This window comes from Pseudomonas sp. 06C 126 (assembly GCF_001855215.1).
GTDB classification, from domain to species: domain Bacteria; phylum Pseudomonadota; class Gammaproteobacteria; order Pseudomonadales; family Pseudomonadaceae; genus Aquipseudomonas; species Aquipseudomonas proteolytica.
The window spans coordinates 57,672-114,728 of record NZ_MIFU01000119.1 but is presented as its reverse complement, the minus strand read 5'-3'; the positions used below and the strand labels follow the sequence as shown (position 1 = coordinate 114,728).

50 protein-coding genes (2 of these 50 running past the window's edge) are annotated in these 57,057 nt (G+C 61.4%); 26 read left to right on the top strand and 24 right to left on the bottom strand.

What is annotated here, in order from left to right:
• The 7 genes from BHC62_RS23160 to BHC62_RS23130 form a co-directional block, all read right to left on the bottom strand.
• Positions 1-732 carry the 5' portion of an ABC transporter permease gene (locus BHC62_RS23160; RefSeq protein WP_237150430.1) on the bottom strand. The gene continues 36 nt to the left of window position 1, outside the view, so 732 of the gene's 768 nt are visible here — the first part of the coding sequence; the start codon lies at positions 730-732; the stop codon falls past the left edge of the window.
• Positions 733-907: 175 nt separating this feature from the next.
• Positions 908-2,245 (bottom strand): LLM class flavin-dependent oxidoreductase, encoded by a 1,338-nt coding sequence (locus BHC62_RS23155; protein WP_070996278.1) that lies wholly within the window; start codon positions 2,243-2,245, stop codon positions 908-910.
• 14 nt (positions 2,246-2,259) lie between these two features.
• Positions 2,260-3,501: an acyl-CoA dehydrogenase family protein gene (locus BHC62_RS23150; RefSeq protein WP_070996277.1), complete on the bottom strand. Its 1,242-nt coding sequence runs from the start codon at positions 3,499-3,501 to the stop codon at positions 2,260-2,262.
• A gap of 181 nt (positions 3,502-3,682) precedes the next feature.
• Positions 3,683-4,606, bottom strand: coding sequence for an ABC transporter permease (locus tag BHC62_RS23145; RefSeq protein WP_070996276.1), 924 nt, complete (start codon positions 4,604-4,606; stop codon positions 3,683-3,685).
• The gene (locus BHC62_RS23140) at positions 4,603-6,315 is read right to left on the bottom strand and encodes an ABC transporter substrate-binding protein (RefSeq protein WP_070996275.1); all 1,713 of its coding nucleotides are present in this window, start codon (positions 6,313-6,315) and stop codon (positions 4,603-4,605) included. The genes BHC62_RS23145 and BHC62_RS23140 overlap by 4 nt, the downstream gene beginning before the upstream one ends.
• Before the next feature lie 16 nt (positions 6,316-6,331).
• On the bottom strand, positions 6,332-8,461 hold the full coding sequence (locus BHC62_RS23135) for a TonB-dependent receptor domain-containing protein (RefSeq protein ID WP_256324417.1): 2,130 nt from the start codon (positions 8,459-8,461) through the stop codon (positions 6,332-6,334).
• Positions 8,462-8,825: 364 nt separating this feature from the next.
• On the bottom strand, positions 8,826-10,136 hold the full coding sequence (locus tag BHC62_RS23130; RefSeq protein ID WP_029294704.1) for an MFS transporter: 1,311 nt from the start codon (positions 10,134-10,136) through the stop codon (positions 8,826-8,828).
• Between the two features lie 170 nt (positions 10,137-10,306).
• On the opposite strand from BHC62_RS23130, the gene BHC62_RS23125 reads away from it, so the two are divergent.
• The 3 genes from BHC62_RS23125 (at position 10,307) to BHC62_RS23115 (ending at position 13,502) form a co-directional block, all read left to right on the top strand.
• Positions 10,307-11,413: a sugar diacid recognition domain-containing protein gene (locus BHC62_RS23125; protein ID WP_029294706.1), complete on the top strand. Its 1,107-nt coding sequence runs from the start codon at positions 10,307-10,309 to the stop codon at positions 11,411-11,413.
• A gap of 367 nt (positions 11,414-11,780) precedes the next feature.
• Positions 11,781-12,929 carry a glycerate kinase gene (locus tag BHC62_RS23120; RefSeq protein ID WP_070996274.1) on the top strand — a complete coding sequence of 383 codons (1,149 nt, stop codon included), beginning with the start codon at positions 11,781-11,783 and terminating at the stop codon, positions 12,927-12,929.
• 60 nt (positions 12,930-12,989) lie between these two features.
• Positions 12,990-13,502 (top strand): GNAT family N-acetyltransferase, encoded by a 513-nt coding sequence (locus BHC62_RS23115; RefSeq protein ID WP_070996273.1) that lies wholly within the window; start codon positions 12,990-12,992, stop codon positions 13,500-13,502.
• Here BHC62_RS23115 and BHC62_RS23110 read toward each other — a convergent pair.
• On the bottom strand, positions 13,490-14,191 hold the full coding sequence (locus BHC62_RS23110; RefSeq protein ID WP_029294712.1) for an aspartate/glutamate racemase family protein: 702 nt from the start codon (positions 14,189-14,191) through the stop codon (positions 13,490-13,492). The genes BHC62_RS23115 and BHC62_RS23110 overlap by 13 nt on opposite strands.
• 119 nt (positions 14,192-14,310) lie before the next feature.
• On the opposite strand from BHC62_RS23110, the gene BHC62_RS23105 reads away from it, so the two are divergent.
• Positions 14,311-14,805: a hypothetical protein gene (locus BHC62_RS23105; RefSeq protein WP_029294714.1), complete on the top strand. Its 495-nt coding sequence runs from the start codon at positions 14,311-14,313 to the stop codon at positions 14,803-14,805.
• A gap of 165 nt (positions 14,806-14,970) precedes the next feature.
• Here BHC62_RS23105 and BHC62_RS23100 read toward each other — a convergent pair whose 3' ends face one another.
• Both BHC62_RS23100 and ccoN read right to left on the bottom strand, forming a co-directional pair.
• Complete coding sequence (locus BHC62_RS23100; protein WP_029294716.1) at positions 14,971-15,192, bottom strand: hypothetical protein; 222 nt, start codon at positions 15,190-15,192, stop codon at positions 14,971-14,973.
• The gene (gene ccoN, locus BHC62_RS23095; RefSeq protein WP_029294717.1) at positions 15,192-16,619 is read right to left on the bottom strand and encodes a cytochrome-c oxidase, cbb3-type subunit I; all 1,428 of its coding nucleotides are present in this window, start codon (positions 16,617-16,619) and stop codon (positions 15,192-15,194) included. Before ccoN ends, BHC62_RS23100 begins: the two co-directional genes overlap by 1 nt.
• Positions 16,620-16,858: 239 nt before the next feature.
• Between ccoN and BHC62_RS23090 the strand changes: the two genes are divergently transcribed.
• The 3 genes from BHC62_RS23090 (at position 16,859) to BHC62_RS23080 (ending at position 19,833) form a co-directional block, all read left to right on the top strand.
• Complete coding sequence (locus BHC62_RS23090; RefSeq protein ID WP_070996272.1) at positions 16,859-18,529, top strand: nitrite/sulfite reductase; 1,671 nt, start codon at positions 16,859-16,861, stop codon at positions 18,527-18,529.
• On the top strand, positions 18,526-19,020 hold the full coding sequence (locus tag BHC62_RS23085) for a DUF934 domain-containing protein (RefSeq protein ID WP_029294721.1): 495 nt from the start codon (positions 18,526-18,528) through the stop codon (positions 19,018-19,020). The genes BHC62_RS23090 and BHC62_RS23085 overlap by 4 nt, the downstream gene beginning before the upstream one ends.
• Before the next feature lie 141 nt (positions 19,021-19,161).
• Positions 19,162-19,833 carry a DUF3313 domain-containing protein gene (locus BHC62_RS23080; RefSeq protein ID WP_070996271.1) on the top strand — a complete coding sequence of 224 codons (672 nt, stop codon included), beginning with the start codon at positions 19,162-19,164 and terminating at the stop codon, positions 19,831-19,833.
• 34 nt (positions 19,834-19,867) lie between these two features.
• On the opposite strand, the gene BHC62_RS23075 is transcribed toward BHC62_RS23080, so the two are convergent.
• Positions 19,868-20,233 (bottom strand): response regulator, encoded by a 366-nt coding sequence (locus tag BHC62_RS23075; protein ID WP_070996270.1) that lies wholly within the window; start codon positions 20,231-20,233, stop codon positions 19,868-19,870.
• 223 nt (positions 20,234-20,456) lie between these two features.
• Between BHC62_RS23075 and BHC62_RS23070 the strand changes: the two genes are divergently transcribed.
• From BHC62_RS23070 to BHC62_RS23050, 5 genes are all read left to right on the top strand, one after another.
• Positions 20,457-23,957 (top strand): response regulator, encoded by a 3,501-nt coding sequence (locus BHC62_RS23070; RefSeq protein WP_070996269.1) that lies wholly within the window; start codon positions 20,457-20,459, stop codon positions 23,955-23,957.
• Positions 23,958-24,773, top strand: a complete 816-nt coding sequence (locus BHC62_RS23065; RefSeq protein ID WP_029290490.1) for a protein-glutamate O-methyltransferase CheR — start codon at positions 23,958-23,960, stop codon at positions 24,771-24,773.
• The gene (locus tag BHC62_RS23060; RefSeq protein ID WP_070996268.1) at positions 24,770-25,375 is read left to right on the top strand and encodes a chemotaxis protein CheB; all 606 of its coding nucleotides are present in this window, start codon (positions 24,770-24,772) and stop codon (positions 25,373-25,375) included. The genes BHC62_RS23065 and BHC62_RS23060 overlap by 4 nt, the downstream gene beginning before the upstream one ends.
• Positions 25,369-26,562, top strand: a complete 1,194-nt coding sequence (locus BHC62_RS23055) for a hybrid sensor histidine kinase/response regulator (protein WP_070996267.1) — start codon at positions 25,369-25,371, stop codon at positions 26,560-26,562. Before BHC62_RS23060 ends, BHC62_RS23055 begins: the two co-directional genes overlap by 7 nt.
• A 78-nt stretch (positions 26,563-26,640) precedes the next feature.
• Positions 26,641-27,018 (top strand): response regulator, encoded by a 378-nt coding sequence (locus BHC62_RS23050; RefSeq protein ID WP_029290496.1) that lies wholly within the window; start codon positions 26,641-26,643, stop codon positions 27,016-27,018.
• Between the two features lie 57 nt (positions 27,019-27,075).
• Here BHC62_RS23050 and BHC62_RS23045 read toward each other — a convergent pair whose 3' ends face one another.
• From BHC62_RS23045 to BHC62_RS23030, 4 genes are all read right to left on the bottom strand, one after another.
• The gene (locus BHC62_RS23045; protein WP_070996266.1) at positions 27,076-28,749 is read right to left on the bottom strand and encodes a response regulator; all 1,674 of its coding nucleotides are present in this window, start codon (positions 28,747-28,749) and stop codon (positions 27,076-27,078) included.
• Entirely contained in the window at positions 28,746-30,248 is a 1,503-nt protein-coding gene (locus BHC62_RS23040; RefSeq protein ID WP_070996265.1) for an ATPase domain-containing protein, read from the bottom strand. Before BHC62_RS23040 ends, BHC62_RS23045 begins: the two co-directional genes overlap by 4 nt.
• A gap of 133 nt (positions 30,249-30,381) precedes the next feature.
• The gene (locus BHC62_RS23035) at positions 30,382-31,440 is read right to left on the bottom strand and encodes a tetratricopeptide repeat protein (RefSeq protein WP_029290502.1); all 1,059 of its coding nucleotides are present in this window, start codon (positions 31,438-31,440) and stop codon (positions 30,382-30,384) included.
• A 75-nt stretch (positions 31,441-31,515) separates the two neighbouring features.
• Complete coding sequence (locus BHC62_RS23030) at positions 31,516-32,409, bottom strand: bestrophin family protein (RefSeq protein ID WP_070996264.1); 894 nt, start codon at positions 32,407-32,409, stop codon at positions 31,516-31,518.
• 416 nt (positions 32,410-32,825) lie between these two features.
• On the opposite strand from BHC62_RS23030, the gene BHC62_RS23025 reads away from it, so the two are divergent.
• From BHC62_RS23025 to BHC62_RS23000, 6 genes are all read left to right on the top strand, one after another.
• The gene (locus tag BHC62_RS23025) at positions 32,826-34,478 is read left to right on the top strand and encodes an AMP-binding protein (RefSeq protein WP_070996347.1); all 1,653 of its coding nucleotides are present in this window, start codon (positions 32,826-32,828) and stop codon (positions 34,476-34,478) included.
• Positions 34,479-34,499: 21 nt separating this feature from the next.
• On the top strand, positions 34,500-35,267 hold the full coding sequence (locus tag BHC62_RS23020; RefSeq protein WP_029290508.1) for an SDR family NAD(P)-dependent oxidoreductase: 768 nt from the start codon (positions 34,500-34,502) through the stop codon (positions 35,265-35,267).
• A 12-nt stretch (positions 35,268-35,279) separates the two neighbouring features.
• The gene (locus tag BHC62_RS23015) at positions 35,280-36,473 is read left to right on the top strand and encodes an acetyl-CoA C-acyltransferase (RefSeq protein WP_070996263.1); all 1,194 of its coding nucleotides are present in this window, start codon (positions 35,280-35,282) and stop codon (positions 36,471-36,473) included.
• 9 nt (positions 36,474-36,482) lie between these two features.
• Positions 36,483-37,610 (top strand): acyl-CoA dehydrogenase, encoded by a 1,128-nt coding sequence (locus tag BHC62_RS23010; protein WP_029290511.1) that lies wholly within the window; start codon positions 36,483-36,485, stop codon positions 37,608-37,610.
• Positions 37,611-37,624: 14 nt separating this feature from the next.
• Positions 37,625-38,398 carry an enoyl-CoA hydratase gene (locus BHC62_RS23005; protein ID WP_029290513.1) on the top strand — a complete coding sequence of 258 codons (774 nt, stop codon included), beginning with the start codon at positions 37,625-37,627 and terminating at the stop codon, positions 38,396-38,398.
• Positions 38,399-38,687: 289 nt separating this feature from the next.
• Positions 38,688-38,882 carry a hypothetical protein gene (locus BHC62_RS23000; RefSeq protein ID WP_029290515.1) on the top strand — a complete coding sequence of 65 codons (195 nt, stop codon included), beginning with the start codon at positions 38,688-38,690 and terminating at the stop codon, positions 38,880-38,882.
• On the opposite strand, the gene BHC62_RS22995 is transcribed toward BHC62_RS23000, so the two are convergent.
• On the bottom strand, positions 38,872-39,264 hold the full coding sequence (locus BHC62_RS22995; protein ID WP_070996262.1) for a fe2+ zn2+ uptake regulation protein: 393 nt from the start codon (positions 39,262-39,264) through the stop codon (positions 38,872-38,874). The two genes, BHC62_RS23000 and BHC62_RS22995, sit on opposite strands and share 11 nt — an antisense overlap.
• Positions 39,265-39,516: 252 nt before the next feature.
• On the opposite strand from BHC62_RS22995, the gene BHC62_RS22990 reads away from it, so the two are divergent.
• Complete coding sequence (locus BHC62_RS22990) at positions 39,517-41,823, top strand: acylase (protein ID WP_070996261.1); 2,307 nt, start codon at positions 39,517-39,519, stop codon at positions 41,821-41,823.
• A 66-nt stretch (positions 41,824-41,889) separates the two neighbouring features.
• On the opposite strand, the gene BHC62_RS22985 is transcribed toward BHC62_RS22990, so the two are convergent.
• From BHC62_RS22985 to BHC62_RS22975, 3 genes are all read right to left on the bottom strand, one after another.
• Positions 41,890-42,417, bottom strand: a complete 528-nt coding sequence (locus BHC62_RS22985) for an AAA family ATPase (protein WP_070996260.1) — start codon at positions 42,415-42,417, stop codon at positions 41,890-41,892.
• A complete protein-coding gene (gene pnuC, locus BHC62_RS22980) occupies positions 42,414-42,977 on the bottom strand; it encodes a nicotinamide riboside transporter PnuC (RefSeq protein ID WP_029290523.1) in 564 nt (187 codons plus the stop codon). Before pnuC ends, BHC62_RS22985 begins: the two co-directional genes overlap by 4 nt.
• A 379-nt stretch (positions 42,978-43,356) precedes the next feature.
• Positions 43,357-44,991: a methyl-accepting chemotaxis protein gene (locus BHC62_RS22975; protein ID WP_029290525.1), complete on the bottom strand. Its 1,635-nt coding sequence runs from the start codon at positions 44,989-44,991 to the stop codon at positions 43,357-43,359.
• A 250-nt stretch (positions 44,992-45,241) separates the two neighbouring features.
• Here BHC62_RS22975 and BHC62_RS22970 point away from each other — a divergent pair, with 250 nt between their 5' ends.
• Both BHC62_RS22970 and BHC62_RS22965 read left to right on the top strand, forming a co-directional pair.
• Positions 45,242-46,072, top strand: coding sequence for an undecaprenyl-diphosphate phosphatase (locus BHC62_RS22970; RefSeq protein ID WP_029290527.1), 831 nt, complete (start codon positions 45,242-45,244; stop codon positions 46,070-46,072).
• Positions 46,072-46,455, top strand: a complete 384-nt coding sequence (locus BHC62_RS22965; protein ID WP_029290530.1) for a DUF1294 domain-containing protein — start codon at positions 46,072-46,074, stop codon at positions 46,453-46,455. The genes BHC62_RS22970 and BHC62_RS22965 overlap by 1 nt, the downstream gene beginning before the upstream one ends.
• 90 nt (positions 46,456-46,545) lie before the next feature.
• Here BHC62_RS22965 and BHC62_RS22960 read toward each other — a convergent pair whose 3' ends face one another.
• Together BHC62_RS22960 and BHC62_RS22955 are read right to left on the bottom strand one after the other, a co-directional pair.
• Positions 46,546-46,893: an MmcQ/YjbR family DNA-binding protein gene (locus tag BHC62_RS22960; RefSeq protein ID WP_032866318.1), complete on the bottom strand. Its 348-nt coding sequence runs from the start codon at positions 46,891-46,893 to the stop codon at positions 46,546-46,548.
• A gap of 11 nt (positions 46,894-46,904) precedes the next feature.
• Positions 46,905-47,813 (bottom strand): LysR substrate-binding domain-containing protein, encoded by a 909-nt coding sequence (locus BHC62_RS22955; RefSeq protein WP_029290534.1) that lies wholly within the window; start codon positions 47,811-47,813, stop codon positions 46,905-46,907.
• A gap of 126 nt (positions 47,814-47,939) precedes the next feature.
• On the opposite strand from BHC62_RS22955, the gene BHC62_RS22950 reads away from it, so the two are divergent.
• Positions 47,940-48,551: an FMN-dependent NADH-azoreductase gene (locus tag BHC62_RS22950; protein ID WP_070996259.1), complete on the top strand. Its 612-nt coding sequence runs from the start codon at positions 47,940-47,942 to the stop codon at positions 48,549-48,551.
• Positions 48,552-48,752: 201 nt separating this feature from the next.
• Positions 48,753-49,790: a dienelactone hydrolase gene (locus BHC62_RS22945; protein ID WP_029290537.1), complete on the top strand. Its 1,038-nt coding sequence runs from the start codon at positions 48,753-48,755 to the stop codon at positions 49,788-49,790.
• On the opposite strand, the gene BHC62_RS22940 is transcribed toward BHC62_RS22945, so the two are convergent.
• Together BHC62_RS22940 and BHC62_RS22935 are read right to left on the bottom strand one after the other, a co-directional pair.
• On the bottom strand, positions 49,784-50,956 hold the full coding sequence (locus tag BHC62_RS22940; RefSeq protein WP_029290538.1) for an MFS transporter: 1,173 nt from the start codon (positions 50,954-50,956) through the stop codon (positions 49,784-49,786). The two genes, BHC62_RS22945 and BHC62_RS22940, sit on opposite strands and share 7 nt — an antisense overlap.
• Positions 50,957-51,117: 161 nt before the next feature.
• A complete protein-coding gene (locus BHC62_RS22935) occupies positions 51,118-52,704 on the bottom strand; it encodes an ABC-F family ATPase (protein WP_071610063.1) in 1,587 nt (528 codons plus the stop codon).
• A 467-nt stretch (positions 52,705-53,171) separates the two neighbouring features.
• Between BHC62_RS22935 and BHC62_RS22930 the strand changes: the two genes are divergently transcribed.
• Positions 53,172-53,984 carry a bifunctional 2-polyprenyl-6-hydroxyphenol methylase/3-demethylubiquinol 3-O-methyltransferase UbiG gene (locus tag BHC62_RS22930; protein WP_070996258.1) on the top strand — a complete coding sequence of 271 codons (813 nt, stop codon included), beginning with the start codon at positions 53,172-53,174 and terminating at the stop codon, positions 53,982-53,984.
• Between the two features lie 127 nt (positions 53,985-54,111).
• On the opposite strand, the gene BHC62_RS22925 is transcribed toward BHC62_RS22930, so the two are convergent.
• Entirely contained in the window at positions 54,112-54,522 is a 411-nt protein-coding gene (locus tag BHC62_RS22925; RefSeq protein WP_070996257.1) for a TIGR03067 domain-containing protein, read from the bottom strand.
• Positions 54,523-54,922: 400 nt separating this feature from the next.
• Here BHC62_RS22925 and BHC62_RS22920 point away from each other — a divergent pair, with 400 nt between their 5' ends.
• Together BHC62_RS22920 and lpxO are read left to right on the top strand one after the other, a co-directional pair.
• On the top strand, positions 54,923-56,266 hold the full coding sequence (locus BHC62_RS22920) for a Wzz/FepE/Etk N-terminal domain-containing protein (RefSeq protein ID WP_070996256.1): 1,344 nt from the start codon (positions 54,923-54,925) through the stop codon (positions 56,264-56,266).
• Positions 56,267-56,545: 279 nt separating this feature from the next.
• Positions 56,546-57,057, top strand: the 5' portion of a protein-coding gene (gene lpxO, locus BHC62_RS22915; RefSeq protein WP_070996255.1) for a lipid A hydroxylase LpxO. It continues 388 nt past the right edge of the window; the window shows 512 of its 900 coding nt (coding positions 1-512); it begins with the start codon at positions 56,546-56,548; its stop codon lies off the right edge, out of view.

The following is a 57,057-nucleotide window of genomic DNA, read 5'->3' as shown; positions in this document are numbered from 1 at the left end:
ACGGCCAATGGCGGTGATCGACACCACCGTCAGGATGATTGCCACGCTCGGCCAGGCCACCAACCACCAGGCATTGGCCAGGTAATTGCGGCCCATGGCGAGCATCGAACCCCATTCCGGCGCGGGCGGCGAGGCGCCAAAGCCTAAGAAACTCAAGGCCGCGCCGGTGATGATGTTGTGCCCGATACCAATGGTGGCGAGGATCAGGATCGGCTTGATCGCATTGGGCAGCACATGCCGCAACACCACGGCTGCACGATGCCGGCCGAGGGTGGTGGCGGCTTCGACGTAGGGCGCATCGCGCACTACCAGGGTCTGCGCACGCACCATTCGCGCAAAGCGCGGGATGCTCGCCACGCCCACTGCGATCAGCGTGATCCACAGGCCCTGGCCCCAGAACGTGATGATCACCAGGGCCAACAGCAGGTCGGGAAACGCCAGCAACACATCGATCAAACGCATGATTGCGCCATCCACCAGGCGCGGGCCAAGTCCCGCCGCCAAGCCGAGGATGATCCCGGCGCCGAGGCCGATGGCTGTGGACACCAGGCCCATCAACAGCGAAGGACGCACCCCGTGGATCAAGCGGGCGAGTACATCGCGCCCGTTTTCATCGGTGCCCAGCCAGTGGCTGCTGCTGGGGGGCAGGTAGGCGTTGCGGGCGGCGGCGGCCAGTGGGTCGACGCCGGTCAGCCAATGGGGGGCAATGGCGGCGAGGATAAGCGCGATCAAAAACAGCCAGGCCAGGGCCAACCCAGGCCTGACAGTGGCGCGCCCCCTTGTGGCGAGTGGGCTTGCCCGCGTTGGGCGGCGAAGAAGCCCCAACATAGCGCGCAGAACGGGGTTGCCCGATAGAGGGCCGGGAGGGCTGCGCAGCCCCGCGCGGGCAAGCCCGCTCGCCACAGGGTTAGTGGGTTTCATGGCGGCTCCTTGCATACTGGCTTTGCGGGTACGGCAAGCCCAAATGCTCACGCAACGTGCTACCGCTGTATTCATGGCGGAACACCCCGCGCTTGCGCAGCAGCGGCACCACCTCATCGACAAACACCTCGACCCCCGAGGGAAACATGTCCGGCATGATGTTGAAGCCATCGGCCGCGCCCGTGAGGAACCAGTGTTCGAGGGTGTCGGCCACCTGTTCCGGGGTGCCCACCAGCAGCCGATGGCCGACCAGGATGCGTCGGGACAGTTCACGCACCGTCAGGCCTTCGCGGCGGGCCAGGTTGAGCTGGGCTTCGAGAAACCCCTGGGAGCCTTGCTCATAAGTGCCCACTTCACCGATCCGCGCCCAGGGCAGCGGCGCATCCAGCTCCAGCTCTTCGGCCGGGATGCCGATCCGCGCGGCCACCTGCTGGATCAGGCCATGTTCGCCGTGGTAGGCATTGAGTTGATCAAAGCGCGCATGGGCTTCGGCCTCGCTGCTGCCGATCACCGTGGACAGGCCCGGCATGATTTTCAGGTGCTCGGGGTTGCGCCCCCAGTGCGCGGCGCGTTGCTTCATGTCACGGTAGAAGTGCTGGCCATCTTCCAGGCTGGTCTGGGTGGTGAAAATTGCATCGGCATACCGCGAGCCCAGGGCCTTGCCGCCTTCCGACGAGCCTGCCTGCACCAGCACCGGGCGGCCCTGGGGCGAGCGGGGCAGGTTCAGCGGGCCCTTGATGGAGAAGTGCTGGCCGACAAAGTCCTGGCTGTGGATCTTGTCGGGGTGTGCGTAGCGCCCGCTGCCGGCATCGCCGATGATCGCGTCGTCCTCCCAGCTGTCCCAGAGCTTGCACGCGATATCGATAAACTCCTCGGCGCGGGCATAGCGCTGCGCGTGCTGCAGCTGGTTGGCCAGGCCAAAATTCTGTGCGGCGGCATCGGTGGCGTTGGTCACCACATTCCAGGCCGCGCGGCCCGCGCTGATATGGTCCAGGGAGGCAAAGCGCCGGGCCAGGTTGTAGGGATCGTTATAGGTGCTGGAGGCGGTGGCGATCACGCCGATGTGTTGCGTGGCCAGGGCCACGGCAGTCAACAGGATGGTCGGTTCCAGGCGGCCCACCGGCTGCGTGGCCACATCGCCCACCAGCGCCGGGCCGTCGGCCAGGAAGATTGCATCCAGGCAGCCGCGCTCGGCAATACGCGCGATATTGCGGTAGTACTCCACATCCAGGTAGGCATTCGCCGGCACTTCGCCGACCCGCCAGGCCGCCGCGTGCGCGCCGAAACCGAGGATGTTCATGCCAATGCTCATGTGCTTTTTCATGCAGGTTCCTGGGGTTAGACGGCGCTGGCTTCGTCGCGCGCGCTGGCATGCTCGGGGTTGTCGGCCACGGCTTGTTCCTGGGCGGCGCGCCAGGCGGCAGCGGGGCTGACGTCGTTGAGGTAGAAATCGCCCAGGGCCCGTTCGCGGTAGATCGCCGGGTTGTGCGAGGCCAGGGTGCGGGCATTGCGCCAATGCCGGTCGAGGCGCCGCACTTGGCTGGTGGCCGAGGCGCCGCCGACTTCGAACAGCAGGCTGGTGGCTTCCAGCACCAGCGGCAGGATCACTTGCTGTGCCTGGTAGGTACGCACATCGGCGTCGACGTATTGCGCTTCGCTGATGGAGCCGTCGAGCACGGCCTCATGGGTGGTTTGCAGCACCTGCGCGGTGGTCTGTACCAGGCTGTCGGCGGCATAGGCCAGGCTCGACAGCTTGCCGATCACCCGTTGCACCAGCGGGTCCAGGCGCGGGCTGGATTGCCCGGGGATGCCAAAGGCGCGGGTGCGGCCCTGGACAAACTCCACGGCATCGCGCAGCGCGGCCCGGGCGATCCCGGCCAGGGTCGCCAGGTGGAACAACTGGTAGAACGCCGAGATATACGACTCGGCCCGCAATTCGCCGGGCTTGAAGCGCCGCAGTACTTGATGCTCGGGCACCGCCACCTGGTCGAAGCGCGTGGTGCCGCTGCCGCTCAGGCGCTGGCCAAACCCGTCCCAGTCATCCACGCGGGTCACGCCGGGCGCATCGGTGGGCACCACCACGCTGATAAAGTCGGCACCGTCGGCGGCGGCCACGGCGATCCAGTCGGCATACAAGGTGCCGGTGCAGTAGTACTTTTGCCCGTCCAGTTGCCAGCCTGCGGCGGTGGGTTTGAGCGTCACCGAGTTGGTGGTGGTGTCACTGCGCTCGGCCATGGCTGCGCCCCACAATTGCCCGGCGACGACCTTGGGAAACCAGTACGCCTGGGATTCACTGTCCTGGCTCACCAGCCGGCCTTCGACGAAGCCGAAATGTGCGCGCACAATCTGCGGCAGGTTCGAGTCGGCGCTGCCCAACTCGGTGAGCAAGGCGAACAACTCGGGCAGGCTGGCGCCCAGGCCGCCCTGGCTACGCGGTACGCGCAAGGCACCGAAGCCGGCGTGTTTCAACCAGCCGACGGCGTCGAAGGCCAGGGTCCGCTCCTGTTCACGCTGCACCGCGCCCTGGGCAATGCGCTGGAAAACCGGGGCGAAGCGTTCGTGCAGTTGGGTGTTGCTCATATTCGGTTCCTTACTTGAATACAGTATTTGAAGCTGTCGGTGATCCACTGTGGGAACGGGCTTGTGTGGGAGCGGGCTTGCCCGCGATGGCGCAGGGTCAGTTGATAAATAGTTGGCTGATACACCGCCTTCGCGGGCAAGCCCGCTCCCACACAAGCCCGGCCCCACATAAAACCGGTGTTCATCGCGGTTTAACCCGTGGATCAATCAACCCGTTGAGCACATCCACCAACAGGTTCACCACCACATAAACCAGCGCCGCCAACAACGTGATCCCCAGCACCACCGGCGCATCCTTGGCCACGGCGGCATCGAGCATCATTCGCCCGATACCCTGGCGGGCGAACAGCATTTCGGTGACCACCGCTCCCCCCAGCAGGCTGGCGAAGATGAACCCGGACAGGGTCACCAGCGGCACCAGGGCCTGGCGCAGTGCATGGCGCAGGCGCACCGCGGTCTGCGACAGGCCGCGCGCGCGGGCCATGGCGATAAAGGGTTGTTCGAGGATGTCTTCCAGTTCCTGGCGCAGCACCTGGCTGAGCATCCCGGCAATCGGCAGGGCCAGGGCGATGGTCGGCAGGATCAGGGTTTGCCAGCCGTTGGAGCCTGCCGGCGGCAATACCGGCCACTGGAACGAAAACACCAGCAACAGCAAAATCCCCAGCACGAACGACGGCGATGACGACAGCACCAGCTCGCTGGCCGACGCCACGCGGCGTACCCAGGGGTTGCGCTTGGCGGTGAGCACCGCGCTGGCCAGCGCCAGGCCGATGGCCAACAGTGCAGCGCTCAGGGCCAGTTGCAACGTGGCGCCGATCTGCTTGCCGATGGCTTCGGTCACGGGAATGCGCAGGCGGTACGACTCGCCAAAATCACCCTGGGCAATGCGGCCCACGTAGCGTCCGTATTGCACCCACAGTGGCTGGTCGAAGCCGTATTCCTCGCGGACCTGGGCCAGTTGCTGCGGGGTGGGAATGGCATCCGGCCCGCCGAGAATCGCCAGCACCGGGTCGCCGGCACTGAAGTGAATAGCGACGAAGGTCAGGGTGGCCGCGCCCCACAGCACGCCCACGCCGGCCAGTAGTCGAGCGGCAAGCCGTTTCATGGTGCCTCCTGGTCCAGCCATACGCTGGTAAAGAATGGGGTGTTGTGCACGGTGTCGAAGATCAGCCCCTTGACCGCCGTGCGATAGGCAATCAGCACCTGGCTCTCGAAGTCCGGCACCGCTGGCACCACTTCGGTCAGGCGTTGTTGCGCGGCGCTGTAGAGGGCCTGCAGTTCTCGCGGGTCATGGGAACGGCGGGCGGCGCTGAGCAGTTGGTCCAGGCGCGGGTCGCTGAGGTTGCTGAGGTTGTTGCCGCTTTTGGTGGGCGAGGCCCGCGAGTCGCTGTGGTACAGGATGTACAGGCCGTCGGGGGTGTTGGTGTGCCAATAGCCACCGCCGATGGCGTCGTAATTGCCCGCGGTACGACGGTCGGTGAGCTGGGCCAGGGGCATCATCTCAATGATGAATTGCATGCCGACTTTTTTCGCATCCGCCTGCACCGCCACCGCGACGCTGCTGGGGAACGGCGGGCTTTCAAAACCCAGCAAGTGCGCCGACAGGCGCCGGCCATCCTTGACCCGATAGCCCTCGGCATCGCGCGCGGTCCAGCCGGCCTCGTCCAGTTGGCGGTTGGCGGCGTCGACGTCGTACTTCAGTACATCGCGGTAGGCCGGATCGTAGAACGGCGTGTTCACCGCCAGGTAATCGCTCTTGGGCAGGAACTCACCGAACCCGGCGATCCAGGCCAGGCCGTCACGGTCGATGGCCTGGGCGACGGCTTTGCGCACCCGTACATCGTCGAACGGGAAGCGCAGGGTGTTGAACGTGAGGCTGCGGTAAGGGCTGGCCATGCGAATCCGGTTGCGTACCACCAGGTTCTGCGAGGCGCGCATTGCCGCCGTATTCTGCGCCGGGGCATCCAGGGTGAAGTCCGAACGCTTGGATTGCAGGGTGCTGTAGCGGGTCATGGCCTCGGGGATGATGCTCAGCTCGATACGGTCCAGATAGGCCGGGCCGATGTGCCGGGTGACCGGTGGAGCCCAGTGGTAGTCGGCGCGCCTGGTAAAGGTTGCCCCTTGTTCGCGGGTATAGCTTTGCAGCACGAACGGCCCGGAGCCGATAGGGTGCTCGGCAATACTCTTGGGTGCTTCTCGGATCTGTTTGGGCGAGACCATGCTCAGCCAGGACTGCGCCAGCACATACAGGAACGGCGAGTAGGGTTCGCGCAGGTGCGCTTCGAAGGTGTAGTCGTCGATGATCCGGCCGTCGACGTAGGGCGCGATATACGCGGCGGCCAGCGGTGATTTGGTGGCCGGGTCGCGCATATGCTCCAGGTTGACCCGCAACGCCTCGGCATTGAATTTTTCGCCGTCGCTGAAGGTCACGTCGTCACGCAGGTGGAAGGTGTAGGTCTTGCCATCCGGCGAGACGTCCCAGGACTTGGCGAGCCAGGGCGAAATCTTGCCGTTCTCGTCCTGATACAGCAGGCAGTCGTAGACGATGCGCGCCAGCCATTGCACGTTGCCGTGGTAACTGGAATGCACATCGAAGGTGCCGGTATCCAACGCCGCTGACACGCGCAAGGTGCCGCCCGGCGTGCCCTGGCGGGTTTCGTGGTAGTCGCTGGGGTCATAGCTGAGCAGGCCCTGGGCGTCCAGGTGCCCGTCCACCCGCTGCACCGAGCTGGGCGGTGGGGCGTCCGGCGAGCAGGCGCTCACCAGCAGCAACCCCAGGAGCAGGCCGAACCTGCTCCAGTGATTGATCGGCATCGTGAAGGCTCCCACCTTAGAAGTTGAACGCCACACCGGTGAAGGCACCAAAGCCGTCCCCTGGATACAGCGCGGCAACGTCCTTGCCCTGGGCGTCGTAGATCGGCTGGATGGCGGTAACGTAGTTCTGGTCGGTGAGGTTTTTCACGTCCAGGTACACCTGCCATTTCTTGCTTGGGGCTTCGTACCCCAGCTTGGCGCCGAAGATCGTGTAGGAGGGCGCATACAGGGTGTTGGCGTAGTCCACGGCGGTACTCGATACCGAGCGCACATTGACCCCGGCATAGAACCCATCGGGATGGCGGTATTGCAGCTCGGCCTGGTACACGTGCTTGGGCAGCCCCGGCAGCTCGTTGGAGCCAAAGCGTGCGTCGTTGCGGTAGTAGAAGTCATTGAGGGTGTAGGCCTGGCGCAGGCTGACTGTTTCGCCGCGCGCGCTGTGCCACAGCTCGGTATCCAGGCCGGCTTCGACGCCCTGGTGGATGGTCGGGCTGGCGTTGGAGGTGGAGTTGACCGCCGCGCTGGTGTTGGTGGCCGGTATCACCTCGACGGTGAGCAGTTCATCCTTGATCCACGAGCGGTACACCGCCAGGCTGCCGTCGAAAATCCCGGCTTTGCCGCGCACGCCAAACTCAACGGTATTGGCCTTCTGCTCGGTGAGTGTCTTGGCGTAGTTGCTGGCCACCCCAGAGCCTGAAGACGACCAACTGCTGGGCGGGTCGATGGAGCGGCTGACGTTGCCGAACACCTGGAAGTTGGGCGTGATTTCATAGCGCAAGCCCAGGCGCGGCGCGACGTTCCAACTGTCGTAGTCGTAGTGGTCAGGGTAGGGCGACGTATTGGCGCGGTCCGAGTAAAGCACTTCGATATCGCGCTTGATCTGGCTCAGCGACAGCCCGGTGGACAACCACAGGCGATCGGTCAGTTGCAGGTCGTTGCCGGCGGCAAACACGCGGTCGAACGAGCCGGTGTAGCGCGCCTGTTTCTGCAGGGCGCCGTAGGTGCTGGAGGCGGGGTTGCCGTTGTAGGTCTTGACCCCGGCCTGCAGGTGCTGGGTGCTGGTCAGGCTCAGGGACGTATTGCTGGTATGGCCCTGGATCTGGTCGCTGCGGTTGTAGGTCAGCGACAGGTTCAGGTCGCGCCAGTCCCAGTAATTGGGGTTGACCGTGCTCTTGCGGTACAGCACCTGCGGATAGTTGTGATAGACCAGGCCAAAATCCAGGGTCGCGTCATCGTCGAAGGTATAGGTGGTCTTGCTGCCGACCCAGGTCGACCCGCGCTTGGTCGAATCATCGCGGCTGGCCAGGGCCACCGGGTTGGTTCGCGACGAGTTGTGCTTGAGCTGGGCCTTGGTCAGGGTGCCGGAGCTTTCGTGGTATTCCTCGCGGTAGCGTACGAACAGCCGGGTTTCCAGCTTGGGGTTGAAGCGGTAGCCGAAGTTGGTGACCACGCCCTTGGCCTTGGTGAAGGTCCAGTCCTGGTAACCGTCGCGTTCGGAGTTGCTCAGGCTGACGTAGTAGTCACCATTGCCCACCACGCCGCCGGTGCTCAGTTGCTGCTTGCGCCAGCCAAAGCTGCCGGCCTCCAAGCGTGCGTGATTGCCCGGTGCAGTCAGGCCAGAGTGGGTCACCATATTGATCGCGCCACCCAGCGACAGCGCGCCGTACTGGAAGGCATTGGCCCCGCGCAGTACTTCGGTGTAGTCCAGGCCCTGGGTTTCCAGCAGCTCATAAGGCGTGCCGCCGGAGCCGGTCAGGGCCAGGCCGTCGAACAGGAACTTGGTGCCTTCGCGAAAGTACCCAGGGGAGGTATTGGCCCCGGAGCCGCGTATGGAAATCTTGATGGCATCGTTGCCGCCCGCCGACTGCGCGTACACACCGGGCTGATAGGCGAGGGTGTCTTCCAGGGTCGCCGAGCGGCCGCGTTCGACATCGGCGGCCTTGACCAGGCTGACGCCGCCGGCCACCTCGTCGAGCTTGAGCTGGGCTTCTTCGCTGGCGGTGACCTTGCTCGCCTGCACCGTTACGGTCTGCAGGCGCGAATCCTCGGCGTGGGCCCATTGGGAGGCGAGGATCAAGGTCAGGGCACTGACGGTTTTAAACGAGCTGGAGGAGAGTTGAGGCAGAGGCCTTGAGATCAACTTCAATTGTGCATTCCCTGTGATTGGCTACGAGTGGAGGCGAGTTTCTATTCGTATAGTCAATCTCTGGCAGGGATAGAGCAGAAAGCATGCCAAGAGCCAAAGCGGGTTTTTGTGGGGTATTTGGTTTTAATCAGCGGGTCGCTTATGCCAAAAAACGACACCTGTGTTGAACCACTGTTCGATTTTGAACAGTACTGAGGAGCCCGTGCTAGAGCGGTTTTGGTTATGAGGTTAGATCATTCGCCGAGCAACTCGGCACAGATATCACCGGCCTCGACAGCGGCGGCCTGCTGTAAACACCGAACCAAATGTGGGAGCGGGCTTGCTCGCTCCCACAAAAAGCGGCTCCTACATGTTTTTGAGCGTGTCAGGCCTTCAGGGTGCGGGTCATGCGCAACGCCAGCACGCTACCCGCGACAATCACCGCTGCCAGCAAGTACAACGCCAGGTCGGTTGAGCCGGTGGCATCCTTCACAAAACCCACCACATACGGGCTCAGGAAGCCCGCCATCTGGCCCATGGAGTTGATCAACGCCAGGCCTCCCGCTGCCGCGCCGGCGCTGAGCATGGCGGTGGGCACCGGCCAGAACATCGGCAGGCCGGTGAGGGCGCCCATGGTGGCGATGGTCAGGCCGAGGATGGCAATGGCCGGGGTGGTGGCGAAGTTCACTGCGATGATCAGGCCGACAGCGCCCATCAGCATCGGCACCACCAAATGCCAACGTCGCTCCTTGCGCAGGTCGGCAGAGCGGCCCACTACCAGCATGAACACCGCCGCCAGCAGGTAGGGAATCGCACTGAGCCAGCCAATTACCAGGTTATCGCTAAAGCCCATGTTCTTGATGATCGACGGCAGCCAGAAGTTGATGGCGTACACGCCGCTCTGAATGCAGAAGTAGATCAGGCCAAAGGCCCAGATCGCCGGGTTCTTGAACACTTCCAGCAGCGAATCTGTGGTGGTCTTGGGCTTGTTGGCCAGGTCGGTGGCCTGGTCGGCCTCGAGCACCGCGCGCTCATGGGCGGTCAGCCACTTGGCATTGGCAAAACTGTCGCTGAGCAGGAAGTAGGCGAGGGCACCGAGGATGACCGTCGGCACACCTTGCAGCAGGAACATCCACTGCCAGCCCGCGAGGCCACCCTGGCCGGCCGCGAAGTGGTTGAGGATCCAGCCGGAGAACGGGCTGCCTAGCAGGCCCGACACCGGGATCGCCGACATGAACAGTGCCATGATCCGCCCACGGCGGAAGGTCGGGAACCACTGCGAGAGGTACAGCACCACCCCCGGGAAGAAGCCCGCTTCGGCGGCACCGGTAAACAGGCGCAAGGTGTAGAAGTGCGTTGGTGTGGTGACAAACAACAGGCAGGTGGACAGGGTGCCCCAGGTGATCATCATCAGCGCAATCCAGCGCCGTGGCCCGAACTTGGTCAGCGCCAGGTTGCTTGGTACGCCGCACAGCACGTAGCCGATAAAGAAAATCCCGGCACCGAGGCCATACACGGTCTCGCTGAACTTCAAGGCGTCGAGCATCTGCAGCTTGGCAAAGCCGACGTTGACGCGGTCCAGGTAGTTGAACAGATAGCAGATGAAAATGAAGGGGATCAGGCGCAGGGTGATGCGCTTGTAGACGGCGTTTTTGTCGTCATCGTTGGCCTGGGTAGCGGCGGCGCTCTGTGACATGGCGTTCTCTCTTTATTATGATTTTTCGCGATGCGAGGGTAACGTTGATCGCCCCAAGAGTCTCGGTCACGGGACGGTGCCGTGTCTTTGTGCCCCCGCACAGCGATCGATCCATTGCGCTGTGCCTTTGAACAATCGCTTAATGCAGCGCTTTCAAGGAATTTAGCCCCATGTTCGAACTCGATCATGACCTGGCGCAGGATATCGTCAATCGCACGATGGCCATTTTGCCCTATAACGTCAACGTCATGGACAGCCAGGGCCTGATCCTCGGCAGCGGCGAGCCGGAGCGGATCAATACCCGCCATGAAGGCGCGCAATTGGTGTTGGCCAACGGTCGTGTGGTGGAAATCGACAGCCAGACCGCCAAGCATCTCAAGGGCGTGGCGCCGGGGATCAACCTGCCGTTGCTGCATGACCAGCGCCTGATCGGAGTGCTGGGCATCAGTGGTGAACCGCAGCTGCTGCGCACCTATGCCGAGCTGGTGCGCATGACCGCCGAGATGCTGGTCAGCCAGCGCCATCAACAGGCCGAGCAACAGTGGCGGCGCCAACGCTGTGATGATCTGCTGGCGTTGCTGCTGGCCGACAGTGGCGAATCACCGCGCCTGGTGGATGAGGCCCAGCAACTGGGGCTCAAGCCGCAGTTGCCGCGCACCCCCTATCTGTTTGAACTGGGCCCCGGCCAGAGCGCCGAAGCCCTGGCGGCCTGGCTGGCATCGCGTTACCCGGACAGCTGGTGCGTCAGCTCCGCGCAGTTTTCGTTGCTGTGGTGTCGCCCTGCGACGGTGCCGATCGACAACCCGCGCCTGCTGGAAAAGCTCGATGCCTCGGGCTGGAACGTCTTGCGGGTAGCCGTAGGTGGTCAGGCCGATGGATTGACGGGCTTGCGCCGCTGTTATCGTCGCGTGGCGGACTTGCTCGCCTATGGCCGCGACGTGCTACCCCAGTCGCGCCTGCTGACCCTCAATCGCTACCGGTTGCCAGTGATGCTCTGGCGTCATCGCAACGACGATGCGCTGGACGAGTTACTCAACCCGTTGCGCAAGGTCCTGGCCAAGGACAGCAACGGCCAGTTGCAGGCCACGCTGCGCAGTTGGTGCGAGCACGACGGACAAAGCCAGGCCTGCGCCGACGCCTTGGGCATCCACCGCAACAGCCTGCGCTACCGCATGGAACGCATTGCCGAGTTGAGTGGTGTCGACCCCTTGACCCTGGATGGCATGCTTGCACTGTACCTGGGGGTGCAACTGCTGCCCCAAGGCCCGCACCTCTGATCCTGGGCTGCGGCTATGGATATGGCTATGGATATGGCTGTGGCTTATCTGTGGCGAGCGGGCTTGCCCCGCGCTGGGCTGCGCAGCAGCCCCAAACCCTGCACCCTCGGACTACCTGGTAAAACTCGGTGGGCTTATTGGGGCTGCTACGCAGCCCAGCGCGGGGCAAGCCCGCTCGCCACAAGCAAGCCCCCTGGCCACAAGCAAGGCCGCTGGCCACAGGTAAGCTTACTGGCCAAAGGTTAGCCATGGTTTGTGCAGGTTTTGTCCAAATGAACAATAAACCCCAGCCACGCTTGTGCATCGGACAGGCGTCATTGCCGGTGCCAGCTGGCAGCATGGGTGTCATAAAAACCGGAGAAAGCCCATGAAAGTCATCATCGCCCCCGACTCGTTCAAGGACAGCCTGAGTGCCGAAGGCGTGGCCCAGGCCATTGCCCAAGGGTTGGCCCAGGTCTGGCCCGATGCGGAGCTGATCAAGTGCCCGATGGCGGACGGTGGTGAGGGCACGGTGGAGTCGGTACTCGCCGCCTGCCATGGCCAATTGCGCAGTTGCACCGTGCAAGGCCCGTTGGGCGGGACCGTTGAGGCCCGCTGGGGCTGGTTGGCCGAGAGTGCCACGGCAATCATCGAGATGGCCGAAGCCAGCGGCTTGCAACTGGTCCCGCCGGGGCAGCGCGATGCCTGTTCCAGCAGCACCTTCGGCACCGGTGAGCTGATCCGCGCCGCCCTGGATGCCGGGGCCCAGCGGATCATCCTGGCGATTGGCGGCAGCGCCACCAATGACGGCGGCGCCGGTGCCATGCAGGCCCTTGGCGTGCAACTGCTCGACGCCCAAGGCGCAACGCTGGCGCGCGGCGGCCTGGCCCTGGCGCAGTTGGCTCGCATCAATCTTGAATCGATGGATTCGCGGCTGGCCCAGGTGCGCTTCGAGATCGCCGCTGACGTCAACAACCCCTTGTGCGGCCCCCAAGGTGCCTCGGCGATTTTCGGCCCGCAAAAAGGCGCCACTGCACGCCATGTCGAGCAACTGGACCAGGCCCTGGGACACTTCGCCGACCACTGCGCCGAGGTGTTGCCCCGGGACGTGCGCGACGAGCCGGGCAGCGGCGCAGCGGGGGGGCTGGGCTTTGCTGCCAAAGCCTTCCTCGGTGCGCAGTTTCGCGCAGGTGTGGACGTGGTCGCCGAATTGGTGGGCCTGGAAGATGCGGTACGCGGCGCCGACCTGGTCATCACCGGCGAAGGCCGCTTCGACGCCCAGACCCTGCGCGGTAAAACCCCGTTTGGCGTGGCACGGGTGGCCAAGCAGCACGGCGTTCCCGTGATTGTGATCGCCGGGACGCTGGGCGAGGGCTACGAGCAAATGTACGCCCATGGCGTCGACGCCGCGTTCGCCTTGCCAGGTGGGCCGATGAGCCTGGAGCAGGCCTGCAGCGAAGCGCCGAGGCTGTTGCGCGAACGGGCGGCGGATATTGCACGGGTGTGGCGGCTGGGTGCACAACGCAGTCGCGGATGACAGCGCTTGTCGCTGCCCCCTACACTGATCGGCCACTTGTCTTTCAAAGGATGAAACACAATGCCTGTACCTGACAGCAAGATCGTGATCCAGCGCTTTGCCGAAAGCCATCTCGAAGGCATGCACGCGCTCTACAACGACCCGGCCGTGTGCCGTCAGGTGCTGCAGATGCCTTTCCAGTCACTGGAAATCTGGCGCAAGCGCCTGGCCGATACCAATGAGCGACTGCTCAGGCTGGTGGCGGTGCACGCAGGCGAGGTGATTGGCAGTTGCACCCTGGAGCAATATGCGCGCAGTCGCCAGAGCCATGTCGGCAGCATCGGCATGGGGGTGGCAGTGGCCTGGCAGGGCCAGGGCGTGGGCAGCCAGTTATTGGGTGCGGCGCTGGAGGTGGCTGACAACTGGATGAACCTGCACCGGGTGGAGCTGACGGTGTATGTCGACAATGAGCCGGCCCACGCGCTGTACCGCAAGTTCGGTTTCGAGACCGAAGGCCGGTTGCGCGATTACGCCGTGCGTGACGGCGTATGGGTCGATGCCCTGAGCATGGCCCGCCTGCGTCAGACCGCCTGATCCTCCAGGGCAAACGCCACCGCAGCCTGCGCATGCAGCTCGGTGGTGTCGAGCAAGGGCAGGTCGCTGTGCTCGGGCTTGATCAACAGGCCAATCTCGGTACACCCCAGGATAATTGCCTGGGCGCCACGGGCCGCGAGGTTCGCGATGGCCTGTTGGTAAACCTGGCGTGACGCCTCGCTGATGACCCCGACGCACAACTCTTCATAGATGATCCGGTGCACGGCGCGGCGTTCTTGCGCGTCGGGCACCAGTACGTTCAAGCCCTGGGCCGCCAGGCGCGCCTTGAGAAAGTCCTGTTCCATGGTAAACGCCGTGCCCAGCAGGCCGACGGTCAGGGTATTGGCCTTGACCGCCGCCGCGCCCGCCGCATCGGCAATGTGCAGGAACGGCACCGACACGGCCGCTTCGATCTGCGGTGCGACCAAATGCATGGTGTTGGTACACAGCACGATGCAGTCGGCACCACCCGCTTGCAGACGACGTGCGGCGTCTTGCAGGATCAGCGCCGCGTCATCCCAGCGCCCGGCGTGCTGGGCTTGTTCCACCGGGCCGAAGTCGACGCTGTACAGCAGCATTTGTGCCGAGCGCAATGGCCCCAATCGGTCGCGGACCTGCTGGTTGATGATCCGGTAGTACTCGGCGCTGGACTCCCAGCTCATGCCGCCGATAAGGCCGATGGTGCGCATGCGAAACTCTCCAAGCTGTTGGGCGAAAGCCACACCTTACTCAACCCGCGAGCGTTAGTCATACGCGCGGTGGCTGCATCTGCCATGATCGTTGTTTGCAGTCCCCGAGGAACACCGCAATGGACGATGTACAGCAACTGGGCGAGATGCTTCGTCATTACGCCGACAGCGAAGCGCACAAGCGCCAACAGTTCGAGGTGCAGTCAGCCCACTGGACCCAGAAAATCACCGAGCTGTACGGTCATATCGAGCAATGGCTGGCGCCGGTCAAGAGCGACGGTTTACTGCAGGTGCAGCGTGAGGCCTATGTGGCGTCCGGGCCGAGCGTGCCGGTGGAGACTTCGACGTTCAAGACCGAGAAGTTGACCATTCATATTGCTGGCAAACCGGTGGAGTTCGTACCGGATGTGATGGGGGCGGGTGGCTTGATTTCGTTGTCGGTCATTGGGCTGACGGCGGCCCGCTACGGCAGCATTTCCCTCGTGCTGCTGCCGGGGTCTGACGACTGGCTATGGAAGAAAACCAATGGCTTGAAAGACCCGGATACCTTCACCTTCGATGCCAATTTCCTGGCCTTGCAGTTGCAAAGCCTGATTCCTCGCGAACGCGGCTGATCCCAAGCAAATCTGGGCGCTGGGGAGGGGCTTTATGTGGGAGCGGGCTTGCCCGCGATGACGGTGTGTCAGTCAAGTATTCCTAACCTGACACACCGCTTTCGCGGGCAAGCCCGCTCCCACACAAGCCCGTTCCCACACAAAGCTCAACAGGCCTTCAGGCCTTCAGACCTCTACGTTGCCCCAACCGGGCTTGGCCTCTTCAGGCGCCACTGCCTTGACCTGTTTGCCCGTCGCCAACTCCACCCGGCGTGCCACTTCCGGGTCGTCGGCAAACGGAATCAGACTGGCTTCATCCAAGGCTTCTCCCGACTGGTCCCGAAGGCAATATTCCACGGTGCCATATAGGCAGATGACCGCCGCCAGGTTGAGGATGATCTCCCACATCAGGCGATCTGCGCATCACGGTGCGCCACCTTCAAGTCCGCGACGCGCACGGTGCGCCAAGTGTTGTAGGCCATCAGCAACATGCCGCCGAGGAAGAACACGCCCCCGGCAAACCGTACGACAAACCCCGGGTGGCTGGCCTGCAACGCTTCGACGAAGGAGTAGGTGAGGGTGCCATCGTCGTTGACCGCCCGCCACATCAGGCCTTGAGTGATGCCGTTGACCCACATCGAGGCGATGTACAGCACCGTGCCGATGGTGGCCAGCCAGAAGTGCAGGTTGATCAGCGGCACGCTGTACATCTGCTCGCGGCCGAAGACTTTGGGGATCATGTGGTACAGCGAGCCAAAGGTGATCATCGCCACCCAGCCCAGGGCGCCGGCGTGTACGTGGCCGATGGTCCAGTCGGTGTAGTGGGACAGGGCGTTGACCGTCTTGATCGCCATCATCGGCCCTTCAAAGGTCGACATGCCGTAGAACGCCAGCGACAACACCAAGAACCGCAGGATCGGGTCGGTGCGCAATTTATGCCACGCGCCCGAGAGGGTCATCATGCCGTTGATCATCCCGCCCCAGCTGGGTGCCAGCAGGATCAGCGACATAGCCATGCCCAGCGACTGCGCCCAGTCTGGCAGCGCGGTGTAGTGCAGGTGGTGGGGGCCGGCCCAGATATACAGGGTGATCAACGCCCAGAAGTGCACGATGGACAGGCGATAGGAATACACCGGCCGCCCGACCTGCTTGGGCACGAAGTAATACATCATCCCCAGGAACCCGGTGGTCAGGAAGAAGCCCACCGCGTTATGCCCGTACCACCACTGCACCATGGCGTCGGTGGCGCCGGAATACACCGGATAGGACTTGAACCAGTCCACCGGGATCGACAGGTGGTTAACCACGTGCAGCATGGCGATCACCACGATAAACGCGCCGAAGAACCAGTTGCCGACATAGATGTGCTGGGTCTTGCGCTGCACCACGGTGGTGAAGAACACAATCGCATAGGCCACCCACACCACGGTCATCCACACCGCACCGGAGAACTCGATCTCGGCGTATTCCTTGGTGGTGGTGTAGCCCAGGGGCAGGGTGACCAGCATGATCACGATCACCGACTGCCAGCCCCAGAACGTGAAGGCGGCGAGCCAATCGGAGTACAGGCGCACCTGGCAGGTGCGCTGTACCGCGTAGTAACTGGCGGCAAATTGCGCGCTGCCGGCAAAGCCGAAAATCACCAGGCTGGTGTGCAGCGGTCGTAACCGGCCGAACGTGGTCCAGGGCAGGTCCAGGTTCATGTCCGGCCACACCAGTTGCGAGGCGATCCACACCCCCATGGCCATGCCGATAACGCCCCATACCACGGTAGCGATGACGAATTGACGGACAACCTTATAGTTATAGGCCTGCCCGGTTGATGCTGTGCTCATGGTCAGTCTTCCACGGTTTCAAGTCCCGGGCACTGTAGGAAATCCATGAAAAACAAAACAGGCTCAGAAAAACTACATTAATACGGATCAGAATCCATCCCTGAAAACATGGGGTATTCCACGGCTGATATGGTTTTTTAGTTTTTAGCTGAATCTGTGACGTCTTGAGCTGTAGGTGCATAGTCGCCCCCATAGAAACCGCTGCCGTCGAGCGCGGTCAGCCATGATGAGGTAGCGAGATGTATCGGTACGATGAGTACGACCGGGCGCTGGTATTCGAGCGTGTGGCGCAATTGCGTGATCAGGTCGAACGGTTTATCGCTGGCGACTTGAGCGAAGAAGAATTCCTGCCGCTGCGCCTGCAAAACGGCCTGTACCTGCAAAAACATGCGTACATGCTGCGTGTGGCGATTCCCTACGGCACCCTCGGTGCACAGCAGCTGCGCACCCTGGCGAGCATTGCCCGGGATTACGATCGCGGCTACGGCCACTTCACCACGCGCCAGAACATGCAGTTCAACTGGATCGAGCTACAGCAGGTGCCCGACATCCTGCAGCGCCTGGCCGAAGTCGACATGCATGCGATCCAGACTTCCGGCAATTGCGTGCGCAACATCACCACCGAAGCCTTTGCCGGGGTGGCCGCCGACGAGCTGCTGGACCCGCGCCCGCTCGCGGAAATCCTGCGGCAATGGTCGACCATCAACCCCGAATTCCTGTTCTTGCCGCGCAAGTTCAAGATCGCCATCTGTTCGGCACACCAGGACCGGGCGGCGATCATGATGCATGACATCGGTCTCTATCTTTATCCGGATACCGACGGCGAGATGCTGTTGCGCGTGCTGGTAGGCGGTGGCCTTGGGCGCACGCCGATCCTCGGGTTGCAGATTCGCGATGGCTTGCCCTGGCAGCACCTGCTGTCTTATGTCGAGGCGGTATTGCGGGTGTATAACCGCCATGGCCGACGCGATAACAAGTACAAGGCGCGGATCAAGATCCTGGTCAAGGCCCTGGGCATCGAGGCGTTTTCCCGGGAAGTGGAAGAGGAGTGGCAGCACCTGCGCGACGGCCCGGCGCAACTGACCACGGACGAGTACCAGCGTGTGGCCGCAGCCTTTGTGCCACCGCCCTATCAGGCACTGCCCGATACCGACCTGGATTATGGCACGCAGATGGCTGACAGCCCGGCGTTCGCACGTTGGGTGACGCGTAATGTGCAGCCCCACAAAGTGCCGGGCTATAGCAGTGTGGTGCTGTCCACCAAACCTGGAATTGCCGCGCCGCCTGGCGACGTGACCGCCGCGCAGATGGATGCGGTGGCCCAGTGGGCCGAGCAGTTCGGCTTTGGCGAAATCCGCATCGCCCATGAACAGAATATCGTGCTGCCGGATGTGCCCAAGGCGCGGCTGCATGCCTTGTGGTCCCTGGCCTGTGCGCAGGGTTTGGGCAGTGCCAATGTCGGCTTGCTGACCGATATCATCGCCTGCCCTGGGGGCGACTTTTGTGCGTTGGCCAATGCCAAGTCGATCCCCATCGCCCAGGCGATCCAGCAGCGCTTCGACAACCTTGACTACCTGCATGACCTGGGTGATATCAGCCTGAATATCTCCGGCTGCATCAATGCCTGCGGGCATCACCACATCGGCAATATCGGCATCCTGGGTGTCGATAAAAATGGCAGCGAGTGGTACCAGATCACCCTGGGGGGCGCCCAGGGCAAGGCCAGCGCGTTGGGCAAGGTGATAGGTCCAGCGTTCAGCGCTGCACAAGTGCCTGATGTGATTTCACGCCTGATCGCCACCTACGTTCGCTACCGGGAAAGCGACGAACCCTTTATCGACACCGTGCAACGTATCGGCCTGGAACCGTTCAAGGAGCGGGTGTATGGCGCGATGGTGCAACCGGCATGAACAATCTGTTGAGCCTGGAACAGGGGGTGGCCGCAATCAAACTCGATGACCCCTGGACGTTGGTGCGCGACGCCGAAGCACCGCTGCCCGAGGGCGCCCTGATCCTGCCATTGGCCCTGTGGCTGAGCCGGCGCATTGCGCCAGACCCGCCGCACGACGCAGTGTGGCTCGGCCCGGATGATGAAGTGGAACACTTGCAGCCGTGGTTGGAGGTATTGCCGCTGATTGCCCTGGATTTCCCCAGCTTTCGCGATGGTCGCGCCTACAGCCAGGCCTACCTGCTGCGCACGCGCATGGGCTGGCAGGGCGAGTTGCGGGCGGTGGGGGATGTGCTGCGCGATCAGCTCAGCCATATGCGCCAGTGCGGGTTTGATGGGTTTGCCGTGCGTGAGGACAAATCGGCAGCTGACGCGCTCAAGGGTCTGGCGGGCATGAGTGTGAGCTATGGCCGCTCGGTGATTGAGCCGCGGCCGCTGTTTCGCCGGCGTTGATGTTGAGCAGGAGCGCCCAACTGCGGGGCAAATCGAAGCTGCGAACTAACCCGCACTTGGGGGCTGAAGGCAGGTTATTTTCCAAGAGTTGGCTATACCTGTAACTTCACGTTTCGACGATAAACACCAAGGAGTCGCACCATGAAGCTAGGGCTAATGATCAGCACACTATGTATTGCCTCACTCGGGGTGACCGGGTGTGCGAGTAAAGTCCCCCAGCCGGACGAATACTCGGGCTTTCTCTCGGACTACAGCCATTTGCGCGAAGCCAAGTCGCCGTCTGGCGCAGAGGTGATGCGCTGGGTCGATCCTAAGTTGAATCTGAACCGCTACACCTCGGTGTATATCGAGCCCACTCAATTCTTCCCCAAGCCCCAGGCCACGGCGCAAATCCCCGACGCCACGTTGCGCAGCATCAACGAGTATTACAACCAGGCACTCAAGCGTGAGCTGGTCAAGTCACTGCCACTGGCCAACGGCCCGGGCCCTGGGGTGATTGTGGTGCGGGCGGCGATCACGGCGGTCAGTCGCAAGACTGAAGGCCTCAAGCCCTACGAATTCATTCCGGTGGCCCTGGTGGCGGCAGCGGTCAGCACCGGCACCGGGATTCGCGACCAGGAAACCACCCTGGGCACCGAGGCACAGTTTCTCGATGGCGACAGTGGCCGTGTGATTGCCCAGGTCGTGCGCAAAGGCACCGGCAAACCCCTGGAAAACGACACCCAAGTCATGACCGCAGCGGATGTGAAGGGTGTGATGGATGGCTGGGCGGCGGACTTGCATCAGTCGTACGTCAAGCTCAAAAACAAATAACCCATCCCACATGTAGGAGCTGGCACGCCAGTTCCTACAAAGGGGTAGCTAACATGCCTTTGACTTTATCGCGCAGTTGATCGATGGAGAACGGCTTGGCAATCATCTGCACGCCCGGGGGCAACTCGATGTTTTCGGCATAGCCGCTGGCAAGCAAGATGGGCAGGGCCGGGCGCAATGTGCGGGTCTGTTGCGCCAGTTCCTTGCCAGTTATGCCCGGCAAGCCAAAGTCGGTCATCATCAGGTCGATCACATTGGCGCCATCTTCTATAAGTCCCAGCGCCGTTTCGCCGTCTTCAGCCTCAAGCACCTTGAACTCCAGTTCTTCGAGTACATCGACGATCAGCATGCGCACGATGGCGTCGTCTTCGACTACAAGGATGGTAGAGGCAGCGGTCATAGTGAGGGTTCCCAGATGGTTGAGGTGCAGGTCTTGAACAGTTGAACGACCATCTTCTAATGAGTCGCGGCGATCCCGGCAAGTTCCCCAAACGGGGCGCGCATTGTGCCGATAATCAGGCTTGATGTCCTGGGTGTGTCGTTGAAATACGGCATAAACATAGCCGTCGTCGTCGAGTTTGGGGCAAACTTCCGGTTTTTCCGCACTTGGCCAAGGCACGCCCATGACTCCCGCTTCGTCAGTCGATGAAAACAGCTTCCGCAAACTCCTGAGCCGCAACGTGGCATTGCCACTGGGTGTAGGGGTTCTCAGTGCGGTGTTCTTTGTGTGCCTGATCACTTATCTGTTGTCGGTGATCCAGTGGGTGGAGCACACGGACCGGGTGATCAACAACCTCAATGAAACCGCCAAACTGACGGTCGACCAGGAAACCGGCATGCGCGGTTTCCTGATTACTGGCGACGAGCATTTCCTCGACCCCTACGAAGTGGCCAAGCCCCGGATCATTTCCGACCTGCGCAACCTGCAGGTCCTGGTCGCCGATAACCCCCAGCAAGTGGACCGACTCAAGCGCCTGGAGTCGCTGCAACTGGAGTGGAACAACTACGCCCAGACGATGATTGAGATGCAACGGCAAGAGGGCGATTACCGCGGCGCGGTGAAGGCCGGGCGTGGCAAGCGCCTGACCGACGAAATTCGCAAGGAGTACGAGGCCGCGATTGCCATGGAGCAGCAGTTCCGCCTTGATCGCAACGCAGAAGTGACCCGCACCACGGTGTTTAGCGTGGTGATCTACTTGCTGTTCGTGCTGGGCCTGAGCGGCTTTTTGGCGTATGTCGGGAGGAAGAATCTATTAGCCCTTTCAGACAGTTACAGCGCCAACCTGGCCTCGCAACTGAAGATTGCCAAACGCCTGGAACAGCAAGCGTGGCTGCGCAATGGCCAGACTGAACTGGCTGAACAGGTGCTGGGCCAACTGACGTTGAACCTGCTGGGGCGCAATATTCTGCAATTCTGCGCCCAATACATGGGCTCGGTGGTGGCTGCACTGTATGTGCGGGAGGAACACGGCGGCCTCAAGCGCGTGGCCGCGTATGGCTTCTCGCGGGAGCAGGAGCAGCAGGAGCAGGCGATTTACCGTGACGAGGGCATTGTCGGCCAGGCCGCCCAGCAACACCGTTTGATTCGCCTGGACGATGTGTCGGTGGACTACTTCAAGGTCAGCTCCGGCCTGGGTGATGGTGCACCGCGCAGCGTGCTGGTGGTGCCGACCAGCGATGATGATCGGGTCAACGGGGTCATCGAACTGGGCTTCCTGCGTCCTCTGGAAGAGCGCGATGTGGAGCTGCTGGAGCTGATCGCCGGCAATATCGGCACTTCTATCGAAGCGGCGCGCTACCGCCAGCGTTTGCAGGAAGTGCTGGCCGAGACCCAGCAGCTCAATGAAGAGCTGCAAGTGCAGCAGGAAGAACTCAAGACCGCCAACGAGGAGCTGGAAGAGCAGTCGCGCATCCTCAAGGAGTCCCAGGCCCACCTGGAGACCCAGCAGGCCGAGTTGGAGCAGACCAACGAGCAATTGGCCGAGCAGAGCCAGATCCTCGCCGACCAGCGCGATGCCATGGACCGCAAGAACATCGAGCTCAATCGCGTGCAGGTCGAGTTGGAGGACCGTGCCGATGAGTTGGAGCGCTCCAGCAAGTACAAGTCCGAGTTCCTCGCCAACATGTCCCACGAGTTGCGCACGCCCCTCAACAGCTCGCTGATCCTGGCCAAGCTGCTGGCAGAGAACTCCGATGAAAACCTCAGCGCCGAACAGGTCAAGTTTGCCGAGTCAATCTACTCGGCAGGCAACGATCTGCTCAACCTGATCAATGACATCCTGGACATTGCCAAGGTCGAGGCCGGCAAGCTCGATATGCGTCCCGAGAACACCAGTGTGGCGCGCCTGGCAGAGGGCATGCGCGGCATGTTCGAGCCGTTGGCCAGTGACCGCAAGCTGGGCTTCCAGATAGAGGTGCAGCCCGGTGCGCCGCTGATGTTGTTCACCGACCGCCAGCGTCTGGAGCAGATCCTCAAGAACCTGCTGTCCAATGCCGTCAAGTTCACCGAGAAAGGCCAGGTCAGCCTGACCATTTCCCGCCAGCCGGGTGAGGGCATTGCCTTTACCGTGCGTGATTCGGGGATCGGTATTGCCCCGGACCAGCAGCAAAGCATCTTCGAAGCCTTCCGCCAGGCCGATGGCACCACCAACCGCCGTTACGGCGGTACCGGTCTGGGGCTGTCCATTTCCCGCGACCTGGCCACCCTGCTGGGGGGCTATATCAATGTCACCAGTGAGCCGGGCCAGGGCAGTATCTTTACCCTGGTGCTGCCGGAACAGTACGTTGAACGCGATGAAGACGCGCCCGCCATCGAGCGCCCGCAGGCCGCGATGATTGCCCCGGCACCCGTAGCGCCCATCAAGGTGTCGCCGTTGCCCATGGCCGACGAAGCGTTGATACCGCGCTTTGCCGACGACCGCGAGCAAGCCCCGTTCACCACCCGCTGCATCCTGGTGGTGGAAGACGAGCCGAACTTTGCGCGGATCCTCTTCGATCTGGCCCACGAACTGGGCTATCACTGCCTGGTGGCTCATGGCGCGGACGAGGGCTACACCCTGGCCGAACAGTATCTGCCGGACGCGATCCTGCTGGATATGCGCCTGCCGGATCACTCCGGGCTCACCGTGCTGCAGCGCCTCAAGGAGCACGCCGAGACCCGGCATATCCCGGTGCATGTGATTTCTGTCGAAGACCGCGTCGAAGCCGCCATGCACATGGGCGCCATCGGTTATGCCGTCAAGCCCACCACCCGCGAAGAGCTCAAGGACGTGTTTGCGCGCCTGGAGGCCAAGCTGACGCAGAAGGTCAAGCGCATCCTGCTGGTAGAAGACGATGACTTGCAGCGCGACAGCATTGCCCGCCTGATCGGCGACGAAGACATCGAAATCACTGCCGTCGGTTTCGCCCAGGAGGCCCTGGACCTGCTGCGCAGCACGGTATACGACTGCATGATCATCGATCTCAAGTTGCCGGACATGCTGGGCAACGAGTTGCTCAAGCGCATGGCCACCGAGGATATCTGTTCGTTCCCGCCAGTGATTGTCTACACCGGGCGCAACCTCACCCGGGATGAAGAGGCGGAACTGCGCAAGTATTCGCGCTCGATCATCATCAAGGGTGCCCGCTCACCTGAACGGTTGCTGGACGAAGTGACACTCTTTTTGCACAAAGTCGAATCCCAGTTGTCCCAGGAACGGCAGAAGATGCTCAAGACCGCCCGCAGCCGCGACAAGGTCTTCGAAGGGCGCAAGGTGTTGCTGGTGGATGACGATGTACGCAACATCTTTGCCCTCACCAGTGCCCTGGAGCATAAAGGGGCGGTTGTGGTGATTGGCCGTAACGGCCGTGAAGCCATCGAGAAACTCAATGAGGTCGAGGACATCGACCTGGTACTGATGGACGTGATGATGCCGGAGATGGATGGCTACGAGGCCACTGCGTTGATCCGCCAGGATCCGCGCTGGCGCAAGCTGCCGATCATTGCGGTGACGGCCAAGGCCATGAAGGACGACCAGGAGCGCTGTCTTGCGGCCGGGTCCAACGATTATCTGGCCAAGCCCATTGACCTGGATCGGTTGTTTTCGCTGATCCGTGTTTGGCTGCCGAAGATGGAACGCATTTAAGTGGATCGAAGTACTGATATTGAACTGCGCTTGTTGATCGAGGCGATCTACCTCAAGTACAGCTATGACTTTCGTGATTACTCCGGGGCTTCGGTCAAGCGGCGTGTGGCGCATGCGTTGCGCCAGTTCGACTGCAAGACGATCTCGGCCTTGCAGGAGCGGGTGCTGCACGATCCCACGGCGTTCATGCAATTGCTGCAGTTCCTGACCATCCCGGTCAGCGAGATGTTTCGCGACCCCTCGCACTTTCTGGCGATACGCCAGGAAGTGGTGCCCCTGCTCAAGACCTACCCATCGATCAAGATCTGGATCGCCGGGTGCAGCACTGGGGAGGAGGTGTATTCCATGGCCATCCTCCTGCGCGAGGAGGGTTTGCTCGAACGCACGATCATTTATGCCACGGATATCAACCCCAACTCCCTGGAAAAGGCCAAGCAAGGGATCTTTTCCCTGGAGAGCGTGCGTGCCTACACCCACAATTACCAGCAGGCCGGTGGCACTCAATCGTTTGCCGACTACTACACGGCGGCCTACGATTACGCGATCTTTGACAAGACGCTGCGGGAAAACGTGACGTTTGCCGACCATAGCCTGGCGACCGACAGTGTGTTCTCCGAAACACAATTGATTTCATGTCGTAACGTTCTGATTTATTTCAATAAAAAGTTGCAAGACCGGGCGTTTGGATTGTTTCATGAGTCGCTGTGCCATCGCGGCTTCCTGGTGCTGGGCAGCAAGGAAACCCTGGATTTTTCCGCCTACAGCAAGCAGTTCGAACCCTTGGTCAAGCAAGAACGGATCTACCGCAAATCATGAATGAAGCTGCTGCCAGCCCGGCGTCTGTGTCGGGCGTCCAAGCCATTGTCGTCGGCGCATCCGCGGGTGGGGTCGAGGCGTTATTGAGCATTTTTGCTGCCTTGGCGCCAGGGTTCAGCCTGCCGATCATCGCAGTGCTGCACCTGCCGGATGAGCGCCGCAGCCAGTTGGCCGAAGTGTTTGACCGGCGCCTGCAGATGCCGGTGGTAGAGGCGCGGGACAAGGAAATGATCCAGCCCGGCACCCTGTATTTTGCCGGGCCTGGCTATCATTTGTCGGTGGAGCATGACCGCAGCCTGTCCTTGAGCCAGGAAGATCGCGTCCATCACTCGCGCCCGGCCATTGATTTTCTGTTTGAATCGGCTGCTGACGCCTATGGCCCGAATTTGCTGGCGATCCTGTTGACCGGCGCCAACCAGGATGGCGGGCGCGGCTTGGCCCAGGTCAAGCAGCTGGGCGGCATCACGGTTGTCCAGGACCCTTTGGAGGCGCGGGTGGACGTGATGCCCAAGGCGGCCCTGGCGCTGCATACACCTGACTATATTCTCACCTTGAGCCGCATTGGCGATTTGCTGGCTTCCCTGGAATCTTCCCCATGTTAACTACTGTCCAGGCCAAACTGCTGATCGTCGACGATCTGCCGGAAAACCTGCTGGCCCTTGAAGCGCTGATCAAGCGCGAGGACCGCCAGGTCTACAAGGCATTGAGTGCCGACGAGGCCTTGTCGCTGCTGCTTGAGCACGAGTTCGCCATGGCTATTCTCGATGTGCAGATGCCCGGTATGAACGGCTTCGAGCTGGCCGAGATGATGCGCGGCACCGAAAAAACCAAGAACATTCCCATTGTGTTTGTCAGCGCCGCCGGGCGTGAGCTCAACTACGCCTTCAAGGGCTACGAGAGCGGCGCAGTGGATTTCCTGCACAAGCCGCTGGATATTCACGCGGTCAAGAGCAAGGTCAACGTGTTCGTCGAACTGTATCGCCAGAGCAAGGCCATGAAGCTGCAGGTCGAAGCCCTGGAGCACAGCCGCCGCGAACAGGAAGCCCTGCTGACGCGCTTGCAGGCCACCCAGGAGCAATTGGAGCAGGCGGTGCGGATGCGCGATGACTTCATGTCTATCGTGGCCCACGAAGTGCGTACGCCCCTCAATGGCCTGATTCTGGAAACCCAACTGCGCAAGATGCATCTGGCGCGCAACAACGCCAGTGCGTTCACCCTGGACAAGATGCATGCCATGGTCGACCGCGACGAACGGCAGATCCAGAGCCTGATCCGCCTGATCGAAGACATGCTCGATGTCTCGCGCATTCGCACCGGCAAGTTGTCGATTCGCCCGGCGCGGTTTGACCTGACGCAACTGGTGCGCAACCTCCTGGAAAACTTCGCCCCACAGGTGGCAGCGGCCGACTCTTCGATCCAACTGCACGCCGAGCAACCGGTGGAGGGCCACTGGGACGAGTTCAGGATCGAACAGGTGGTGTCGAACCTGCTGACCAACGCCTTGCGCTACGGGGCCAAGAGCCCGGTGGATGTGCGGGTGTACGCCGAGCATGGCGAGGCGCGGGTGGAGGTGCGCGATCGTGGAATCGGCATCAGTGAGGACAACCAGAAGCGCATTTTCCAGCAGTTCGAGCGCGTCACCGACAAACATGCCGTGGCCGGACTGGGCCTGGGGCTGTTTATTTCCGAGCAGATTGTCGCCGCCCATGGCGGTACTATTGAGGTCGAAAGCCGGATAGGCGAGGGTGCCTTGTTCCGGGTGTGCCTGCCGATGGTGCTGGAGGCATGAAATCATTCAGCAATCCAACGCAACCTCTGCGTGACCCCATGGTCGTAACTGCAGCAACTGACCGAGCAAAGGCTTCCCATGAGTGAAGATGCACAAGATGTCGTACTGATCGTTGAAGACGACGAATCAATTATGTTTGTGCTGGGTGAATACCTGGCAGGCCTGGGGTATCGGGTTTTAAAGGCGATAGATGGCGAACAGGCCTTCGAAATCCTTGCCAGCAAACCCCACCTGGACCTGATGGTCACCGATTACCGGCTGCCTGGGGGCATTTCCGGGGTGCAAATCGCCGAGCCCGCGATCAAGTTGCGACCGGAACTCAAGGTGATCTTCATCAGTGGCTATCCCCAGGAAATTCTCGACTGCAACAGCCCGATCACGCGCAATGCGCCGATCCTGGCCAAGCCGTTCGACCTGGATACGTTGCACGAACATATCCAGCGTTTGTTGGCCTGAAAGGCGTTACAGAGTCGAAACCTGACACTTCGTTATGTGTGTACCGAGCCGGCGCAGTCAGGTGGCGCGAATCATCTCCCGCACCGTCTGCGTCAGTAATTCAAAGGTGAACGGCTTGGTAATCATCTGCATACCCGGGTCGAGAAACCCGCCGCGTACCGCGGCATGTTCGGCATAGCCGGTGATAAACAGAACTTTGAGCCCTGGCCGCAGTTGGCGGCCAATTTCCGCTAATTGCCGACCGTTCATACCGGGCAGTCCAACGTCACTGATCAACAGATCAATCCGCTGCTCAGACTCGATGATCGGCAACGCGCTGTTGGCATCACCCGCTTCGACAAAGGCATAGCCCAATTCGCTCAATACCGCGCTGACCAGCACCCGCACGGCCGGATCGTCCTCGACAATCAATACGGTTTCGCCGGCGTTGGCAAATGGCAGCTGCGGCGGGTTGAGGGGTTCCTCAGCAATTATTTCACCCGCAAAGCGTGGCAGGAACAGGCTGACTGTGGTGCCCTGGCCAACCACGCTGTGAATGGTCACATGGCCGTGGGATTGGCGGGCGAAGCCATAGATCATCGAGAGGCCCAGCCCCGTACCCTGGCCGATGGGTTTGGTGGTGAAGAAAGGGTCGAAGGCGCGGCTGACAACCGTGTCGGGCATGCCGCAACCGGTGTCGCTGACGCTCAACTCGACATAATCGCCGGGATTGAGGGTGCCGTAGGCTGCGGTGAATACGCTGTCGAGATGGCGGTTGCTGGTTTCCACCACCAACTGCCCGCCGTTGGGCATGGCGTCGCGTGCATTGAGCGCCAGGTTGAGCAGGGCACTTTCCAACTGATTGGGGTCGGCTTCGGCGATCCACAGCTTTTCCTCGACCCGAACATCCAGGGCGATGCTCTCGTTGAGACTGCGCCGTAGCAACTCGCTCATGGACGTCACCAGGTGGTTGATCTCCACAGGTTTGGAGTCCAGCGACTGGCGACGGGAAAACGCCAGCAGGCGGTGGGTCAGGCCGGCGGCGCGGTTGGCCGAGGTGACACCCAGGTCGATCAGGCTGTCGAGGTCTTCGGTGCGGCCCCGGGCAACCCGCCTTCGTAGTAGCTCCAGGCTGCCGATGATCCCGGTGAGCATGTTGTTGAAGTCGTGGGCGATACCTCCCGTCAACTGACCGACGGCTTCCATTTTCTGCGCCTGGCGCAGTGCTTCTTCGTTGGCGCGCAACTGCGCCGTACGTTCCTCGACCTGTTGCTCCAGGGTTTCCAGGGTGCTTTGCAGGCGCTGTTCACTTTGGCTGAGGTCGATCATTCGGTCGCGGGCCTCGTACTGGCGCCGGCGGCCGCGCAAGGCAGTGGTGACCAGGCTGATCAAGGTGACCGGGTGGAATGGGCGCTCCAGCAAGGTGATGTTGCCTAGCAGTGCGCTCAGGTGTGAGGACGCGTTCTGTTCGCTACCGCCGTGGTGGGTGAGCAGCACGATCGGCAAGTCGGACCAGGCGGGCTGCTGTTGCAGGTAAGTCAGCAACGGTTCGAGATCGGCGCCGCGCAAGGCTTCTGCAGCAATAATCAGCAGGCCGGCACCGTCCTCCAGGGTCTCGCACAGCAAAGGCAGGCTGCTCGCAGTCACGGCGCCAAATCCCGCCTCGTTGAGCATCATTGTTGCCAGCGAGCTGTCGCGCCCCAGGGGCGCCAGAATAATTGCACGCTCGAATGTCTCGGCCCGCGCCGTCACGAACTCTCATCCTTGAGCAGCGGCTTGCCGGCACCCATGTACGTGGGCACACCGCGCAACACGCCCTGGAACGCCTCGAGGGGTTCGCCGATGGTCATCCCGGTGCCGCTGATGCGGTACTCTCGGATGGTCGACTCATGCCTGCCGGTGCGTTTCTTGATGATCGAAATGGCACGGCGCACCTTGCCCAGGGCTTCGAAGTAGCGCAGCAGAATAACCGTGTCGGCCAGGTAGGTAATGTCCACTGGCGCCTGCATGTCACCCACCAGGCCGTGTTGGGCTACGGTCATAAAGGTCGCTGCGCCGCGCCGGTTGAGGTACAGCAACAGTTCGTGCATGTGCAGCACCAGGGCGTTTTCTTCGGGCATCGCCGCCTGATAGCCGTTGATGCTGTCGATGACCACGGTCTTGATCTGGCGTTCGTCGACGCAGCGCCGTACGCGATGGGAGAACTCTCCGGGCGACAGTTCGGCGGCGTCCACCTGTTCGATCAGCAGGTTGCCGGTGGCTTGCAGCGCCTCCAGGTCGATCCCCATGTTTTTCATGCGCTCAAACAACAGGCCCAGCTCTTCATCGAAGATAAACAGTGCGGCCTTTTCCCCGCGGGCCACCGCCGAGGCAGCAAAAATCATCGAAATCAACGATTTGCCCGTGCCGGCAGGGCCAAGGATCAGCGTGCTGGAGCCGGTCTCGATACCGCCGCCGAGCAGGGCATCCATCTCGCTTATGCCACTGGTTAAGGTCTGGCGGTTGTAGCCGCCGCGATGCTCGGCGGCCACCAGGCGGGGGAATACATGCACACCGTCGCCCATGATGGTGAAATCGTGAAAGCCGCCCCGGTATTTCTGCCCGCGGTACTTCACCACGCGCACCCGGCGACGTTCGGCGCCGTAGTTGGGGGTCAGTTCTTCCAGGCGAATCACCCCGTGGGCCACGCTGTGTACGGTTTTGTCCAGGGCTTCGGTGGTCAGGTCATCGAGCAGCAAGACCGTGGCTTCATAGCGCACAAAATAATGTTTGATGGCCAGGATCTGGCGGCGGTAACGCAACGAGCTTTGCGCCAGCAGACGGATTTCCGAAAGGCTGTCGAGCACCACACGGGTCGGCTTGACGCGCTCCACGGCTTCGAAAATCTGCCGGGTGGCTTCGCCCAGCTCCAGGTCCGAGGAGTACAGCAGGCTTTGCTGATGTTCGGCGTTCAGCAGGCTTTCGGGGGGTGTGAGTTCAAAAATATGGATGTTGTCGTCCAAGTCCCAGCCATGGGATGCAGCGCCCTGGCGTAATTCGCGCTCGGTTTCAGACAGGGTGATATACAGCGAGCGTTCGCCATTTTTTGCCCCCGCCTGAAGGAAATGCAGGGCCACCGTAGTCTTGCCCGTACCTGGCTCGCCTTCGAGCAGGAACAGGTGGCTGCGTGACAGGCCACCGTTAAGAATGTCATCAAGACCTTCGATACCGGTCGCCGCCTTTGCTGTGAACAGCTCTTTGGATGTAGACAAGAAGTGCCCTCGGATCACTTATCAAGTAGAGGGCGCGTGCCTGAGCAAACGCGCCATATTTACTTGACCGTGGTGCTGATTGGCGGTTCAACGTTTTGTTAAATATGTCGGGTGCCGGCAACGGGCACCGTCCTCACAGGCCCTGTTGCAGGGCTGGATCATCAGGGTTTTGCTGCTCCAGCTGCGCCAGCAGTACTTGAACGTTCTGCAGTTGGCCGCTTTCTTTCCAGTAGTTGACCAGCAATACCCGCGCCTTGCGGTTGGCCGGGTGGCGCTGGATGATTTCTTCCAGCTGGCGCTGCGCGGCCTCCAGTTCGTCCTGGTCGTGCAGGGTGGTTGCCAGGTCGTAGCGGTAATCCTGATTGTCTGGCTCAAGCTCCACCGCCTTGGACAGCCCGAGCAGGGCGTACGCGCGTTCACCATGGTGCAGCAACCACATGCCCAGGGCGTGCTGCAGGTAGGCCGAATCGGGATGAGCCTGTAACTGCGTGGCCAGAACCTGGCGGGAATCATCGACCTTGCCCTGTTTATCCAGCAGTTCGATGCGTGCAACCACCGCCGGCAGGTTATCCGGGTCCAGGCGCAATGCCTGTTCCAGGGCATGTTGCGCTTCGGGCAGCAGGGCGCTGTGGATGTACAGGCGTGCCAGCTGAATCCAGCCTTCGGCGCTTTCGGGCTGGGCCTTGAGGTACTTTGCATACTCATCCAGCACTTGCTGCAAGGGGCCGAAATACAGGCCCAGGGTGTCGGGTGACAGGCCCAGCAAGGCGTTGGCAGCGGCAAACCGCACGCTTTGTTGTTCATCCTCGAGCAACGGCCCGAGCAACAGGGTGCGCTGCCCGCTGGGCACCAAGCCGACGATGCTGGCAATGGCTGCCTGGCGCACCAGGGGGGATTCGTGGCTCAGGTCCTTGTCCGCCAGTTTCAATGCCTGGGGGCTTGGATAGTTGTGCAATTCGTTGTGCAGGGCGGCGCGGCGCACGTCCGACAGATCTGGCCGGCCCAATTGCTGATACAGCACCCGTGCGGCGCCGGGTTCGCCGTTATGCGCCTGTTTCAGGGCCTTGGAGTATCCGTGGGCAATGGCCGGCGGTACGGACACGCTGGGCGTGCGGGTGAAATACCAGAACAGCAGTGCGACAAACAACAGGGCGCTCAGGCCGATGATCGAGTAACGGCGTGACTTTGACATGCAGGCGTCCGAAAGCTGGGCAGCTAGTGCAAAGTGGTCAGCTTCGGTCAGACACCGACGAGTGTCAAACCTGGCTCACGTCAGCACATAGTCCACGGGCTCCAAGGGCGGCGGTAGGGTGGTTTCGCCCAGGGCGGCGAGGATCTCGCGTTCCAGGGCGCGCACGATGGCATTGCACGGCAGGTCGTTCTCGTCGAAGCCGAAGGGGTCCTCCAGATCGTCACCGATTTCGTCCAGGCCAAAGAAGGTGTAGCTGACGATGGCGGTGAAAATCGGCGTCAGCCAGCCCAGGGGCTCGGCCATGGCAAATGGCAGCAGGATGCAGAACAGATAGATGGTGCGGTGCAGCAGCAGGGTGTAGGGGAAGGGCAGCGGCGTGCTTTTGATCCGTTCGCAAGCGGCCTGTACCTGGCTGAGCCCCACCAGGCGGGTTTCCAGTTGGGTGTAGCGCCAATCGCTGATCCGTCCCTGTTGCGCGGCGTCCGAGCATTGGGCGCCGAGGGTTTGCAGGATGTGATCAGGCAGGTTCGGGTGGTGGGACTCCACGCTGGTCCAAGGCTTTATGGCATGGGCCTCGTCTTCCAGGCGCAGGCGCGCGACCAGGCCGTGGGCAAAGCCGCACAGGCCGCGCAACAGGCTTTCGCGCTCGCCGGGCCGGGTAAAAACCTGGCTTTCGCGGATCAGCGAGCGGATCTCAATGACCATCTGCCCCAATTGCTTGCGGCCCTCCCACCAGCGGTCGTAGCAGGCGTTGTTGCGAAAGCTCATGAAGATCGACAGCGACAGCCCCAGCAGGGTGAACGGGGTCGCGTTGACCTTGGAAAAATAGGCTGGGTGCAGGGTTTCCACCAGTACGATCACCGAGGCCAGCAGCGTGACCAGCAGGCTGCGCAGGGCAATACGCTTGGCAATCGAACCCTTGAGGGAGAACAGGATGCCGAACAGGTTGGGTTTGGGGCGGACAATCATCGAGGGCTTCTTCGGTGGCGCAGGCCCTCAGATTAGAAGCTGGTGGGCAGGGCGTCCAATCGCTTGCGTTGACTGGCCGATTGTCGGGCTCTATGGGCATTGGCATCTAAACAACTGAACCCCCCCTGTGGCGAGCGGGCTTGCCCGCGCTGGGCTGCGAAGCAGCCCCAATAAGCCGAATGCGGTGTATCAGATTCTCCGTAGCGGCTGGTTTTGGGGCTGCTCCGCAGCCCAGCGCGGGCAAGCCCGCTCGCCACAGACGGCAGCTCAACACGTCGCATCATTGGCCAAACCAGTCAGCCACATTGAAAGCTTTGACCATTGTCCGTGCGCCGCTCTGGCGCCACTATTTGCGCAGCGTCACCCCGCAAAAGCACGCCCCCCAAAAACAACAAAAGACACAGGGATTTGCCACGATGCGCGATTATTTGGCTGCGACTACCGAGTTCAACTACCAGCAAACCGTCGAGGCCGCACTGGCCGGCCACTTGCAAGGGCTCAATGCCTGCGTTGAATGCTGCGACCGGCATGCACTGCCGGGGCGGATTGCCTTGTTCTGGGAGGGCAAGGATGGCCGCAGCGCCACCTCGACCTTCATTGAATTGCAGGATCAGGCGGCGCGTTTCGCCAATTTCCTCCTGGCCCAGGGCGTCAAGCGTGGCGACAAGGTCGCTGGCCTGCTGCCGCGCACCGCCGAACTGCTGGTGACGGTGCTGGCCACCTGGCGCATCGGTGCGGTCTATCAACCCTTGTTCACCGCGTTCGGCCCCAAGGCCATCGAACACCGCCTCAACAGCTCCGGCGCGGCGCTGGTGGTGACCGACGCGGTCAACCGCAGCAAACTGGCGGAAGTTGCCGATTGCCCGACCATCGTCACGGTGGCCGGCGCCAAGGGCGAAGGCATTGTGCGCGGTGATTTCAGCTTCTGGGCCGAGCTGCCCAACTATTCCAATGTCTGCGAACCGGTATTGCTGGGCGCCGATGATCCGTTCCTGCTGATGTTCACCTCTGGCACCACCGGCCCGTCAAAGGCCCTGGCCGTACCGCTCAAGGCCCTGGTCGCGTTCCAGAGCTACACCCGCGATGCCGTGGACCTGCGCCCTGAAGATGCGTTCTGGAACGTCGCCGATCCGGGCTGGGCCTACGGTATCTACTTTGGCGTGACCGGACCGTTGTCCATGGGCCATCCGATCACCTTCTACGATGGCCCGTTCACCCTGGAAAGCACCTGCCGGGTCATCAATAAGTACGGGATCACCAACCTCACGGGTTCGCCTACGGCCTACCGCCTGCTGATTGCCGGTGGCGAGCAGTTCGCGCGCTCGATCAAGGGCCGGCTGCGCATCGTCAGCAGCGCCGGCGAGCCGCTCAACCCGGAAGTGATCCGTTGGTTTGCCGACAACCTGGGTGTGACTATCCACGACCACTACGGCCAGACCGAGCTGGGCATGGTGCTGTGCAATCACCATGGCCTGGAGCACCCGGTGCATGTCGGGTCTGCTGGTTTTGCCTCGCCGGGGCACCGCATCGTGGTGCTGGATGACAACCACCAGGAATTGCCCGCCGGCCAGCCCGGGATCCTCGCCATCGACCGCGAGCAGTCGCCGATGTGCTGGTTCGCCGGCTACGACGGGGTCAAGACCAAGGCTTTCGTCGGCAAGTATTACTTGAGCGGCGACACCGTGGAGCTCAATCCCGATGGCAGCATCAGTTTTGTCGGGCGCAGTGATGATGTGATCACCACCTCCGGCTATCGCGTGGGGCCATTCGACGTGGAAAGCGCCTTGGTTGAGCACCCGGCCGTGATCGAAGCCGCCGTGGTCGGCAAACCGGACGCAGAGCGCACCGAGCTGGTCAAGGCCTTTGTGGTGATCAACAGCCAGTACCGCGCCGACGCTGCGCTGGCCGAGGAGTTGCGCCAGCACGTGCGCAAGCGCTTGGCGGCCCACGCCTACCCGCGGGAAATCGAATTTGTCAGCGACTTGCCCAAGACCCCGAGCGGCAAGCTGCAACGGTTTATTTTGCGTAACCAGGAAATCGCCAAGGTCCAGGCAGCGACCACGGCTTGATCCCTCTTCAAGGAAACAATGATGCAGATCGAGAACAAGGTATTTATGGTCAGCGGCGGCGCTTCGGGGCTCGGCGCGGCCACCGCCGAAATGTTGGTGGCGGCGGGTGCCAAGGTGATGCTGGTGGACCTGAATGCCGATGCCGTGGCGGCCCAGGCGGTTAAGTTGGGCGCACAGGCGCGCAGTGTGGTGGCGGATATCAGCCAGGAAGCGGCTGCCGAAGCGGCAGTACAGGCGACCGTCGCGGCATTTGGCGCCCTGCATGGGCTGGTCAACTGCGCAGGCGTGGTGCGTGGCGAGAAAATCCTCGGCAAGAACGGGCCCCATGCCTTGGCAAGCTTTGCCCAGGTGATCAACGTCAACCTGATCGGCAGCTTCAACCTGCTGCGCCTGGCGGCGGCCGCTATCGCTGAATCCGAGGCCGATGCTGACGGTGAGCGCGGCGTGATCATCAATACCGCGTCAGTGGCCGCTTTTGACGGCCAGGTCGGCCAGGCCGCCTACGCGGCATCCAAGGGCGCGATTGCCAGCCTGACCCTGCCGGCTGCGCGCGAACTGGCGCGCTTCGGTATCCGCGTGATGACCATCGCCCCAGGCATCTTTGAAACACCGATGATGGCCGGCATGACCCCGCAAGTACGCGACTCCCTGGCGGCCGGCGTGCCGTTCCCGCCACGCCTGGGCAAGCCGGTCGAGTACGCTGCGCTGGCGCGGCATATCATTGAAAACAGCATGCTCAATGGCGAGGTGATCCGTCTTGACGGCGCCTTGCGCATGGCGGCCAAGTAAGGAGGTTTTTGCATGACTCAGCTCCACGATCCGATTGTTATTGTCAGCGCCGTACGCACGCCCATGGGCGCGTTCCAGGGCGACCTCAAGGGTTTGACCGCGCCGCAATTGGGCGCCGCGGCGATTCGTGCCGCCGTCGAGCGAGCAGGTATCGCCCACGACGCAGTAGACGAAGTGTTGTTCGGTTGCGTACTGCCCGCAGGTCTCGGCCAGGCCCCGGCACGCCAGGCCGCCCTGGGCGCTGGCCTGGACAAGTCGACGCGTTGCACCACGCTCAACAAGATGTGTGGTTCGGGCATGGAAGCGGCCATTCTGGCCCATGACTCGCTGCTGGCCGGTAGCGTGCAGGTGGTGATCGCCGGGGGCATGGAGAGCATGTCCAACGCCCCCTACCTGCTGGATCGGGCGCGTAGCGGCTACCGCATGGGCCATGGCCGAGTGCTTGACCATATGTTCCTCGATGGTCTGGAAGACGCCTATGACAAGGGCCGCCTCATGGGCACTTTTGCCGAGGATTGCGCCGAAGCCAACGGTTTTACTCGTGAGGCCCAGGATGCCTTTGCCATCGCCTCGCTGACCCGTGCCCAGCAGGCAATCACTGCCGGTAGCTTCAGTGCCGAGATCGTCCCGGTGCAGGTCACCGTGGGCAAGGAACAAAAGACCATCACTGACGACGAGCAGCCGCCCAAGGCGCGCCTGGACAAGATCGCCACCTTGAAGCCGGCGTTTCGCGAAGGCGGCACGGTGACTGCGGCCAACTCCAGTTCAATTTCCGACGGTGCGGCGGCCTTGCTGATGATGCGCCAGAGCGAAGCGCAAAAACGCGGGCTCAAGCCCCTTGCAGTGATCCACGGCCATGCCGCGTTTGCCGATGAGCCGGGCCTGTTCCCGGTGGCGCCGGTGGGGGCGATCCGCAAGCTGCTGAGCAAGACCGGCTGGAGCCTGGGGGATGTGGATCTGTTCGAGATCAACGAAGCCTTTGCCGTGGTCAGCCTGGTGACCATGAGCAAGCTGGAAATTCCCCACGACAAGGTCAACGTCCACGGCGGCGCGTGCGCCCTGGGGCACCCGATTGGCGCATCTGGTGCGCGCATCCTTGTGACCCTGCTTTCGGCCCTGCGCCAGAAAGGGCTCAAGCGTGGTGTCGCGGCCATCTGCATCGGTGGCGGTGAAGCCACGGCCATGGCCGTCGAGTGCCTGGATTAAGGAATCTATATGTTGCCCAACGACGAACAACTGCAAATCAGCGAAGCAGCCCGGCAATTTGCCCAGGAGCGGCTCAAGCCGTTCGCTGCCGAGTGGGACCGCGAGCATCGCTTCCCCAAGGAAGCCATCGGCGAAATGGCCGAGCTGGGCTTTTTCGGCATGCTGGTGCCCGAGCAATGGGGCGGTTGCGACACCGGTTACCTGGCCTACGCCATGGCCCTGGAAGAAGTCGCGGCCGGGGATGGGGCCTGCTCGACCATCATGAGCGTGCACAACTCGGTGGGTTGCGTGCCCATCCTCAAGTTCGGCAATGATCAGCAGAAAGAACAGTTCCTCAAGCCGCTGGCCAGCGGCGCGATGCTCGGCGCGTTTGCCCTGACCGAGCCCCAGGCCGGTTCCGATGCCAGCAGCCTGAAAACCCGTGCCCGCCTTGACGGCGATCACTATGTACTCAATGGCTGCAAGCAGTTCATCACCTCAGGGCAGAACGCCGGGGTGGTGATTGTCTTTGCCGTGACTGACCCGGCGGCCGGCAAGCGTGGGATCAGCGCGTTTATTGTGCCCACTGATTCGCCCGGCTATAAGGTGGCGCGGGTCGAGGACAAACTCGGCCAACATGCGTCCGATACCTGCCAGATTCTGTTTGAGGATGTGCGGGTACCGGTGGCTAACCGCCTGGGCGAGGAGGGTGAAGGTTATCGGATTGCCCTGGCCAACCTGGAAGGTGGCCGCGTGGGAATTGCCTCGCAATCGGTGGGGATGGCCCGGGCTGCGTTTGAAGCCGCGCGGGACTACGCACGCGAGCGCGAGAGTTTTGGCAAGGCCCTGATCGAACATCAGGCCGTGGCGTTTCGCCTGGCCGACATGGCCACCCAGATCGCCGTAGCCCGGCAGATGGTGCATTACGCCGCCGCCCTGCGCGACAGTGGCAAACCTGCGCTGGTGGAGGCGTCCATGGCCAAGCTGTTCGCTTCGGAAATGGCCGAGAAAGTCTGTTCTGCCGCCTTGCAAACCCTGGGTGGATACGGTTACCTGAGCGACTTCCCGCTGGAGCGGATCTACCGTGATGTGCGGGTCTGCCAGATTTATGAAGGCACCAGTGATATTCAGCGCATGGTCATTTCGCGCAATCTTTGAAGAGGAACGGATCGATGAGTTACCAAACCATTTTGCTTGAAGTCCAAGGCCGCGTCGGGCTGATTACCCTCAATCGCCCCGAGGCGCTGAACGCCTTGAACGCGCAACTGGTCAGCGAAGTGAATCAGGCCCTCGACAGCCTGGAAGCCAATCCCGAGATCGGCTGCATTGTGTTGACCGGCTCTAAAAAAGCCTTTGCCGCCGGTGCCGATATCAAGGAAATGGCCGAGCTGACCTACCCGCAGATCTACCTCGACGACCTGTTCAGCGACAGCGACCGTGTAGCCAACCGCCGTAAGCCGATCATTGCCGCGGTCAACGGTTTTGCCCTGGGCGGCGGTTGCGAGCTGGCGTTGATGTGCGACTTCATCCTGGCCGGCGACAACGCCAAGTTTGGCCAGCCGGAAGTCAACCTTGGCGTGCTGCCGGGCATGGGCGGCACCCAGCGCCTGACCCGTGCGGTAGGCAAGGCCAAGGCCATGGAAATGTGCCTGACCGGGCGTTTTATCGATGCGGTGGAAGCAGAACGTTGCGGCATCGTTGCGCGCATCGTGCCGTCGGACGAACTGCTGGCAGAGGCGCTCAAGGTGGCGGCGCTGATCGCCAGCAAATCGGTGCCCATCAGCATGATGGTCAAGGAAAGCGTCAACCGCGCCTTTGAAGTCAGCCTGTCGGAAGGCGTGCGCTTTGAACGCCGGGTATTCCACGCAGCCTTTGCCACTCAGGACCAGAAGGAAGGCATGGCGGCGTTCGTGGCCAAGCGCGCTCCCGAATTCAAGGACAAGTAAAGCAACAGGCCCGCTCATGGGCCTGGCCGACCAAAGCAATCCACTTCTCGCCACCGCGGGTGGCCTTGATGGTTTGTGCCGCGTAATAGTTCAATCGTGCCAGGCGCTCTTTTACCTCTGCCAAATCCAGGGTTTGGCTAGAGGTAACGGGTGCCTGCTGAATCGGGCAGAAGACAAGCCAAAGCGACTCATCGTCTGTAATATGAAGCCCCGTTTCAGCCGACCCATCGCAGTCAGCCCGGCTGGCGTTACAGCGCGGATACAATTTTTCAGGTTTCAGGAACCCGTCATGACCCAGAAGCAACGCTTGATTTACTCGATTCTGATTTCCCTGGTCGTCCTCGGCACGATGTTTGGCCTGTCCTATCTGCAGAACACCGGCGCCATCAGTGAGAAGACGTTCCAGTACATCGCCATTGCTGTGGCGGTGATCGTGGTAGTGATCAACGGCATCATGCGCCGTAAGGTCAAGCCTAACCGTTGAGACCCGCGCCGGCGGCGAGGACTTTGGCAGCCTCTTCATGGAGGCTGTAGCTTTTATCGCTGTTGAGCGTGATCAAACCTTCGCTGCACAGGCGCTTGAGCACCTCGCGCACACTCAGAAACGAGAGCGGGATGCCCAGTTCCAGCAAATGGCTGTGCACACCCCGAACCCCCAGCGTACGGCCGTTGTCGGCGGCGGTGAGCAGGGCGTCGATGACTTTCAGCCGGATCAGGCTGGTGCGTAGTCCAAAACATTTGAGCAGGTGCCGGATGCGTTGGTTGCCTTGTTGCTCGGGCGCCTTGGCGAAGGCCTGGTTGACCGAGCCAAAAGCGGCGTCGTGGGCCATAGAATGTCCGTCCGTGGGCAGTTGCGGGTTGTACATGCAAAAACTCCTTATCAGAGCCTGATCAGGAAAATGATGGTGCTCATAGTTAGTAAGACGTATGAGTCGCGTAAATCATGAAGTCCAACCTGTATAAATTTTGTCAGTAACACGTCTGTAACATTCCTGGCGCCGGTAAATAAGCCGCGCGCAGCCTAAATTTCTGCGCGTTTCTACGTCTTAATCCATGGGCTGGCGTTGGCGAGTCGGCCCCGCCTTGGGCGTTCAATTTGGCTTGACGATGGGGTCTGCGTGATTATTTCCAACGGGTTGTCCAGGGTTTGCGTGGCAGGTGTGTTGATGGGGGTAAGCTTGTGTGCGATGGCCCGCCAGGTGAGTGAGGTGCAGGCAGGTGTGATGAGTGCCGATATCCGCCGCACCGGTTTTGGTATCCCGCATATCCGCGCCAGCGATGAGCGCGGCCTGGGCTATGGCATTGGCTATGCCTACGCGCAAGACAACCTGTGCCTGCTGGCCAACGAAGTGGTGACCGTCAACGGTCAGCGTGCCCGCTATTTCGGCGCCGAGCAGGCAACCCTCGAAGAACGCAACAACCTCACCAGTGATGTGTTTTTTACCTGGCTCAATGCACCCCAGGACGTGGCGGCCTTCTGGAAGGCGCAGACCCCGCAGGTGCAGCAGCGTCTTGAAGGGTATGTGGCGGGGTACAACCGTTATCTGCAGGAGCGCGGCGCACAGGGCCGACCGATGCAGTGCCAGGGCGCGTGGGTGCGGCCGATCAACACCGCTGACCTGGTCAAGCTGACCCGGCGTCTGCTGGTGGAAGGTGGCGTGGGCCAATTTGCCGAAGCCTTGGTGGGTGCGACACCGCCCCAGCCAGACGTGGCGGTGCGGCGCAGTGCGCGGGCGTTTAAACTCGCCACCTTGAATCAGCAGCGCTTTGCCCTGGATCGCGGCAGCAACGCCGTGGCGGTGGGCGGCGAGCGCTCGTTCAACGGGCGCGGCATGCTGTTGGCCAACCCTCATTTCCCGTGGGTTGGCGGCATGCGCTTTTATCAGATGCACCTGACCATCCCTGGGCAGTTGGATGTGATGGGCGCCGCCTTGCCGGGCCTGCCGGTGGTCAATATTGGCTTCAACCAGCATGTGGCGTGGACTCACACGGTCGATACGTCCAAGCACTTCACGCTGTATCGCTTGACGCTTGATCCGAAAGACGCGACCCGTTACCTGCTGGACGGCAAATCGATCCCAATGCAGAAAACCCAGGTGACGGTGCAGGTCATGGGCGCCGACGGTAGCCTCAAGGATCAATCCCAAACGGTCTACAGTTCGCAGTTCGGGCCGGTGGTGCAATGGCCGGGCAAGCTCGACTGGAATGGGCAATACGCTTTCAGCCTGCGCGATGCCAACCTGGGCAACGACCGGGTGCTGCACCAGTGGTACGCAATGAACCAAGCCCGCAGCCTCAAGGATTTACAGGCCTCGGTGCACACCCTGCAGGGCATTCCGTGGGTCAATACGCTGGCGGCCGACGACCAGGGGCAAAGCCTGTACATGAACCTGTCGGTGGTTCCTAACGTCAGTGCGAAAAAACTCGAGCAATGCAGCGATCCACGGGCTGGCCTGGAGTTGATTGTGCTCGACGGCGGCCATAGTGCCTGCGCCTGGGACATTGATCCGCGGGCGGCGCAGCCGGGGATTTTTGCGGCCGACCAACTGCCGCAACTGGCGCGCAAGGACTATGTGCAGCACTCCAACGACTCGGCCTGGATGGCCAACCCCAAGGCGCCGTTGAGCGGTTTTTCGCCGGTGGTCAGCCAGGATCACATTGCCTTGGGCGCACGTTCACGCTTTGCCTTGCAGCGCTTGCAGGACCTGGGCAAGCAGCCCATCACCCGCACCGACCTGCAGCATATGGTGCTGGATAACCGGGTGTACCTGGCCGGCCAGGTGATGCCGGATCTGCTCAAGTTCTGCGCGCAACAGCCCGATGCAACCCTGAAAACCCTGTGCGCCAGCCTCAAGGACTGGGACCAGAAAGCCAACCTCGATAGCGGCCTGGGCCTGGTGCATTTCATCCACGTAATGGAGCACATGCAGCAAATGCCGGATGTGTGGCGCGTGGCGTTTGACCCGAGCCACCCGCAAACCACACCGCGTGGGCTGGCCATCGAGCGGCCGCCAGTGGTCAAGGCGCTACGCGAGGCGATGCAGGCGTCAGTGGCGCAGGTAAGCGAGTTGGGCTTGAAGGGGGGCGCACGCTGGGGTGATATCCAGGTCTCGGGCAACACTCCGATGCATGGCGGGCCGCAGGCACTTGGTATCTACAACGCCATGCAGAGCGTGCCGAGGGCAGATGGCAAGCGTGAGGTGGTCAGCGGCAGCAGTTACTTGCAGATCGTGACCTTTGACGATCAGGGGCCGAAGGCGGAAGGGGTGTTGGCGTTCTCGTTGTCCAGCGATCCGGCTTCACCTCACTTCAAGGACCAGACCCAGGCGTTTTCCGCGAAAAAGCTCAGCCCGTTGCCGTTTACCGAACCGCAGATCAAGGCGGATCCGCAATATCAGGTGCAGTTGATCAGCGAGAAGCGCTAACGCCCTGCAGGAGCCGGGTTGTAAAAACGTCGAGCGCTATCGCCGGCAAGCCGGCTCCTACAGGGTTTAGTGGTTGCTGAGCAGTTGGGTAACGGCGGCAAACGCCTGGTCATGCCGCGCTTGCCAATCCCCGCCCAGCACCTGGTAAGGCTGGTGATGCTGCTCCAACCAGTCGCGGCTGGCCTGGAAGAAGGCTTGGCGGTCAGCCAGGTCTGGCTGGCAGCGCTGGCCATCGGCGGTCCAGCCAATGCCTTCGGGCGACAGCAGCAGGTGCAGGTCGTAATGGCGAGCCAGCAGCGCCTCGTCGAGCCAGGCCGGGGCATCGCCAAATAGGGTCAGGCTCCAGAGCTTGTTGGTCAGCAGGTGGGTATCGAGAATCAACAGTTCGGGCTGGCGGGCGCGGCCGGCATCTTCCCAGGCCAGTTGGCCGCGGGCGATATCCGGGATATCGGCCAGGGTCGTATCGCGCTGATAGTGGTCAATGAAATAGCGCACGTATTCCCCCACCAGCACTGCACCGAAATGCGCCTGCAACTGCTCGGCCAGCCAGCTTTTGCCGCTGGACTCGGGGCCTGCCATCACCAGCACCTTCATGTGCGCAACGCCGGGTCGGCGCGCCATTCCCGCCAGCCCTGCACGGCAATCACGGTGAACAGGGCGTAGAGCGCGGCTGTCAGGTAAAGCCCTTTGTAGATAAACAGGCCGACAAAAATCACATCGACCACGATCCACAGTGCCCAGCATTGCACGCGTTTTTGCGCCATCCACATCTGCGCCACCAGGCTGAAGCCGGTCAGCGCGGCATCCAGCCAGGGTTGTGCGGCATCGGTCCAGTGCGCCATGGCCGCGCCCAGCAGCAGGCTGCCCGTTGCGCCAATGGCCAGGCTCAGGAGGATGGACTGGGTGCCCAGGCTGGTGACTTGCCGACCTTGCTTGACCTCGCCCGCGCGGGTCCATTGCCACCAACCATAGACTTGCAGGCCGGCGTAGACCACTTGCAGCAGCATGTCGGAATACAGCTTCACCTCAAAGAACACCCAGGTGTACAGCAGCACCATGACCAGGCCGATTGGCCAGCACCACGGGTTCTGCTTGACCGTCAGCCAGACGGCAATCACCCCCAGCACGGCGGCAAACAGTTCAAGCCCGGACATGGGATTCCTTGGGAGAGTCGAAGAGGAGGGCGATTGTACCCAACCGACGGGGCAAAATCTTGCCGGTTGCACTGCTTATGGTGGCAGCCTCACGATGCACACCGAGGTGGTCGGTTTGGGGCCGCTGCGCAGCCCAACGGGGGCGATACGGCGTTCCGGCAAGCCCCCTCGCCACAGGGGGATTGCCGCAGTCTACAGGCCGCTGACTCTTCCGTGGCGAGCGGGCTTGTCGGAGCGCCGCATCGCCCGCGCTGGGTGGCGAAGCCGCCCCAACAGCCTCACCAGATTCCGGCAGGCACACCGAGGTGCCTGGTTTTAGGGCCGCTGCGCAGTCCAACGGGGGCCTTGCCGCACCACAGTAACCCCACAGTCCCGCTGTCTAGACCTTGAACTGACGCAACAAGCCGTTGAGTTCTTCGCTCAAATCCTTCAGGTGCACGCTGGCTACGCTCGATTGCTGGGCCGCCAGTGCCGTGCTGTGGGACAGGCCGGCCGCCTGCGTCACGTTCTGGTTGATGTCTTCCACTACGTGGGCCTGTTGCAGGGTTGCGCTGGCAATCGAGGCGTTCAGGCCGTTGAGGTTGCGCAGGGCCTGGCCGATGGCGGTGAGGCTGGCGCCCGCCTGGCCGGCTTGTTCGATGGTCAGTTGTGAGGCCTGGTGGCTGTCGCTGATGACCTTTACCGCCGCTTCGGAATGCCCCTGCAGGCGTTCGATCATGCTCTGGATCTCGGCGGTGGATTTTTGCGTGCGCTGGGCCAGCAGGCGCACTTCGTCGGCCACCACGGCAAAGCCACGGCCCTGTTCGCCGGCGCGGGCTGCCTCGATGGCAGCATTGAGGGCCAGCAGGTTGGTCTGGTCGGCAATCGAACGGATGACCTCCAGCACCCCGCCAATCTGCGTGCTTTCCGAGGACAGGGTACGGATCACTTCCACCGCCTGGCTGATAGTCCCGGACAGCGCATCGATCTGCTGCAGGCTGCCATCGATGTTCACCTGGCCCTGTTCGGCCTGGGTTTGTGCGTCGCGCATTTCACTGGCGGCGTGTTCGGCATTCTTGGCCACGTCCTGCACGCCGTAGGTCACTTCATTGATGGCGGTGGCCACTAACTCCATTTGCTGGGACTGCTGCTGGCTGCGGTCATGGGCCTGGCTGGCATTGTTGCCCAGCTCGGCGGACGACTGGCCCAGGGCATTGGCGCAGACCTGCAACTGGCTGACCACCTGGCGCAGTTTGGCGGTGAATGTATTGAAGTGCCGGGACAGCTGCGTGACTTCGTCCTGGCCATGGGTGTCGAGGCTGCGGGTCAGGTCGCTTTCGCCGCTGGCGATATTGGCCATGGCGTGTACCGCTTCCTGCAGCGGGCGCACGATGCTGCGGGCGATGAGCACCACCAGCAGGGTCATGATCAGTGCAATGCCCAGGCCGACGAGGGACGCCTGCCACACCTGGCCACGGAACTGCGCCTGCACATCATCCACGTAGACGCCGGAGCCAATGATCCAGCCCCACGGTTCGAACAACTGGATATAGGAGGTCTTGGCCACCGGCGCATCCGCCCCGGGTTTGGGCCAGCGGTAATCGACCATGCCGGCGCCCTTGGCCTTGGCCAGGGTGACAAACTCATTGAAGATCGCAAAGCCGTCCGGGTCGCGGATGGCCGAGAGGTTCTGGCCGTCAAGCTTGGGATTGGCCGGGTGCATGATCATCACCGGCGTCAGGTCATTGATCCAGAAATAGTCATCCTGGTCATAGCGCAGGCCGCGCACCACGCTCAGGGCTTGCTTCTGCGCGGCTTCGCGGGTCAGCACGCCGGTGGTTTCGAGGCCGTGATAAAAATTCAGAATCCCGCTGGCGGTCTGCACCACATGCTGGGTCTGCTGGCTCTTGGCCTGGTAGAGATCGTCATGGATCTGCTTGAGCATCAGCAAACCCAAGGTCAACAGCATCAACACGGCGACTATCAGGATCATCCAGAGGCGCCGGCTGATCGACATATTGCGCAAACTGTTCATAGTCTTGTCACTCCGCGTTCTTATAATTTTCGGTGCTGCGTTGATCGGCCAGTGATAACGCGAAGCGAAATTCGGGCTTGTCTGATAGGCTTTCGGCCCGGAATCAAAAAACCTGAGTCCTGCCTGATTTTTCACAGAATTTTTGCAGTTCAGCCTTGATCCTGCGCGCGGCCTTGCAGCGTGCTCATCGTTAGTGAACACCTAGAAAATATCAACGAGGCATGCAGTCGCATGACCTTTTGGGGGAATAATGGATCTTTGGACCGCCTTTCAGGCATTGATACTTGGCATTGTCGAAGGGCTGACGGAGTTCTTGCCGATCTCCAGTACCGGGCACCAGATCATCGTCGCCGATTTGCTCGACTTCGGTGGCGAGCGCGCCATGGCGTTCAACATCATCATTCAATTGGGCGCCATCCTGGCCGTAGTCTGGGAGTTCCGGCGCAAGATCCTCGACGTGGTCACCGGCCTGCCGACCCAGCGCAACGCCCAGCGCTTCACGATCAACCTGCTGATCGCTTTCCTGCCGGCGGTGGTGTTGGGGGTGATATTTGCCGACCTGATCCACGAATACCTGTTCAACCCGATCACTGTGGCCACCGCGCTGGTGATCGGCGGGGTGATCATGTTGTGGGCCGAGCGCCGCGAGCATGCGATCCATGCCGAAACCGTCGATGACATCACTTGGAAAGATGCCCTGAAAGTGGGCTTTGCCCAGTGCCTGGCAATGATCCCGGGCACCTCGCGTTCCGGCTCGACCATTATCGGTGGCCTGCTGTTCGGCCTGTCGCGCAAGACGGCGACCGAGTTTTCGTTCTTCCTGGCGATGCCAACCATGGTCGGTGCGGCGGTGTATTCGGGCTACAAGTACCGTGACCTGTTCCAGCCTGCGGACCTGCCGGTGTTTGCCGTCGGTTTTGTGGTCTCGTTCATCTTCGCGATGATTGCGGTGCGCGGCCTGCTCAAGTTCATCGCCAGCCACAGTTATGCAGTGTTTGCCTGGTACCGCATTGCATTCGGTTTGCTGATCCTGGCCACCTGGCAGTTCGGTTGGATTGACTGGGCGGCGGCCAAGGCGTGATGAGCATTCAGCATCTGCGCTTGAAGGCCCTGGTGTTTGTGCTGCTGTGTGCCGTGCCGCTGTTTGGCGCGACACTGCTGGCGTACCGCGGGGTGTCGCTGATCCCGCTGGCGGCCTACGGGCTGGTCAGCGTGGTGACGTTTTGCTTGTACTGGAGCGACAAGCGCAAGGCCCAGAACGACAGTTGGCGTACCCCGGAAAAGATCCTGCATGCCATGGAACTGGCCGGTGGCTGGCCGGGCGCCTTGGTCGCGCAGCAGGTGTTTCGCCACAAGACACGCAAGGTGTCGTACCAGGTGGTGTTCTGGCTGATCGTGTTGTTGCACCAGGTGTTCTGGATCGACCAGCTGTTTCTTGGCGGCACGCTGCTGTCAGTCTTCTAGATAGCCAACCTGGGAGCTGGCTTGCCTGCGATGGCATCGCCTCGGTATGCCTGATACACCGAGGTGCCGCCATCGCAGGCAAGCCAGCTCCTACACCAGCCTGAGCCCGATCTGCGTGCGCTTGGGCAGTTTGCTCACCACCAACTGGTGGGAGCGCTGCAACAAGCCGCGCAGTTCCTCGCCGCCCAGGGGGTAGGGCACTTGCATGATGATCCACTGCGCCCGCGCCAGGTACGGCGCCGGGTGGATGCCCGGGCGGTCCACGTGGCCGAGGAACAGCTCCTTGTCGACCTTGAATGCCAGGGAATCACCCCGCAGGTTCTGCAGGGCAAACATCTTGTTGCCGGCAATCGAAAACACCCGCACACCGCCCCATTTGTAATCCTCCCGTGCTCCGGGCAAGCCCAGGCAGAACTGGGCGACGTCGTTTTCGCTCATGATGCGGGTACTCATAGCAGGCGATCTCCACAATTGTTGAAAGCATGGGCCAGAAAGTCGATCCAGGCGCGCACCGCTGGGGATACACCGCGTCGATGCGGGTACACCGCTTGCAGCCAACCTCCGGGCAATGACCATTCGGGCAGCAATTGCACCAGTTGGCCGGTTTCCAGTTCTTGCTCGCAATACATCATCGGCAGCACGGTGAAACCCAGGCCGGCTAGGGCGCTGGCTTTGCGTACCAGAAAATCATCGATGCCCAGGCGTGCCTCCATGGCCAGGTCGGTGGCGTTGCCGGCCGGGTCGAGCATGCGCAGGTGCACCAGGCGATCGGCTTCCAGGGCGCCCAATACCGGCAGGTGCTTGAGGTCGGCCGGGGTGTTGATCTGGTGGCCACGCACAAACTCGGGGCTGGCAACCATGGCGGTTTGTGCCTGGCGCAGACGGCGGGTCACCAGCAGTGGGTCTTCATCCCCCAGTTCACGCACGCGCAAGGCCACGTCTACGCCTTCGGCCACCAGGTCGACGCGGCGATTGATCAACATCATTTCCAACTGCACCAATGGGTGTGCCGCGAGAAATTGCGCCACCACGGTCGGCAGAATTTCGTGGGCCAGGCCCACCGGGCAACTGACCCGCAGGCGCCCCCGGGGCTCGCTGGACATGTTGGCCACGGCTTCGTCGGCCATTTCGGCTTCCAGCAACATCGCCTGGCAATGCCCCAGGTAGCGCTCACCCACGGCCGTCAGGGTCAGTTGCCGGGTGGTGCGCTGCAACAAGCGGGCGCCGAGGCGTTCTTCGAGTTCGGCAATGCGCCGCGACAGCCGCGACTTGGGGATCCCCAGCAGCCGGCCAGCCGCCGCGAAGCCACCGGCTTCCACCACCTTGGCGAAATAGTAGAGGTCATTGAGGTCTTGCATGTTGGGCCTATTGTCCTGTCAGTGGGACGAACTATCGCATTTTAACCGGCTAATCGGCTATTGGATTGATCTGTAGGATTCTCTCCATCAGATCGCCCAGTGGCGGTCCTCACTTGGAGATCCCACATGAAACTCTTGCATATTGATTCCAGCATCCTTGGTGACAACTCGGCATCCCGTCAGTTGAGCCGCGAAGTGGTCAAGGCCTGGCAAGCGGCCGAGCCGGGTGTGGAAGTCACCTACCGCGACCTCGCCAGTGAAGGCATCAACCACTTTTCCGGGATTACCCTGGGCGCCCTGGGCACTGCCGCCGAACTGCGTGATGCGGTGCAAAAGCACGAAGCCGACCTGAGCGCCTCGACCCTGGCCGAGTTCCTGGCCGCCGACGCGGTGGTCATCGCCGCGCCGATGTATAACTTCACCATCCCCACCCAGCTCAAGGCCTGGATCGACCGCATTGCCGTCGCCGGCCAGACTTTCCGCTACACCGAAGCCGGCCCGGAAGGCCTGTGCGGCAACAAGAAAGTCATCGTGGTTTCTACCGCCGGTGGTTTGCATGTGGGTCAGCCTACCGGCGTGGGGCACGAGGACTACTTGAAAGTACTGTTGGGCTTCTTCGGCATCACCGACATCGAGTTCGTCCGTGCCCATGGCCTGGCCTACGGTGACGAAGCGCGCAGCAAGGCGCTGAACGACGCCAATGCACTGATCAGCGAGCAGTTGTTCGTCGCTGCGTAAGGCCTGTGTAAATTTCACCGCGGCTCGCTATCAATCTGATTCGAGGCGCCTAAACTCTGTATTCTGTTGGCCTGAAAACCAGCGGGATACGGAGTTTTTTGTTTTGGGCGGGCGAATCTGGCGCAGCTTATGCAGTACAGGGTCAAACCGCCCGAGCCTGAACCGACTCGCAGGCGTCACACAGCACAGGTGGACATCCCCATGATGCGTCTTTGTGCAGTCTTGCTGGTTTCCCTGCTCGGCGGCCTCGTTTCAGTGCAGGCCGCGGTGGCCCCGCACCCCCATTGGAGCGTGGGCTATCACCGGATGAGCTTTCCCGACCCGCTGGATGCGCAGCCGATGAAAGCTATCGCGTTCTATCCGTCCACGGGCCGCGAACATATCAGCCAGGTGGGCGCGTATCGCGTCGCCGCCACCGAAGATGCCAAGGTCGCCATTGGTCGCTTCCCGCTGCTGATGCTGTCCCATGGCAACACCGGCACACCCCTGGCCTTGCACGACCTGGCAACGTCGCTGGCGCGCAAAGGGTTTGTGGTGGTGGCGGTGCTGCATCCCGGTGATAACTACAAGGACCACAGCCGCTTGGGCACCTTGAGCAACCTGTATGGCCGGCCGATTCAGATTTCTGCAGCGATTACCGCGACCCTTGGCGACCCGATGCTGTCGCCGTTCGTTAATGTGCGACAAGTGGGCGTAATCGGCTATTCGGCGGGCGGCGAGACGGCGCTGATCCTGGCCGGGGCCAAGCCGGATTTCGAGCGTTTGCGCCGTTATTGCCAGGAACGCCCCGAAGACCGTGATGCCTGTACGACAAAGGGTGAGTTGGTGGTCGACCGCGATGACCTGCAACCCCAGGCGGACTCGCGGATCCACGCATTGATGCTGATGGCGCCGCTGAGCCTGATGTTTGGCCGGCACACCCTGGGTGACGTGCATGTGCCGGTGCTGCTGTATAGCGGCGATGGCGACAAGCTAGTGGCCGTGGATAAAAACGCAGCCGCCCTGGCGCGCAAACTGCCGCAGCCACCGGACTTCAAACTGTTGGCCGGGGCTGGGCACTTTATCTTCATGGCCCCGTGCGATGACGAGCAACTGGCGCTGATGCCGGCGCTGTGTACGGACGCCGATGGCGTGGACCGGGAGGGCATTCACCGTGACCTGATTTCCGAGGCCGGGCGCTTTTTCGGGCGCACCCTCGGCCAGCATTCGCGGGCCGGCATGCAGACCGCCGATCAGTAGGCCCGGCGCATCAGCAGCAAGGTCAGGCCCAGGCCTGTGACGGACAGTAGCGCTGCACAGAAGAATATCCACGAATACCCCAGGTTCAACGCCACTGCGCCCATCAAAGGCCCGGCAATCGCCAGCGCCAAGTCAAAAAACACTGCATAGGCACTCAACCCGGCCCCTCGGCTGCTGTTGGGCACTTGTTTGATGGCCTCGACGCCCAATGCCGGGTACACCAGGGACAGGCCAAAACCAGTGAGGCCGGCGCCGATCAGGGCAATGGCGGGAGAGGGCGCGAGCCACAGCAGGGCCAGGCCGACGGTTTCCAGGGTCATACAGGCAATTGCCGCACGGAATCCGCCAAAGCGGGTGATGCTGGAGATAAACAGCAGGCGCGAGAGGATAAAGCAGATGCCGAATACCGTCAGGCACCAGGCGGCGCCGATCCAGCCGCGGCTCAGATAGAACAGGGTAATGAAGGTGGTCAGGGTGCCGTAGCCGATGGAGGCCAGGCACAGGCTGGCGCCAAACGGCGCGATGCGCCCGAACACTGCCCAGAACGGCAGGCGTTCGCCGCGTACCACGGGTACCGAGGGCTTTTTGCGGATCAGCACCAGGCCAAGCCCGGCCAGCACCGCCAGCGCGATACCCAGGCTGTTGTAGCCGTATTGCGCAACCATCACCACGCCCAGTGGTGCGCCAATGGCGATGGCACCGTAGGAGGCGATGCCGTTCCAGGAGATCGAGCGTGCGGTGTGTTCGGCGCCCACCTGGCCCATGCACCAACTGATGGTACCGACGCCGATCAGGCCTTGAGCCACGCCCAGCAACACGCGACCGACAATCAGAATTCCCAGGCTCAAGTTGGGCAGGCTCTGCAGCAGGGTAGCGATAAACGTCAACACCCCGCTAAGCAGGATGCCGCTCAAACCGAGCACGATCGCGCGCTTGGTGCCGACGTTGTCCGACATGCGCCCGGCCATGGGACGGCTGAGGAGGGTGGCCAGGTATTGCGAGCCGATGGTCACGCCAGCAACCACCGCGCTGAAGCCCAGTTGTTCGTGGACGTAGCCGGGAATCACCGCAATCGGCAGGCCGATGCAGATGAACGCAATAAAGGTATAGAACACGATGGAGACGATCTGCAGGGTGATCGACAGGGAACTGGGAGCGGTAGGCATGGAGGCTCATTCGCGGCAGGGCGGTGAACGCATCATGGCAAGGGCTTGGAGAAAAAGGAAGCAGGCTAACGATTGTCGCCGGCGCCTGGTGGTGATGAGTATGGCTGTGGTTGTGGCGAGCGGGGCAAGCCCGCTCGCCACTTTTTGCTGTGTTGCTGGGCTTAGAACACCACGCCCTGGCTACGCAGGTAGTCGTCATAGGTGCCGCTGAAATCGATCACGCCGCTTGGGCTCAACTCGATGATGCGGGTGGCCAGGGACGATACGAACTCACGGTCGTGGCTGACGAAGATCAGCGTGCCCGGATAGTTCTCCAGCGCCAGGTTCAGCGCTTCGATGGATTCCATGTCCAAGTGGTTGGTCGGTTCGTCCATGACCAGGACGTTGGGCTTTTGCAGGATCAGCTTGCCGAACAGCATGCGACCTTGCTCACCACCGGAGATGACCTTGACCGACTTGAGGATCTCGTCGTTGGAGAACAGCATGCGGCCGAGGGTGCCGCGGATCACTTGTTCGCCCTGGGCCCACTGGCCCATCCAGTCGAACAGCGTGACGTCGTCTTCGAAGTCATGGGCGTGGTCCTGGGCGTAGTAGCCCAGCTCAGCCGCGTCGGTCCATTTCACGCTGCCGGCATCCGGGGTCAGTTCGTTGACCAGGGTGCGCAGCAGGGTGGTCTTGCCGATACCGTTCGGGCCGATGATTGCCACGCGCTCGCCCGCTTCAACCTGGAAGCTGAAATCCTTGAACAGGGTCTTGCCGTCGAAGCCCTTGGCCATACGCTCGACGATGACCGCCTGGCGGTGCAGCTTCTTGGTCTGTTCGAAGCGGATGAACGGGCTCACACGGCTCGAAGGCTTGACCTCGGCCAGTTGGATCTTGTCGATCGCCTTGGCACGGGATGTAGCCTGCTTGGCTTTCGAGGCGTTGGCCGAGAAGCGGCTGACGAACGATTGCAGTTCGGAGATCTGCGCCTTCTTCTTGGCGTTGTCCGACAGCAACTGCTCGCGGGACTGGGTCGCCACGGTCATGTATTCATCGTAGTTGCCCGGGAACAGGCGCAGCTCGCCGTAGTCCAGGTCAGCCATGTGGGTGCACACGCTGTTCAGGAAGTGACGGTCGTGAGAGATGATGATCATCAGGCTGTTACGCTGGGTCAGGATGTTTTCCAGCCAGCGAATGGTGTTGATGTCCAGGTGGTTGGTTGGCTCGTCGAGCAGCAACACTTCCGGATCCGAGAACAGCGCCTGAGCCAGCAATACGCGCAGCTTCCAGCCTGGGGACACTTCGCTCATCGGGCCGAAGTGCTGCTCGATGCCGATACCCAGGCCCAGCAGCAATTCACCGGCGCGGGATTCGGCGGTGTAGCCGTCCATTTCAGCGAACTCGGTTTCCAGCTCGGCCACGGCCATGCCGTCTTCTTCGCTCATTTCCGGCAGCGAGTAGATGCGATCGCGCTCGGCCTTGACCTTCCACAGCTCTTCGTGACCCATGATCACGGTGTCGATCACGTTGAATTCTTCGTAGGCGAACTGATCCTGGCGCAACTTACCCAGGCGCACGTTCGGCTCCAGCATCACCTGGCCGCCGGACGGATCGAGGTCGCCACCGAGGATTTTCATGAAGGTCGACTTGCCGCAACCGTTGGCACCGATCAAACCATAACGGTTGCCGGCGCCGAACTTGACCGAGACGTTCTCAAACAGCGGCTTGGCGCCGAACTGCATGGTGATGTTAGCTGTGGAGATCAATTACTTTACCTATCAATAGCTTGGAGTGCGCTTATTTGGGCCGGGACCCATTCGGAGCCCGGGCCAACGGGCATGCGTCAACAGCGACATGAAGGCGTGAAGCCCAGTCGCCGAGCAGAAATATGGGGTGCATGTTGGAATTTGGCGCGCATTGTCGCATATGTCAGGCGCGAGTTATATGACAGTACGGCGTGTGAGGCGCCGAGAAGTGCCGGGATTGCCTGCTTTGAGTAAAAACTCCACAAAAAACATCGATTTGTATCGAAGTTGTATCCATTGTCGGTTCTGTAATTGATAACAGTTGAACATCCAATGGCCGTGGATTAAGTTCCCTCCGTTCGCCCTGCAGTGATGGCTCTTTACCGGTTCAAGGATGGCGAGGCTATCGGTGCGGGGCGAACCCCTTCTTTATTTTTGACGGCGCTCATTGCCATCCTGTTGCGCACGCTCAATGGTTTGGAGACGCAATGGACACGCTGTCTGCTCAACAGGCTATCGCCAGCAATAAGGCCGCCTGGAACGAATCCGCCGCGCACCATAAAGCTGGCGCCCCCTGGCAAAAGCTGCTCGCCGCCGTGGCCGAGCGCGGTTTCAACTGCCTGGATCCCACGCTGACCGCCTTGTTGCAGCAGGTCGGAATCTCGGGCCGGGATGCCGTGCAACTGGGCTGCAATAACGGCCGTGAGAGCCTTTCGCTGTATGGCCTTGGTGCCAATCGCGTGGTGGGGGTCGACCAATCCGACGCGTTTCTTGCGCAGGCGGCGGAGCTGGCCAGTCGTTCACCTCACGACCCTGAGTTTATCGAAACCGATATTCATCATCTGCCCGAGCATCTGCTGGGTCGTTTTGACGTGGCCCTGATCACCATCGGCGTGCTCAATTGGATGCCGGATATCGCGCTGTTCATGTGGCATGTCGCCAGCACCCTCAAGGAGGGGGGAACGTTGGTGATCTACGAGACCCATCCGTTCCTGGAGGTGTTCGATCCGGAAGCGGCCAACCCGATGTTGCCGGTCACCTCATACTTTCGCCGCGAACCTTTTGTACAGCACGAGGCGATTGTCTATGAAGGCACGAGCGACGACGCAACCGCTGCGTCGTACTGGTTCGTACACACCTTTGGGGAGGTTGTCAGCGCGGCCATTGCCGCAGGACTACAGATCAGCCACTTGCAGGAGTACCCGCACTCCAACCGTGAAGAACTCTACGACCGCTATGAGAACCAGTCGGCGCAATTGCCGATGTGCTACACACTGACCGCCGTCAAACGCTCTGCCTGAAGGCAAAAAAAAGGCCCGCTGGGGCGGCGGGCCAAGGGGTTCATCTGAGGAGTTGGGTTTAACCTAGCGCGTCAAACGTGAAGGGTTTGTGAAAAAACTGTCGTAAAAACGAATGCCTCTCATCTGCTCAAGACTTGCGCATGAACGTGCGCATTGTCTGCCCCGGTGTGGTACTGAAGCGGGTTGGCCGGGGCATGCCCTCATCCGCGGCGATAAAAACGAAGCGCTCGCCATCCAGGGTGTAGCTGGCGGGTAGGCGTTTTCCTGCGTCAGCCCCGATGGCGTCGATCCAAGTGATGCTCTTGGGTGTGGTGCTGGCATCCAGGGTAAAACACCCTTGCAGTAATACCTCGCCCTCCTGGGTCGTGACCCGGAACTGATCCCCCTCAATCGTAGTCAGCGCGCCAGGCGCACTGTGTTCATCCGGCGGGTTGGCGATGCCGCTGTCTTCCAGGGCGATTTGCTCCCAAGTGCCTTGCAGGGCTTGCCTGTCCAGTTCGCTCGGGCATGGGATCGCGTGGGCTGAGGGTGATGACATGCACAACTCCTTTTTGACCAGGCATAAATGAAGCTCTGCCTACATCAAGAAATGTTTCCTATCAAGTTTCATTAAAAGGTTTGCAGGAAATTTCCCAAAGTTGTGCTTTGGTCGGGTTTTTTCCTTTACCAGCAGATATTTAAAACTATTTTGACATACCGTGAGAGCGGTGTTTCTCGATATGTCGTCTACGCTGAGCAATGTCTATATGACATTACTGTTTCTGAAGGAAAACAATCTCAATGCTGTAGGGATTTTTTCCGTAGCTCAAAGGTCGGATAAGCGTTGCCTTATGTCGTATTAGCCATATCCAGGGCGTTGTCCCTGCTTTTTCAGTTGGTTATTCAGATCTATCGTGTAGTGGACAGCCAGCGTCCACTTTTTGAAGGGTGTCCCCATTTTGAATAGAACTCCCCAGGTTCAAGCCCCCGTGGCGTCTGATGAAATTGATTTATTTGAGCTGTTTCACTCGATTTGGCGGCAGAAGAAACTGGTAATCGGCTGTACTCTTTTTGCGGGCCTGATTGGAGTGGGTTACGCGCTGCTGGCTCCCCGTGAGTATCAGGTCAGCAGTGTGTTGCGCCCGGCAGCGATCAATGAGCTGGATGCACTCAATCGCTCGGAGGTCTACAAGTTGCCGCCGGCGGATGCCCTGGCCAAAGTCGGCGCGCAACTGGACTCGTACGATGCGCGGCTGAACTTCTTCAAGGCCAACCCGGCCTTGTTCGAAGCGTTCCAGAAACCGGGGCGCAGCCTGGAGCAGAGTTTCGAGGCGTTCAACCGCAACTCGATCAACCTGATTCTGCCCGACCCGAAGAAAGCGGACTCGTTGAGCAGCTATATCCGCCTTGAGCTGCAATACCCCACCGATATCGATGGCGTCGCGATTCTCAATGGCTTTGTCGACTACGCCATCGCCGCCGAGCGTGAGCAGGTGGGCGCCGATCTCAAGGTGATCGTCAACAACCGCCTCACCGAGCTCAAAGGCAAGATTGATGCGGCGCGCTCCAATTACGAAACCGACAAAGAATCGAAAATCGCCAAGCTGCTCGAAGGCGACAAGCTCAAGCGCGCACAGTTGGAAGATGAACTCAGTGCCCTGCGCCTGCAGATGAAAATGCAGCGCTCCAACCGCCTGGCAGAGTTGAGTGAAGCCATCTCGATTGCCAAGTCCATGGGCATCAAGAATCCGACCACTCCGTCGTCGATGGCCGACGCCGGGCGCAGCGGCTCCAGCCAAGTGATGCGCACCGAGGTCAACAACCAGCAGATCCCCCTGTACTTCCTTGGCACCGATGCCCTGGAAGCCGAGCGTACGGCCCTGCAACAGCGAACCAACGATGACTTCACCAACAGCCGCGTCGCGGAAATTGGCAAGGAGTTGCAGTTGCTGGAGGTCAATCGCCAGGTCGAGGTCATGAAGCGGCGGGGCAATGAAGACATTTTCTTGCAGGATGTCGAACCGTTGCGTGCTGAAGTGGCGCGTCTGCGTGGCCTGAATATCGACATGAGCGCCTTGAAACTGGTGACAATTGACCGGCGTGCCCAAGAGCCGCTGAGCCCGATCAAACCGAAGAAAGTCCTGGTGATTGCGTTGAGCCTGGTGGTTGGCTTGCTGTTGGGGATGCTCATCGCGCTGGTCCGCCATCTGGTCCTCACACGTGGCAAGCCAGTGGCCTACTCGCCCTTGGACGACGACCGTTTTACCCGGCGCGAACGCAAGGATGACCAGCCGCTGGGCTGAGTCAGCGCGCACCTTTCCCGGGCTGCATCGCAGCCCGGCACACCCGCCATCGTGTTTTCGAGGTGGCGCGGCTATACAGTTGGAAGACACCTTTTCACAATTCTTAGTTAACCTTTGGTTACAATCTAGGGCTAAAATAACTGCCATTGGCCACTATCCGAACTGTCTCCAAGACACTCCAGGGCCTGTTAATGAATTGTGATTTCAGGTGCTGCATTTTTCCTCTCGGGCCCGGCCTGAAGGAGCAGCCTGTACTCTTCTGACATGTGACGAATTCCCGTGAAACTCATCATTGTTGTTCTCTACGTTGTCTCCATCGCGTATGTCCACCTGCGTGGCAGGGTTCGACATAAGCTGGGCCGTCAATTAAGCGACCACTCGACCTTCCTTGCGCCGATCAATTGTTTCCTCTACCTGTTCTCCAGGCTGCCTGGCCGCCCGTACCTTTCGCCCAGCGACTTCCCTGACCTGAGCCCACTCCAGGAACATTGGCAGGAGATTCGCGAGGAAGGCCAGAACCTCATGCGCGCTGGCGAGATCAAGCGCTCGGACCAATACAACGACGTGGGTTTCAACTCGTTTTTCAAGTCGGGCTGGAAGCGCTTCTACCTCAAGTGGTACGGCGACAGTCATCCTTCGGCCATGAAGCTGTGCCCGCGCACCACCGAACTGGTGCAAAGCATCGGTTCGATCAAGGCCGCGATGTTTGCCGAACTGCCACCTGGTTCGAAGTTGGTGCGCCATCGTGATCCTTATGCCGGCTCCTACCGCTATCACCTGGGTCTGGATAC

Bases quoted from the DNA above. Each gene is read 5' to 3' on its own strand.
- BHC62_RS23155 (WP_070996278.1), bottom strand. From the start codon at position 2,245: ATGAAAAAGCACATGAGCATTGGCATGAACATCCTCGGTTTCGGCGCG.
- BHC62_RS23150 (WP_070996277.1), bottom strand. From the start codon at position 3,501: ATGAGCAACACCCAACTGCACGAACGCTTCGCCCCGGTTTTCCAGCGC.
- BHC62_RS23145 (WP_070996276.1), bottom strand. From the start codon at position 4,606: ATGAAACGGCTTGCCGCTCGACTACTGGCCGGCGTGGGCGTGCTGTGG.
- BHC62_RS23140 (WP_070996275.1), bottom strand. From the start codon at position 6,315: ATGCCGATCAATCACTGGAGCAGGTTCGGCCTGCTCCTGGGGTTGCTG.
- BHC62_RS23130 (WP_029294704.1), bottom strand. From the start codon at position 10,136: ATGTCACAGAGCGCCGCCGCTACCCAGGCCAACGATGACGACAAAAAC.
- BHC62_RS23125 (WP_029294706.1), top strand. From the start codon at position 10,307: ATGTTCGAACTCGATCATGACCTGGCGCAGGATATCGTCAATCGCACG.
- BHC62_RS23120 (WP_070996274.1), top strand. From the start codon at position 11,781: ATGAAAGTCATCATCGCCCCCGACTCGTTCAAGGACAGCCTGAGTGCC.
- BHC62_RS23115 (WP_070996273.1), top strand. From the start codon at position 12,990: ATGCCTGTACCTGACAGCAAGATCGTGATCCAGCGCTTTGCCGAAAGC.
- BHC62_RS23110 (WP_029294712.1), bottom strand. From the start codon at position 14,191: ATGCGCACCATCGGCCTTATCGGCGGCATGAGCTGGGAGTCCAGCGCC.
- BHC62_RS23105 (WP_029294714.1), top strand. From the start codon at position 14,311: ATGGACGATGTACAGCAACTGGGCGAGATGCTTCGTCATTACGCCGAC.
- BHC62_RS23100 (WP_029294716.1), bottom strand. From the start codon at position 15,192: ATGTGGGAGATCATCCTCAACCTGGCGGCGGTCATCTGCCTATATGGC.
- ccoN (WP_029294717.1), bottom strand. From the start codon at position 16,619: ATGAGCACAGCATCAACCGGGCAGGCCTATAACTATAAGGTTGTCCGT.
- BHC62_RS23090 (WP_070996272.1), top strand. From the start codon at position 16,859: ATGTATCGGTACGATGAGTACGACCGGGCGCTGGTATTCGAGCGTGTG.
- BHC62_RS23085 (WP_029294721.1), top strand. From the start codon at position 18,526: ATGAACAATCTGTTGAGCCTGGAACAGGGGGTGGCCGCAATCAAACTC.
- BHC62_RS23080 (WP_070996271.1), top strand. From the start codon at position 19,162: ATGAAGCTAGGGCTAATGATCAGCACACTATGTATTGCCTCACTCGGG.
- BHC62_RS23075 (WP_070996270.1), bottom strand. From the start codon at position 20,233: ATGACCGCTGCCTCTACCATCCTTGTAGTCGAAGACGACGCCATCGTG.
- BHC62_RS23070 (WP_070996269.1), top strand. From the start codon at position 20,457: ATGACTCCCGCTTCGTCAGTCGATGAAAACAGCTTCCGCAAACTCCTG.
- BHC62_RS23060 (WP_070996268.1), top strand. From the start codon at position 24,770: ATGAATGAAGCTGCTGCCAGCCCGGCGTCTGTGTCGGGCGTCCAAGCC.
- BHC62_RS23055 (WP_070996267.1), top strand. From the start codon at position 25,369: ATGTTAACTACTGTCCAGGCCAAACTGCTGATCGTCGACGATCTGCCG.
- BHC62_RS23050 (WP_029290496.1), top strand. From the start codon at position 26,641: ATGAGTGAAGATGCACAAGATGTCGTACTGATCGTTGAAGACGACGAA.
- BHC62_RS23035 (WP_029290502.1), bottom strand. From the start codon at position 31,440: ATGTCAAAGTCACGCCGTTACTCGATCATCGGCCTGAGCGCCCTGTTG.
- BHC62_RS23030 (WP_070996264.1), bottom strand. From the start codon at position 32,409: ATGATTGTCCGCCCCAAACCCAACCTGTTCGGCATCCTGTTCTCCCTC.
- BHC62_RS23025 (WP_070996347.1), top strand. From the start codon at position 32,826: ATGCGCGATTATTTGGCTGCGACTACCGAGTTCAACTACCAGCAAACC.
- BHC62_RS23020 (WP_029290508.1), top strand. From the start codon at position 34,500: ATGCAGATCGAGAACAAGGTATTTATGGTCAGCGGCGGCGCTTCGGGG.
- BHC62_RS23015 (WP_070996263.1), top strand. From the start codon at position 35,280: ATGACTCAGCTCCACGATCCGATTGTTATTGTCAGCGCCGTACGCACG.
- BHC62_RS23010 (WP_029290511.1), top strand. From the start codon at position 36,483: ATGTTGCCCAACGACGAACAACTGCAAATCAGCGAAGCAGCCCGGCAA.
- BHC62_RS23005 (WP_029290513.1), top strand. From the start codon at position 37,625: ATGAGTTACCAAACCATTTTGCTTGAAGTCCAAGGCCGCGTCGGGCTG.
- BHC62_RS23000 (WP_029290515.1), top strand. From the start codon at position 38,688: ATGACCCAGAAGCAACGCTTGATTTACTCGATTCTGATTTCCCTGGTC.
- BHC62_RS22995 (WP_070996262.1), bottom strand. From the start codon at position 39,264: ATGTACAACCCGCAACTGCCCACGGACGGACATTCTATGGCCCACGAC.
- BHC62_RS22985 (WP_070996260.1), bottom strand. From the start codon at position 42,417: ATGAAGGTGCTGGTGATGGCAGGCCCCGAGTCCAGCGGCAAAAGCTGG.
- pnuC (WP_029290523.1), bottom strand. From the start codon at position 42,977: ATGTCCGGGCTTGAACTGTTTGCCGCCGTGCTGGGGGTGATTGCCGTC.
- BHC62_RS22975 (WP_029290525.1), bottom strand. From the start codon at position 44,991: ATGAACAGTTTGCGCAATATGTCGATCAGCCGGCGCCTCTGGATGATC.
- BHC62_RS22970 (WP_029290527.1), top strand. From the start codon at position 45,242: ATGGATCTTTGGACCGCCTTTCAGGCATTGATACTTGGCATTGTCGAA.
- BHC62_RS22965 (WP_029290530.1), top strand. From the start codon at position 46,072: ATGAGCATTCAGCATCTGCGCTTGAAGGCCCTGGTGTTTGTGCTGCTG.
- BHC62_RS22960 (WP_032866318.1), bottom strand. From the start codon at position 46,893: ATGAGCGAAAACGACGTCGCCCAGTTCTGCCTGGGCTTGCCCGGAGCA.
- BHC62_RS22955 (WP_029290534.1), bottom strand. From the start codon at position 47,813: ATGCAAGACCTCAATGACCTCTACTATTTCGCCAAGGTGGTGGAAGCC.
- BHC62_RS22950 (WP_070996259.1), top strand. From the start codon at position 47,940: ATGAAACTCTTGCATATTGATTCCAGCATCCTTGGTGACAACTCGGCA.
- BHC62_RS22945 (WP_029290537.1), top strand. From the start codon at position 48,753: ATGATGCGTCTTTGTGCAGTCTTGCTGGTTTCCCTGCTCGGCGGCCTC.
- BHC62_RS22940 (WP_029290538.1), bottom strand. From the start codon at position 50,956: ATGCCTACCGCTCCCAGTTCCCTGTCGATCACCCTGCAGATCGTCTCC.
- BHC62_RS22930 (WP_070996258.1), top strand. From the start codon at position 53,172: ATGGACACGCTGTCTGCTCAACAGGCTATCGCCAGCAATAAGGCCGCC.
- BHC62_RS22925 (WP_070996257.1), bottom strand. From the start codon at position 54,522: ATGTCATCACCCTCAGCCCACGCGATCCCATGCCCGAGCGAACTGGAC.